Origin of the sequence: Frankia sp. CeD, assembly GCF_000732115.1 — a bacterium.
GTDB classification, from domain to species: Bacteria; Actinomycetota; Actinomycetes; order Frankiales; family Frankiaceae; genus Frankia; species Frankia casuarinae.
This window is the reverse complement of sequence record NZ_JPGU01000008.1, coordinates 18,275-75,945: the sequence shown is the minus strand read 5'-3', so window position 1 is coordinate 75,945 and position 57,671 is coordinate 18,275. Positions and strand designations below refer to the sequence as shown.

Genomic DNA, 57,671 nt, shown 5'->3' with positions numbered 1-57,671 from the left:
GCGCGTTCCTCGTCTTGGCGCGCCTGCCAGGTGGTGAGGACGTTTTTTGTAGCCGGGTCCAGGCTGACAGTACGGTAGCCGGCGTCGCTTTTGGGTTCGGTGTATTCGTCGCCGTCCAGGTCGAGGTTGTCGTCGGCGCCGGAAACGGATCCGGGGAGGTTGTCGAGGATGTAGATACTGTCGTCGTCGATGTCGATTTCGGTCCAGCCGAGGGCGACGGCTTCACCGCGACGTAGGGCGCGGTGGGCGATGAGATGCCACAGTGGGTAAAGGCGGTCGGCGACGGTGAAGTCGAGGAAGGCACCGGCCTGCTGCGGGGTCCAGACCATGACGGGGGAGGGCCGTTTACCGGTGCGTTCCCAGGCGGCGATCCGCGGTGCGGTCCAGACGAGCGGTCGGGGCTTGCGGGCCTTGGGTAGTTCGACGTGTTCGGCCGGATTGACGCCAAGTTTCTTACGTTTCACGGCGCTGTTGAGCGCGCTCATGGTGGTGGCGTGCACCCGGCGTAGCCGGGAGGCGCTGAGGGGCCGGCGGTGGTTGGGGTCGTCTTTGCGGACTTCGAGGAGGCGGACGAGCAGGGGTGAGCGTTTCCTGCCGTGCAGATCCCGGCCGATGAGCCGCATGGCGGCGTAGAGCTGTTCGATGTGGTGGTCGCGCAGGTCAGCGAGTCTGAGGTGTCCCAGGCCGGGTTTGAGATAGAGGCGGACGTGCTCCTCATACGAGCGGCGGGTGGACGCGGCGAGACTCGCCTTTCCATCGAGCCAGTCGTCGAGGTAGCGGGCGACGGTGAGCCCGGTGTCGTCGGGCCGCCCACCGCCATGGAGTTCGGCCAGGGAACCGGTCAACGCGACCTCGGCCTCCGTCTCGGTCTCGAACGGTCCGCCGGTGGTGCGCCGCCGCCGCCCATTGGGACCGGGTGGGACGTCGTGTATGTACAACCAGGAACCGTGGTCCGACCGGGGCAGTTTCGGACACCGGGCGCCGTAATCCTTGCCTGTCTGGGGATCGCGGCAGCCGCACCGTTTGAACACCGATCCCCTCACTGGACACCATCCGGGCAGCCTGTCCCGGGGGCTACCGCGGCCGAGGATGACGGGCAGCTGCGCCCAAGTTCATCGGACGCGGCTGGTGGGACGGGGCGGGGCATACGATTCATGCGCACCGACGGTCCGGGCTGGTGCCATCGCAGACGGCATCGTCGCGGCCCTCGGCAGAGACATCGTCGCAGGCGCAGGCATCCACATTGACATCGAGCGCGTCACCCTGGCATGGCCTCGGCATGGGGCTGTTGCGTTGTGAGGGGTAGGGCATACGAGGCTCTGGCCGGCCGGGCGGTCAGATGGCGCGGGCGAGCTCGGTGAGAACGGGCGACAGTATCGGGTGAGAATCGGCCTCGACGTCGAGTTCGTCGTAGCCGCGGCGGATGTTCTGGACTAGCCTGAGTTTCCTAGCTGGCGAATAACTTATCCTCTTTGGCTATGATCGACGATCTGGTGTACGCCGGTCGACCTGCACCGTTGCGTGGCCAGATCGGTGCGATTATGGCTTCAAAGGGTGTATTGTCCATATTGTGGCGTCGATCATCAAGAAGCGGCGGGGCGACCGGGTGTACCTGTGATCAGGACCGGCGGACGTCCATGGAGACCGGCGAACAGGCTGCCGATGATCTCATAATCCGTCGGTCGTGGGTTCGAGTCAGGCCTCTTCCAGCCAGTCGCCGCCGTGAAGCTCCGCTAACGAGGCCGTCAGCGCCTTCTGCGCATCGTCCTCGGTGGGAAATGGGCCCCTGACGGCCCGCCGCCGCGATCGCGGCAGATGCCGCCACCACGGGGTTGGGAACCTCGCCGGGCGCGGACGCCCGGCGCTGCCTGTGATGTTCGCGGCGGTCTCGGTGCCGGAGTAGTTGGGAACCTCGCCGGGCGCGGACGCCCGGCGCTGCCCGCGGACTCACATGTGGCCTCACCTGGTGTGAGGAGTTGGGAACCTCGCCGGGCGCAGCCACGGGCTGACGTCCACACCCAGCACGATCCGGCCGTCGGCGGCCCGCGGCAGCGGCAGCCCGGCCAGCGCGCGGCGCAGCCGGCTGATCTCGACCCGGCCGTGGTTGATCGCGCCGTACAACGCGCCGTGCCCTCGGCGGTGCTCCGCTGCCGGCGACAGGCCGACCAGGTCACGGACCGGGCCGTCCGCGCACAGCACGGCGTCGGTGAGCTCGAACAGGGCATCCGCCCGCCGGGTCAGACAGCCATAGAACTCCTGGCGGAACCGACACAGCACCCCAAGGTGCTCGACGATGGGGACATCGTGGGCCAAGCTGTCCTCCACGGCCTTCTGTCTGATCACGGTGTCTTTGGTGAGAAACCAGGATCAACAGGAGGCCGCTTCACGTCACGGCGACACGCCGGCCCACCCCAAACCACCAGCGACTATCACACAGAGTGACACCCGAAGGTTAAACGACAAGCTGAGAAGGTGTTTGAGAATGCCCGCTGGTGACGGTGTGTGATCTTCCGGGGTGCGCGATGGGGGTGCACTCGTCGGATCATGGCCGGGTGGGGGTGGCTGGGGGCTGACGGTGGACGGATGGCGCATGCTCACCGTCATCGGTATCCGTCGGATCTGTCGGACTCGCAGTGGGCTCTGGTCGGGCCGTTGCTCCCGCCGCCGGCGGCGGTGTGCCGGCCGGAGAAGCATGATCGGCGTGATCTGGTGGACGCGATCCTGTATGTGGTGCGCTCGGGGTGTGCGTGGCGGGCGTTGCCGTCGGACTATCCGCCGTGGCAGACCGTGTACTACTACTTCGCCCTCTGGCACGATCTGGGTGTCACCGAACGTGTTCACGACGTGCTGCGGGAGCAGGCCCGCCGGGCGGAAGGACGCGATGTCGAACCGTCGGCGGGGATCATCGATTCCCAGTCGGTGAAGGGCGCCGACACCGTGCCCGCCTCCTCCCGCGGCTACGACGCCGGCAAGAAGGTCAACGGTCGTAAGCGGTTCATCGCTGTGGACACGATGGGACTGCTGCTGGCCGTGCTCGTGGTCCCGGCCAGCACCCATGACACCGCCAGTGGCCGGCAGCTCCTCCTCGACAGTTTCTTCGCCGGCCGGCGGCTACGGCTCGTATTCGCCGACGCCGGGTTCGCGGGNGTCTTCATGGACTGGGCCGCCCGGATCCTGACCCTCNCCCTGCAGGTGGTGCGCAAACCCGCCGGGCAGAAGGGCTTCTCCGTCCTGCCACGTCGCTGGGTCGTCGAACGAACGTGGTCGTGGATCACCGGCTACCGCCGGCACGCCCGCGACTACGAACGCCGCCCCGACCACGCCGAATCCCTCATCCGCTGGGCCATGATCGCCACCATGGTCCGCCGCATCGACCGGCGCACCCCCGCCCAGCGGCCCGGACCCCGACCGCTACAGAGAATCATCTAAACGACGATCTCAAACACCTTCTGACGGCGCTGCTCGCCGACGACCGCGAACGCCACGGGAACTGGCGCAAGGTCCCGGCCCGTGACCAGGCACTTCTTGCCTTGGCCCACCTGCGCAACGGAGACNCCTACNCCCGCCTCGTCGAGGGATTCCAGGTCGGGGTGGCCACTGTGTGCCGCTACGTCCACGAGGCCGTCGCGCTGCTCGCCGGCCGTGGCCGGACCCTGCTCGCCGCCGTCTGGGCCTTCGCCTGGTGCCGGAGCAACTTCCTCATCCTCGACGGCACCGTCATCCGCATCAACCGGATCCGCGCCCACAACAGGCTCTACTACTCCGGCAAACACAAACACCACGGCGTCAACCTCCAGGGCCTGATGGACCCCTACGGCCGGATGATCTGGATCTCCGACGGACTGCCCGGATCCACCCACGACATCACCGCCGCGAGGTCCCACAACATCCTCCACCTGATCAACCAGGCGGAGACGATCTACCTTTACGCCGACAAGGGCTACGTCGGCGGCGAGAGCGAACAACTCCTCACCCCCCGCAAGAAACCCCAGAACGCCGAACTACCCGACGCCGACAAGGAGAAGAACCGCAGCCTCTCGGCCACCCGCGCTGTCGGCGAACGAGGATTCGCCGTCCTCAAGAACTGGCATGTCCTCGACCGGTACCGCGGCTGCCCCCGCCGCGTCGGCACAATTTCCCAAGCCATCCTCGTCCTGACGCACGAAGGAATTTAGGAGAACCGAGGATGGAAAACGCTCATGGCACAGCGGCTCCTTTGGAAGAAGGCGGCGGGGATTGCCTTCGGCCCGGCGTCGGCCCGACGAAAGGCAGTTCTGAGCCAACTCCGACGGGCTGGCTTTTTCCCTGACAGGTGTGGCGAAGCCGCTGACATGCCACTTTTCTCTGGCCGTATGGGTCGGCACGGATTCTGACGGAAGACTGGTTTATCAGCTGACGTGTGGGGGTGTCAGCGACGAGGGGAAGATGTTCATCCGGGCGCCGTTCCGGCCATGTGGCTCAGAAGGAGAAGCCGCTGGCGATCGTGGCGTCTCCCACGCCGCGATGCCGACGGCGGTCCGCACCCCCGGGCAGTGACCCTGAGTCCGGAGGCGAAAACGCGGCAGCCGTCGACCAGGGTGACCGCGCTCCGCGCGGGAGGCACTCCGGGCAGGAGCGCCGTCCGACGAACACGGTGCGTGCCGTCGTAGGGGCGCTGGTGAGCTCGGCCGAGGTCCAGGACCGTCCGGCAGGGGCGGGGTCAGGCCTCGCGACGGTAGGTGCTGGAGGCCGCCAGCGCGATGCCGCCCCGGGCGTTGAAGTTCACGGTGACGGTGAGCTGCACCGGAGCGAGCGCGGCCACCAGATCGTCACGTATCAGGGTGGCCAGGTGTTCGTGGAAGATCCCTTCCTCCCGGAAGGTCTCCAGGTAGAGCTTGAGGCTCTTGGTCTCCAGACCACGCCCGCCCGGCCGGTAGTCGATGCGGATCGTCGCCCNGTCCGGCTGGCCGGTGATCGGGCACCGGCAGGTGAACTCCCGGCAGTCGATCCTGATCTCCTGCGAGGTGTCGTCGATCGGGAACGTCTCCAGGGACCGGTCGGCCTTCGCCTCCGGGTTGCCCAGCTTCGTCAGGGCCACTGCCGCATCACCGACGCTCCCTCTCCCGTNCCCGCACNCCGGCACCGCTGACGAGCATAACCCGCCGATCCTCAGCCCTGGTGCGCCCGGGTCGGGAGCGCCTCGGGCGACGACATGTCCTGCGGCGACCGGCCGAGGACGACCAGCTCCTCGGTGCTCAGCCGCACCCGGTCCACCGACCAGCCGCGCCGGTCGGCCAGCCGCTCCAGCTCCTCCTGCATCGGCGGCGCGAAGACGGCCGGCCGCCCGTTCATCGCCCGGGTGGGGAAGGAGACGGCGACGTGCCGGGCGTCGACGGTCTCGACCAGCCGCAGGCCGCTGCCCCGCCGACGGTCCTCCAGGCAGTGGTAGGTCTTCAGCAGCAGTGCCAGATCGGCCCGCGGTGGGGGACCCTGGGCCACCACGTCGTGGTGGACCACCCAGCCCTGCGGATGCACCATGGCGAGGAAGGCGTTGCCGATCTCGACGAAGTCGGCGTTGAGGTCGTAGCCCGTGTACGTGGCGTCACAGGTCTCCAGCAGCCAGGGGACGGTGAGGACGTTCAACGCACAGGCGATGTCGACAACGGTGTCCGGGGCGGGCAGGATCGACAGCAGCGCGGGGTAGAAGTCGTCCAGGTCGGCAAGGCGCTCGGCGGTGGAGACGTGCCGGGCCAGCACGGCCCGGCAGCCGGCCTTCAGGGCCTGCGGATCGCCGGTCGGCAACCGTGCCACCTCGCGGCGCAGCACCGCTGTCCGCCCGCTCAGCAGGTGCAGGGCGGCGACCCGGTGCAGCCGCACCCGGGCCCGGTGCTCGACCGGGCCGGTTCCCCCGGCGCTCGCCTCCTGCTCCACGACATGGGCGATGGTCTCGGGGTGCACGCCCCGGTACTTGGCCGAACGGGCGATCCGGGCGGCGGCCGCCGCCACGGCCTCCTGGTCGGCGCCCGGCGGGGTCACGCCGGTGTCCGGTCCGGCTCGTCACCTCGGTAGATGCACCCCGACGTGCAGGTCTCGCGGACGGTGACCGCGCTCAGCGGGAGCTCGCCGGCCAGCCGGTCCCAGATCCACCGGGCGAGGTTCTCGCTGGTCGGGTTGTCCAGGCCCGGCACCTCGTTGAGGTAGCGGTGGTCCAGCTGGTCGTGCAGCGGAGCGAACGCCGCCCGGAGGTCGGCGAAGTCCATCACCCATCCAGCCCGGGGGTCGACCGGGCCGACCACCTGGATCGCGATCCGGAAGGAATGCCCGTGCAGCCGGGCGCACTTGTGACCCTCCGGCACCTCCGGCAGGCGGTGCGCGGCCTCGAAGGTGAACTCGCGGAAGATCTCCATCAGCGGATCCCCAGGATCTTGTGGGTCTGAATGCTGAGCCTCCAGCGTGGGTGGGCCAGGCAGTAGTCGAGCGCCGCCCGGGTGTTGGCCTCCCGGTGCGGCCCGTCCATCGGCTGCAGCAGGTGATGGCCGAACTCCAGGCCGGCGAACAGCTCCGGTCCGGCGCCGGGCTGCGGGAAGACCAGTTTCAGCTCGTCACCGGTGGTCAGCCGCAGCGGCGCCCCCGCCTTGGGGGACACGCACACCCAGTCCAGCCCGGCCGGCGCCGGGCAGGTGCCGTTGGTCTCGACGGCCACTTCGAAACCTCGTGTGTGCAGGGCGGACACGGCCGGGGTGTCGAGCTGCAACAACGGCTCACCGCCGGTGCAGACCACGTAGGGCAGTGCCCCGGGGGCATCGGACGGCCACCGCGCGGCCACGGCGTCGGCCAGGTCGTCCGGGGTGTCGAACACGCCGCCGTCGGGGCCGTCGGTACCCACGAAGTCGGTGTCGCAGAACTGGCACACCGCCCGGTGACGGTCGCGTTCCCGCCCGGTCCACAGGTTGCACAGGGCGAACCGGCAGAACACCGCCGGGCGGCCGGACCGCACGCCCTCCCCCTGCAGCGTGTAGAAGATCTCCTTGATCCGATAAACCATGTCAGCCCCCCGCCGGGTCAGGGACTCCCACCTCGGTGAAACCACGCTCCCGCAGCGAGCAGGAGTCGCACCGCCCACAGGGCCGGCCGTCCGGCCCCGGGTCGTAGCAGCTGTGCGTCAGCCCGTAGTCAACCCCGAGCGAGAGACCAAGGCGAATCGTGTCCGCCTTGCTCAGGTGCATCAGCGGGGCATGGACCGACAGGGTGCGCTCACCCGACACGGTGGCCTTCGTCGCCAGGTTGGCCATCGCCTGGTAGGCGGCCAGGTACTCGGGACGGCAGTCCGGGTAGCCGCTGTAGTCGACCGAACTCGCGCCGATGAACACGTCCCAGGCACCCGCGGTCTCGGCCAGGGCCAGCCCGAAGGACAGGAAGATCGTGTTCCGGGCCGGGACATAGGTGACCGGGATCTCCTCCGCCGTTCCGGCCGCCGGGACGGCGATGGTCGGGTCGGTCAGCGCCGACCCGCCGAAGACCCCCAGGTCGATGTCGACCACCACATGCCGGACCACCCCGAGCGCGGAGGCCACCCGCCGGGCCGCGGCGAGTTCGACCTCGTGCCGCTGGCCGTAGCGGAAGCTCAACGCGTGGCAGGCGAATCCCTGCTGGTTGGCGATGGCGAGCACGGTTGCCGAGTCCAGCCCCCCGCTCAACAGCACCACCGCGGCGGGTCGGGGGTCCGTCCCTCCGACCGCGCCCCGGGTCGGGTTCACCGTCACGTGTCGTCGTCCCCAATCTCGGCCGGGCCGGCTGCCAGCGCGCGCCCGCCCGCCCGCAGCTGCTCGATAAGTCGAGTGTAGAAGCGCAGGTTGTGCAGCGTGGCCAGCCGGTCGGCCTGCCCGTCCCTGACCCGGAAGAGATGGTGCAGGTACGACCGGCCGTACCGGGTGCAGGTGGGGCAGTCGCAGGTGGGACAGATCGGCTCGTCGATGCGATGGTTGCGTTCGTCCAGGATGTGGACGTTCTGGTAGAACGACCCGTCGGCGGCCAGCGGGGCGTTGTTGAAGGCGTACAGGCGACCATGCCGTGCGTCCCGGGTGGGAATGGTGCAGTCGAACACCCACCGGCGATCGATCTGGCACAGCGCCACGAGATGCTCGGGTTTGCCCACCCCGAGCGCGAAGAGCGGGGCCTCGGGCGGCGTGGACGCCGAGAGCAGGGCGAACATCTCCCGTTCGAGCACGCCGTTGCCGTCCAGGGGCCAGCCGCCGAAGCCGAACCCCTGCGCGCCCGCCTCCACCAGGGCTTCCACGCAGCGCTTGCGCTGGTCGGGATCCGCACCGCCCTGCACCACACCGACCAGCAGCGGCGGGTTCTCCAGCCGGCGCTGCCGACACTGGAGATCGAAGGCGGTACGGGNGTCGCGGAACCAGCGGATCGTGCGGTCGACCGAGGCCACCACCTCGGCCGGCGAGTCCTCCGGACCCGTGCAGTCGTCGAGCGCGATGACGACGCCCGAGCCCAGCCCGAACTGCCACTCGATCACCCGCTGCGGGGTGAGCTCGACCTTCGTGCCGTCGGCAGGATTGCGGAAGACCACCCCGCCGGGGCGGATCGCGCTGTGCTGCCCCTGCCGCCGCAGCAGGGACAGCACCTGGAACCCGCCCGAGTCGGTGACCACCACGCCGTCCCAGGCCATGAAGCGACGCAACCCGCCGACCCGCTTCACCGGCCTGACACCGGGCCGCTGGGCAAGATGGAAGGCGTTGCACATCACCGCCTCGATCCCGACCTCGCGCAGGTCACGGGGATCCGTGCTGCGCACCGCCGCCCGGGTGCCATCCGGCAGGAACGTCGGTAGCTCGACCGTCCCGTGCGGCGTCGCCAGCACGGGAGCCGGCACAACAGGCATGACGGGCGGACTCATCCTCGGCATCTCAGAACCAGTCTAGTCGGCCGGTCCACCCGCGGGCGGGCAGGTACCGGACCGGACCCGGCCCTCGGCCTCCCCGACCAGTGCGTACACCTGGTTGCGCGGCAGGCCGGTGACCTCACGGACCACCTCGCGGGCCAGCCGGGCACCCGCTCCGTGCCGCAGCATCGCCTCGGCGACGCGGTCGGCCAGCTCCGTCTCCCCGGCGGCGGCCCGCGTCCCCGCCCCCTCCACGACCACCGTGAACTGCCCGCGGACCGGCTGCTCCCCGGCCAGCACGGCACGGACCTCGTCGAGCGTCCCCCGGATGAACTGCTCGTCCGGCTTGGTCAGGTTGCGTGCCAGCGCCGCCCGCCGCTCACCCAGCACGGCGGTCAGGTCGGCCAGGCACTCGGTCATCCGGTGTGGCGCCTCGAACAGCACCAGGGAGGCGTCGAGACCGCGCACCTGCTCCAGGGCCGCCCGGCGGGCGGCCGGTCGGCGGGGCAGGAACCCGAGGAAGTGGAACCGGTGTACCGGCAGGCCGGATCCGACGAGCGCGGTGACCGGCGCGCTGGCCCCCGGCAGCGGGCGGACCGGGATCCCTGCCTCGATGGCCGCGGCGACCAGGCGGTAGCCGGGGTCGTTGACCAGCGGGGTGCCCGCGTCCGACATCACGGCGACGTCCGCGCCCTCCTGCAGCAGCGACAGCAGTTGGGGACCCCGCTCCTGCTCGTTGTGGTCGTGGTAGCTGAGCAACCGGGGCGACGTCCCGAGCGGCTGCAACAGGCGCCGCGCGTTGCGGGTGTCCTCCGCCGCGACCACCGGGACCTGCCGCAGCACGTCGACGGCTCGGGCGGTGATGTCGCCGGGGTCCCCGATGGGCACCGGGACCAGATAGAGCGTGCCCGGCACGGTGGCACTCCTCTCCGGCCCGACTCCGCTTTTCTCCGGCCCGACTCCGCTTTCCGGCCCGACTCCGCCGCCGACGCGGCGGCGCCGCGTTCCTGCGTCGGCCATCCTAGGAGCGCCCTGCGGATCCTGCCCTGCCGGGGTTGCCCGGGACGGGGCGTGCACCTCGAGCACCACACCGCCGCGCGACGCGGGTCACCCGCGACGCCCGCACGACCAGGCCGGGCCGGGCGTCAGGACCGCGGCGGTCGTCTCCCATGACCGCCGGTGTGACCGCCCCCACAGGCCGCTCCCGCCCGTAGCGCCGCCCGCCCCGGAGGGGCCGGATGACAGAAAGACGACAGCACGACGGGGGACGGCAGCCTCACAGGTAAGGGACGTGACGNTCCGTGAGATGGCTTCCCGAGCCCGGGCCGGCGACCGGCCCCACACCGCACTCACGCTCCGTCACGACATGATCGGCCCCGTCCGCCGCGCGGGTCACACCGGGATCGCCGCCGCCCGGCGCCGACCCCGCCGCCCCACAACCCCNCCCCNTCCCACCCCTGACCGCGAAGACCCGACCTGACCAGCGCAAACAATGGCACGGGCAACCCGCGGCCCGACCGGCGGCGCCGACACGGGGAGTTCCCCGTCGTTTCCTGAAGCGGATCGGCGCCTCAGTACCTCCGCGTACGACCCGTGCCTGATCCCGGACAATCATGCCCTCCACAGGACCCCGGCAACGCAGAACTGGTTGCTACGCCAGTCACAGTTCCNCCTCAACGTCNCCCGCCGTCGTCGCGGATGAAGCCGGTGAGCCACAGTTGACCAATCTCGCCATGTTGTCCTACAGTGACGCAATCGTTGCCGGGAGACAACCCTGCTCTCCACCGACAGTTCCCGACGGCGTTCCCGCACTTGTCGAGATCGCTCGTTCGCGGCCGAATCCGCCCAGGTAAAAGCAATGGGTTTGGGGGAATTTTGGAACAGGTCTATCCGCATACCGGGGTGTGCTACACCTACGGGAACCACGAGCGCGTGTACCTGATCTACACCTATGCCTGCAACGCGACCTGCGCACATTGCCTGGTCCAATCGAGTCCACATCGCCGGGAGAGGTTCGACCTGGCCACCGCGATAGAAATCCTGCGGACGGCAGCCAGGTTCGGTCGCAGGTTCCTCGACCTGGGCGGCGGCGAGATCATGCTTCATCCGGAGGACACCTGTGCGCTCGCCCGCGCCGCCACGGATCTCGGGTACTACGTCTCCCTCAACACGAACGGCTTCTGGGCCCGCACCCCCGAACGCGCCCGTACGCTCGTGAGCCGTCTCCAGCAGGCCGGGGTCCAGGCGATCTTCCCGAGTGCGAGCGCCTTTCACCTGCCGTTCGTGCCGGTCGAGCGGCTGCGCCACCTCCGCCGGGCCTGCGCCGACCTCGGCATGGTGCACGAGCTGAGCTGGGTGGCCTCCCACCTGCCCGACGTGGACGCCCAGCTGCTGGACGACCTGGACCTGGGCGGTGAGACGGTCTACCCCAACAGCCTGACCACCGAGGGCAACGACCCGGAAGTCATGGCGGCTCTCACCAGGCACTACAGCCGGTTCACGCCGGACCGGCTCCCCGACTGTGGAAGTCTGCAACTGGGCGTCAACCCGCGCGGGCATGTGATAGCCACCTGCGAGATGACCAATCTCAACGAGAAGTTCCGCGGCACCGCACTGTTCATCGGAGATTTCACCCGGACGCCGTTCGAGCAGCTCCTGGAAGCCGAACGGGACACGGCCGTGCTGCAGTTCCTCTATCATAACCCGCCGGCCGCGCTGCACGATCTGCTGCTCGCCGATCCGCAGGAAGGCGGGGGATACCGGCACCGGTATGCGGATCGCACCTATCACAGCGTCACGGACTACCTCGCCGACCTGCTGCGCGACGAGAACGTGCCGGCCGCGGAGCGCGCCATCGCCCGCGCGTCCGATACCCGCGCGTCCCATGCCAGCGCGTCCCATGCCAGCACAGCGGTTCCCGGCAGGTTCCACCCGGTGATCTCCCGCGCGTCCCCACGTCTAGACCCCGCCGGGAACCGCCGGCCCGCCGGTAATCCGCGATCCGATTCAACGCCTGGTCGAGAGGAATTCATCGATGGCGGAGAAAACGCTAACCTCCAGCTCTTTTCGTCTCCGTGTGGACCTCCTGGCTCCCCACATCATGTCGGCCATGGAGGCTTTCGACGCCGCCACCGACAAGGTCAGCCTGCCGGCCTCGCTCCTGGAACTGGTCCGCACCCGGGCCTCCCAGATCAACGGGTGCGCCTTCTGCGTCGGCGCCCACAGCCCGGCCGCCCTCGAGGCCGGCGCGACCCAGAAGCAGCTGCTGGCCCTGCCCGTCTGGCGCGAGTCGCCGCACTTCTCGGCACAGGAACGTGCGGCGCTGACCCTCACCGAGGCCATCACCCAGATGGACCGCCGGCCGGTCACGGACGAGATGTGGGGCGAGGTCTCGGTGGTCCTCACCGAGGTGGAGCTGGCCGAACTGGTCTGGGTGATCGCGGCGATCAACGTCTGGAACCGCGTCGCCGGTACCGCGCGTCCCTGGCCAGTGGCCTGACATGCGGATCGGACTCGTCGGGGCCGGCCGAATCGGCGCCGTGCACGCCCGCACGCTGGCCGACGACCCCCGGGTGGACGAACTGGTCATCACCGACGTCGACCAGGAGCAGGCCGCCCGCGGGGCGAGCGCGGCCGGGGCCCGGGTCGCGGCGGATCTCGAGGCGCTGATCGCCCTCCGCCCGGACGCGGTGGCGATCGCCTCTCCCACCGACACCCACGCCGACATCGTCCTGCGGTGTTGCGCCCTGGGCATTCCGACCTTCTGCGAGAAGCCGGTCTTCCGGGAGCTAAGCGTCGGTGAACGCGTGGCCACCGAGGTCAGGCTTTCGGGGATCCCGGTGCAGGTGGGCTTCCAGCGCCGGTTCGACACCGGGTTCGGCAACGGGCGGGAGGCCCTGAGATCCGGTGCCCTGGGTCAGCTGCGGCGCGTGCACATGGTCACCGCGGATCCTCAGCCGCCGCCGTTCGACTACGTGGCGGTGTCCGGCGGCATCCATCGTGACTGCCAGATCCACGACTTCGACGCCCTGCGCTGGGTGAGCGGACGCGAGGTGGTCGAGGCGTTCGCCGCAGGTGCCCGGCGCGGCGCCGAGTACTTCGGTGACGTCGGCGACGTGGACGAGACCGTGGTGCTGCTGACCCTCGACGACTGTTCCCTGGCCACCCTGCAGGCGTCCCGTTACAACGGGCACGGCTACGACGTGCGGATGGATCTGGCCGGAACCTCCGCCAGCATCTCGGTGGGCCTCGACGCCCGGGTGCCGCTGCGTTCGGTCGAACCCGACGGGCCGGTACCCGCCGCGCAGCCCTGGTCGTCCTTCATGGACCGGTTCGCCACGGCGTACCGGGCCGAGATGGAGGCGTTCGTGACCATGGTGAGCACCGGCGGTCCCAGTCCCTGCACGCTCGACGACGCCCTCGCCGCGCTGCGCATCGCGGAGGCGGTGACCCAGTCCCGTCTCCGCCGCCGCCCGGTGGCCCTGGAGCACGCGACGCTCACCGCACCGGGAGCCCGATGAGCGTCATCGGGGGGCTCGCCCTGGACGAGGAGGCGGTGTTCGCCGACTTCGCCGCCCGGGTACCACTGGCCGGAGCGGACGTGGTCGAGATCGGTGGGTCTCTTCCCCCCCACCACGCACGGGCCTGCGACGTGGCTTCCTGGGTCGCCGTCGACCCCCGTCGCCCGGCCCGGGGGGACGCCCGGGACCGGTACCGTGTCCTGCCCGTGCCGGCCGAGCAGATGCCGGTACCCGACGGCGGCGCGGACGCCGTGTTCTCCAGCAACGCCTTCCAGTTCGTGGACGTNCCCGCCGTGCTCGCCGAGGTCCACCGGGTCCTGCGTCCCGGGGGCCTGCTGTACGCGCACTTCGGCCCGATCTGGAGTGCGGTGGACGGGCACCAGCTCGAGTACGTGCGCTACCGGGAGCAGGACCTGCTCTTCTGGCGCGACACCCTGTTACCGCCCTGGGCCCATCTCGCCTACTCCCGGGACGAGCTGCGGGCGTTGCTGGCCAGTGCACTGCCTGCCGACCTCATCGATCTCCTGGTCTGGCACGTGTTCGACAGCGACACCGTCAACCGGATGTTCTTCGAGGACTACGTGCAGGCCGCGCTCGGGTCCGGTCTGGACTGGGTGCAGGTGAGTGCCACGCACGAGCTGGACTACCGCCTGGATCTTCCCGCCTTCGACCCGAGCCTCCTGCGCACGGTCGACCCCGGGCAGCTCGCCGCCCGGTGGTCCGCCCGCCGCGGCGCCCCCACCCGCCCGGGTCCGCGGGACGTCCTCATGGTGCTGCGTCGCCCGGAGGACCGGTGACCATGGTCGGTGGACCTGTTCCGAGTACCGGGAGACCGCCCGGGGGCCGTGTCTGCCGGGCCGATGCCTGCCGGGTCGATCCGGCCGCGGGCCGGGAAATCCCCGGCCGGTCACCTGCGCACGATGTAGATGAGCTCGTTGGCGATCTCGGCCTGGTCGAAGGTCCAGCCCCGCTCGGCCGCCTGCGCCTCGAAGGCGGCCGAGTACGTCTGGAACATGCCCTTCGAACGCTGCCCCAGCGATCTGGTCGGAAAGCTCACCACCACGAACGGCGACCTCAGCGCGTCGACGAGTTCCCAGCCGGCGCCGGCGCGCTGGCGCTCCAGCAGGGGCAACGTCTTCAGCACCAGCGTCACGTCGGCGTGCTGCGCGGGCACGGCACCCGACACGAGGTCGACCACCTCGACCCGGTGCTCGACCTCCAGCAGGTCCAGCGCCCGGTCCAGGAACTCCATCTGCTGGGAGTCGATGTCCGAGGCCAGGTAGGTGGTCTGCGCGGGCAGGCCCATCGATCCGAAGGCCAGCGGGTTCAGACCGCAGGCCAGATCCTGCACCACGGCCGGCGTGGGAACGGCGCCGAACACCGCGGCGTAGAACTCCCGCAGGTACGGAAGCCGCTCACGGGTGGAGGCGTGCACCCGCATCGCCCGGGACACGGCCGCCGCGACGGCGTCCGGATCCCCGCCCCCGACCGCCGCACCGATGTCGCGCAGCAGCCCCGGGTAGCCGGGGGCCCGCTCCGGCAGGTAGGCGCCGTAGATCTCGTGCAGCGACCGCTTGGTGCGCTTCACCGCCTCCGGCTCGTCCCCCCGGGAGGCGACCAGGGCACGCTCGGCGAGACGACGCACCGTCTCGGGGGCCACCGCCCCGTACCTGCGGCTGCGGGCCACGGTCTCCCGCNCCCGGTCCACTGCCTGCTCCTGCGAGCCCACAGGGGCCGAACCGCCACCGTCACGGACCGCCACTGTTCTCCCTACGCCGGCTCCCGGTCGCCACCGGTCAGCATAGCCGCGGCCCACATGATCCCCCGCCGGGACCCGACCGGTACGGACTGGTGAGAAGTGTTGCGCGAGAGGAGCAGAAGTCATGGGCGATCCGTCGGCTNCGTGTGATGTCGTCGTCGTCGGTAACGGTTCGGTCGGCATGTCACTGGGACTGGTGCTCGCCCGTCGGAGCCTCAGGGTCGCGGTGGTCGGCGAGTCCGCACGGCCGTGGGCCGCGTCGGCGGCTGCCGGCGCCATGAACGGGTGCTTCGGGGAGGTCACCCCGCAGCTCCTGCGCAGTGAGGTCGGCCGGCTCAAGCTGGAGATGGACTTCCGCGCCACAGCCCTGTGGACGGACTGGGAACAGGCCCTGCNGGAGGAGTCCGACGAGACCGCGATCCGGACCGCGCACGGCACCACCGTCATCCTGAACACGATCGGTGTCCACGACATCGACACCGGCGGGTACGAGGCGATCCGGACCGCGCTGGAGGAGNACAANGAGCCCTACGAGGAGGTGGATCCGGCCTCGCTCGACTGGCTCGATCCGGTCCCCACCTCCCGTCCCCTGCGGGCGATGCACATCCCCGGCGAGCACGCCGTCGACAGCCCGGCCCTGCTGACCGCTCTGGAGACGGCGATCCGGCGCCGCGGCGGCACGCTGATCGACGACCTCGTCACCGAGGTGGTCGTCTCCGCCGGCCGGGCCACCGGAGTCAGGTTCGCCTCCGGGCGGAGCGTGGCGGCCGGACAGGTGGTGCTCGCCGCCGGGGCACACACCACCGGGCTGCTGGACTGCCTGCCGCCGGACGTCCGCGCCCTGATCCCGCCGGTGGTCGCCGGACGGGGGGTCGCCCTGATGGTCCGCACCGTCACCGGGGCGATCCCCACCGGGGTGATCCGCACGCCCAACCGGGCCTTCGCCTGCGGTCTGCACGTGGTCCCGCGCGGCGACGGCCTGATCTACCTGGGGGCCACCAACGAGGTCGAACGGCACCCCGGCACCTCCGCCGCCATCGGCGAGCTCAACCTGCTCCTCGGTGGCACCCGGCAGTTGCGCGCCGACCTGAACGCCGGCTGGGTCGAGCGCACCCTGATCGGCAACCGGCCCATCCCGCTCGACGGTTTCCCGCTGCTCGGTTCGACCGGTCTGGCCGGGCTGTGGCTCATGACGGGGACCTACCGGGACGGGCTGCACCAGTCACCGCTACTGGCCACCCACATGGCGGACCTGATCCTCGACGGCCCGGGCGCCGTGGGGATGGACCTGTCCGTCTTCACCCCGATCCGGCCACCGATCCAGGCGATGACCCGGGACGAGTGCCTGGCGACCGCCGTCCTGCACACCATGGGGACNGCCTACGAGCACGACTGGAAGATCATGGAGGACTGGCCTCCGATGATCGAGGAGCATTTCCGCTCCGCCTTCACCACCATGCTGGACCGCATCGACTCGGCGTTCGTGCCGCCCCCGGAGATGCTCTTCTTCGCCGACGAGGACATCCACGAACTGTTGCTGTCGTACTACGCGGCCCATGAGAACGCCGCGACGCCCGCCGAGGATCGGTAACCATGACCTGGACGCCCGCCGAGGGGGCCCCTCGGATACTTCTGATCAAACCGCCGATCCGGGCCTGCATGATCGAGATCGGTCGACACATGCCGATCGGCCTGGCCTACCTGGCGTCCCGCCTGCGTGCGGCGGGCATGCAGGTCGACATCTTCGACGCGCTGGCCAACACCGAGGACAACCACGTGGTCGACCCGGCCGACTACACGGCGGCCGACCGTGCCAAGGTCGCCGCACATCCGCGCTGGGGGCACCTGGTCCACTGGGGCGCGCGCTGGGACCGGCTGGAGCAGCAGCTACGCCGCGGCTACGACCTGGTCGGCGTGTCCTGCATGTTCACCCCGTACTACGAGCCGGCCTACGAACTCGGTCGGCTCGCCAGGCGGATCCTGCCGCACGCCCGGGTCGTGCTCGGCGGTCAGCACCCCACGGTCGCCTTCCAGCACGCCATGACCGAGCCCGCCTTCGACGCGCTGGTGCTGGGCGAGGCCGAGTCGAACGTGGTCGAGATCGTGCAGGCCCTGCTGGACGGAGCGCCCCTGACCGGGCTGGCCGGCGTGGCCTACCGCTGCGGCACCGGCCTGTGCGGGTGTCCGCCGGGCGGCCCTGGCGTCCACGTGCAGCCGCGTACCGAGTTCCTCACCGATCTGGACGGCCTGCCCCTGCCGGCGGTCAACCTGCTCGAGATGAGCAGCTACGACTCCACCGCGACGCTGATCACCAGTCGCGGCTGCCCCTTCTCGTGCTCCTTCTGCACGGTGCACGCCACCGTGGGCAGGAAGTTCCGGGCCCGCAGCCCGCACAACGTCGCCGACGAGATCGAGCACTACGTGACCGACCACGGCATCCGCCGGTTCTTCGTCGAGGACGACAACTTCACCTTCGACGTGCCCAGGGTGCGCGAGATCTGCCGCGAGATCACCCGCCGTGGGCTGGACGTCGAACTGCACCTGCCCAACGGGATGACCGTGGTCGACCTGGACGGCTCCCTGGTGGACGACATGGTGTCGGCCGGGTTCCGCAGCCTGTTCCTGGGCCTGGAGACCACCGACCCCGTCCGCCTGCGCCGCATCCGCAAGGGTTTCACCTCGCTGCAGAAGGTCAACGACGGTGCGGCCCTGTTCCGGGAACAGGGGGTGGACGTCGGCGCCTCGCTGATCGTCGGCCTGCTCGGCCAGGAGTGCAGCGAGCTCGCCCGCGACTCGGTCAACCTCATGCTCGCCGGGGTGCGTTTCTGGACCAACCCCTTCTACCCGATCCCCGGCTCCCCCGACTTCGAGCGCTGCCTGCGCACCGGACTGATCACCCCCACCACCGAACTGGCGCTGTACGACCAGTTCAACTTCGCCATCGGTTCGGACCGGCTCAGCCCGGCCGAGCTGTACTGGGCCTGTGTGGTCACCCAGGCGATGGCCCAGTGGACCGGCTATCTCCTGGAGGGGGCGCACGCGCGCCGCCGGGGAGCCGCGGCGACCACCGAGCAGGCCCTGGAACGGCTGGTCCAGCACAGCGGTGACCTGTTCGGCCCGCACGGCGAGCTCGAGGTCCCGGCGGTGCCGGTGGCGGTCGACCGGCAGACCGTGCGCGTGCATCCCGACGGGTGCTTCCACAGCATGCAGCGCCTGGACCCGGCCCGGCTACCGGCGGACTCCTGCACCTTCACCGGGGACGTCATCGCCGCGGCCGTCACCCTCCACACGGGTGTCGCGCACGGTGGGCGTCAGAACGCCGGGACCGGTTCCCCCTGTGCTTTCACCATCAGCACGACCTTGGCCGATCCGGTCGGCGCCGCGGTGGCGGCCACCGTGCTCACCGAACTGGAAACGGCGCTGACAACGAACATGGAGGTTCTCGGGTGACTGCGCTGACCAACCAGGAGACGATCCAGCGGGCCCGGCGGTGCACCGCCGCGGAGGACTACGACATCGGCACCCGGTTTCCCTCGGTCTTCGTCTCGGCCCAAGGTTCCTGGATGGAGGACGTCGAAGGTCGGCGGATCCTCGACGTCACGGCCGCCAGCGGTGCCCTCCTGCTGGGCAACCGCCATCCGCGGGTGGTGGAGTCGATCACCCGTTGCATCGCCGAGCACGGCACCGTCTTCGCGAGCACCCTCTCGCTGCCCCGCATCGAGCTGGCCGAGCGACTGTGCGAGCGCTACCCGGCCGGGGAGAAGGCCGTGTTCAGCAAGACCGGGTCGGAGGCGACCACGGCGGCCATCCGCCTGGCGCGGGCCGCGTCCGGACGCGACGTCATCCTCACCTCCGGCTATCACGGCTGGCACGACTGGCACCTGTCCTACCTGCGCATCGGCTATGACGCGGGCAACCGGATCGGCTGCTTCGGCTACAGCAGGCACGCCCTGGCCCGGATGCTGGACGCGTTCGGCGACGACGTGGCCGCGGTGATCGTCACACCGGAGCCGGCCTGGTTCGACGAGGAGTACTACCGCGGCCTGTCGCGGCTGTGTGCCAGCAAGGGCGTCCTGTTCATCATCGACGAGGTGATCACCGCCTTCCGGTGGGGGGTGCGGGGGCTGAACGGGACCGGGAACGTCCCGGCGGATCTCATCACCATGAGCAAGGGCCTGGGCAACGGGCACTCGATCTCGTCGGTGGTGGGCCGGCGGGACGTGATCGACGCCTACGACNCCGCNGGGGTCGCGGGCACGTACNCCCGTGAGGTACCGCCGATGGCCGCCGCCCTGGCGGTGCTGGACGAGATCGACGGCACGCAGGCCCATGCCAACGCCGAACGGCTGGGCGGGGTCCTGCGCGACGGGATGCGCGACGTCCTCGCCGCGGTCGGTATCCCGGCCGTGGTCGCCGGCCCGCCGATGATGTTCGACGTCGTGATGCCCTCCGAGCAGATCTCGTGGGACGTCTACCGGGCCGCCTTCGACCACGGCGCCTACTTCGAGGACAGCGGGACCCACATGGTCACCACCGCCTTCACCGACGCCGACGTGGATCATGCCCTGGCCGCCTTCGAGAAGGGCGCCCGCGAGGTCGCCGAACGGCACACCTTCGAGGCGGACGCGCTGTCGCCGGAACGCCTGGCCCAGTTCCGCGCCGAGGCGTTCGGCGGTGAGCTCGACGACGAGGTGGTCCGGCAGCGCATCGAACAGACCGTGCAGGCGGTGGTGGAGCGGGACCCGGCCCTGGCCCGCCGGCTGGATCCGNCCTGTGGTTGAGGCTCCGTCCCGACCCGTCGCGGCACCGGGACCCGGCCCGGACCGGGCCTGGGCACACGTCGTGACCCGCTCCTACGGCACCCGGGTGTACCGGCTCGACGGGCACTACCTGAAGTCGGCGCCGCGACGCGGGCGCGAGGACCATCGCTTTCAGGCCGAGGCCGAGGCCGAGCGGCTCTCGTGGCTGGCCCGGCAGGGGATTCCGGTTCCCGAGGTGGTCGACGTCGGCGCCGACGAGACGCACATGTGGCTGGTCACCCGGGAGGTGCCCGGGGTCCCCGCGGCGGGACCCTGGCCGGCGGACCGGCTCGACCGGGNGATCGACGCGGNGGCCGAACTCGTCCTCGCCTTGCACGGCCTGCCCGCCGCCCGGTGTCCCTTCGACCGCACCCTGCGGATCACCCTCCCGGCCGCCCGGCACGCCGTGCGGACGGGCACCGTCGACCTGGNCGACCTGGAACCACGCCACCGCGGCTGGAGTGCGCAGGACCTGCAGCGGGAACTCGACGCCACCCCGGCACCGGAGCAGGAGCAGCTCGTGGTCTGTCACGGCGATCTCTGCCTGGACAACGTGCTGCTCGACCCGGACACCCTGGCCCCGACCGCGCTGCTCGACGTCGGCCGCTGCGGTGTCGCCGACGTGTGGCTGGACCTGGCCGTGGCGGTGCGCAACATCGGCGAGGAATGCACCCGCTGGGGCTACGGTCCGGGCCACGCGGCCCGGTTGCTGGCCCGCTGCGGCCGACAGCCCGATCCCGTGCGCGAGCACTACTACCGGCTCCTGGACGAGTTCATCTGATGGGGTCGACGGTGCTGCTGGTGTCCCCGCACCCGGACGACCTCGCCTGGTCCGTCGGTGCGACCGTCGCCACGCTGGCCGGCGCGGGACACGACCTGCACGCGGTGACCGTCTTCGGGCGCAGCCGCTATGCGCCGGGGTCGGCGGCGCACGGGGACGCCGCCTCGGTCACCGCGCTGCGTACGGCCGAGGACGCGGCGTGGGCCGACCGGCATGCCGGCGCCGCCCTGGTGTCGTTGCGGCTACCGGACGCCAGCCTGCGCGGGTACACGGACGACACGGAGATGGGTGCTGCCGCCGACCCCGGGCTGGTCCGCCGGGTGGCCGACGGGCTGGCCGCGCTGGCGGCCGCCGTGCGGCCGCGGTTCCTGCTGGCCCCGATGGCCGTCGGCGGCCATGTCGATCNCGAGGTGGTCCGCCGGGCGGTGGACGCGGTGGCCCCCTGCCTCGTCCCGGAACCCTCGGTGGTCTGGTACGCCGACCTGCCCTACGCCGCGGCGACCGGCCCGGCGCCGACGCGGGCCGGGACCCTCGTGGCGGCCGGTCCGTACCGGCGGGCCATCGAGCGCGGGGNGCTGTACTACCCCTCCCAGCTGCCCGGCGAGCACCTGCCCGTCCTGCACCGGTACCTCGCGGCGGAAGGCGGTGAGCGGCTGCGCACCGACGAACCATGGGCGACCGAGGCCCTGGCCAACCTGCTCGGTCGAGCGGACCTGTCGGACACGAGATTCGGAGCCCAGCGATGATTCCACTGACCCCGGTGGTCAGGACCATGCCCCGGTACGTGACGGTGTTCGTGAACTGGTCGTGCAACCTGACCTGTCGTGAGTGCTGGATGTACGGGGACTCGGCCGCCGAGAGCGGCTGGCTGGCGGACGTCCGCCGCGACCAGATGAGCCTCGAGATGTGGACCGCGCTGGTCGACGAGCTCGCCGCGGACACCGGCACCCCGGAGACGACCTACCTGACCATGATGGGCGGCGAGCCGCTCATGCACGATCACGCGGTCGAGCTGATGCGGATCGCCAAGGAACGGCTGCCGTCCTGCAACCTGGACATGAGCACGAACGGCACGCTGCTCGACCGGCATGCGGCCGGCATCGTGGCCAGCGGCATCGACGACGTCTACCTGTCCGTCGACGGCCCCTCTCCCGAGGTCAACGACCCCATCCGCGGGCGCAACGCCTTCGGGCGGGCCATGAGGGGCCTGGCCGCCCTGCAGGAGGAGACGCGGCGCGCCGGCCGGGGGCCGAAGGTCGCGATCAACTTCGTGGTTACCGGCATGAACTACACCCACCTGCCCGAGATGGTCCGGCTCACCGAACGGCTGGGCCTGTCCGAGATCACGGTGGGCCTGTCGAGCTTCTTCACCCGCACGGAGGGCGAGGGTTCCCGGGCCGCCTTCGAGGCCGTGACAGGCCGGCCCTTCCTGTCCTGGGCCGGGTACTGCAACGAACACCAGCACNCCGACCTCGATCCGCAGCGGCTGCGCGACCTGCTCGACGAGGCGATGAACACCTCCGACTCGGTGTCGGTCCTGGTCCCCCCCGTCCGCTACAGCAACGAGGACAAGAGCAGGTTCTTCACCCCCCGGTGGCACCAGACCGTCCGGGAGCGGACCTGTGTGAAGCTCTGGGCCCAGACCACGGTGCTTCCCAACGGCCAGGTCGTGAGCTGCACCACGTTCGCCGACACGGTCATGGGGTCGCTGCGGGACGGATCCCTGCGGGAGGTGTTCCACGGCGAGACCTACACCCGGATGCGGGAGACCCTCCGGCAGGGGCTGCAGCCGATCTGCTACCGCTGCTGCGAGTTGAACATGGACATCGACGTGGACCCGACCCTGTACGACGCGGTGGCCCGGTGAGCGATCTGACGAGGTGGAACACATGCCAACGCCCGACCGTATAGAAAACGCCACCTACCACGACCAGGATCGTGCTCGGAGAATCTACGGCGAGGCCTTCCGAGCCACCTTCGAGTACGTCTACGGGTGCCACATCCCCGGTGCGGTGGCGGAGTTCGGCTGCTTCCAGGGATTCAGCTCGCTGCTCCTGGCCGATCTCCTCGTGGAGTTCAACGCCATGCACGAATTCTACGACGTCCTGCATCCCCGGAATCTGTACCTGTACGACTCCTTCGCGGGCTTCCCCAAGAGCGTCGATCCGGTGGACGTCGCCTCCTACGAGGTCGCCGACACCGGTTACTGGCGCGAATCGGAGGACGCGGCCCCACCCGGCACCGAGGAGATGCTGCGCCGGGAGTTCACCGCCCGTTTCGGCGACCGGGACTGGACCGTCGTGCGCGGGATGTACGAGGAGACGTTGCTGTCCACACCCATCACCCGCCCGGTGGCCATCGCCAACCTGGACTGCGACCTCTACGCGTCCACGTCCCAGGTGCTCGACCACCTGTTGACCCACCGGTTGATGCCCGACGGTGCGGTGCTGCTGATGGACGACTACAACTGCAACCGCGCGAATCCCCGGTTCGGAATGCGACGGGCCATGCGCGAGTGTTTCGCCCGCACCGACGGGTTCTACGACTACAGCGAGTTCCTGCGCTATGGATGGCACGGTCGCGCGTTCTTCGTCCACCGGCTGGGCGACAGCCCGAATCCGGACGCATGATCATGACCGATGACGACATGCTGGCCCTGGTGGTCCGGGGGCACCGTGACCACGGCCTGGAGCGGCGTCCCCGGCCCGAGCCCGGTCCGGGCGAGGCCCTGGTCGCGACCGACTTCGCCGCCATGTGCGGTACCGACCTGCGGTTGCTGGACGGGACCCTGCACGACGCCGAGTACCCGGTGATTCCCGGGCACGAGTGGTCCGGCACGGTGCTGGCGGCCCCCGACCGCCCCGAGCTGGTGGGCCGGGCGGTGGTGGGCGACAACTTCCGGCTCTGCGGCCGGTGCCCCGCCTGCCTCGCGGGACGGCCGAACCTGTGCACCGACATCGACGAGGTGGGCTTCACCCGCCCGGGTGCCTTCGCCCAGCTGTTCACCATCCCCGCCGCCAACCTGGTCGCGCTGCCGCCACAGGTCCCGGGCCCCCAGGCCTGCCTGCTGGAGCCGCTCGGCGTGGCCCTGCACGCCGTGGAACGGGCCGGGGCGGTGTCCGGCCGGTCGGTCGGCGTGATCGGCGCCGGAACGATCGGCCTGCTCGTCGCCCAGCTGGCCCGCGGCGCCGGGGCGTCCCGGGTACGGGTGGCCGATCCCCTGCAGTCCCGCCGGCGGATCGCCGCCGACCTCGGCGTCGACGCCGACCCGGGTATCGAGGGCTGGCACCCGGACCTGCCGGAGGTTGTCTTCGACGCCACCGGAGCGGCCGGCGTGTTCCCCCGTGGCCTGACGGCGACCGCGGTCGGCGGCGTCTACGTGCTCGTGGGCTACTCGGGAGCCGAGGCGGTCACCGTCGAACCGAGCACGGTGATGCTGCGCGAACTGACCGTGCAGGGTGTGCTGTCCGGTCAGGGGCAGCTGCGCACCGCCCTGGCCAAGGTCGTTGCCGGCGAGGTCCGCCTGGGTCCCCTGACCGGCGACCCGGTCCCGCTGACCTCGTACCGCAGTGTGCTCGAGCGCGACGGACCGGCACCGTTGCGCCTCTTCTTCCACGTCGGCGGCGACCGGACGGCCGGCGCCACCAGCCAGGAGCAGGGGGTAACGGCATGAGTGAACTGGCCCTTCTCGGTGGTACGCCGGTCCGGCGGGACCGTCCCTGGCCGAAGTGGCCCCAGTACGACGCGGCCAGCGAACAGGCTCTGCTCGACGCGCTGCGATCCCGCCGGTGGGCGGTGAGCTGGGCCAGCGACGGCACCCACGCCTGTGAGCGGCGGTTCGCCGAGGCCTTCGCCGCCTACAGCGACGTTCCCTACGGGGTGAGTGTCGACCACGGGTCCAGCGCCCTCGTGGTGGCGCTGGAGGCGTTGGACATCGGTCCCGGCGACGAGGTCGTGGTGCCCACGCTGACCTGGGTCGCCCCGGTGACGGCCGTGCTGCGGGTGGGGGCGCTGCCCGTGCTCGCCGACAGCGACCCCGAGACCGGCTGCCTGACCGCGCAGAGCATTCGGGACGCCATGGGCCCCCGGACGAAGGCGGTGATCGTCGTCCACCTGGCCGCGACGGTCGCCGACCTGCCCGCCATCACCGCCCTGACCGAGGACGCCGGCATCCACCTGATCGAGGACTGTGCGCAGGCGCACGGTGCGCGCTGGGGGGACCGGGCCGTCGGCTCCTTCGGGGCGATCGGAGCGTTCAGCTTCCAGAACGGAAAGGTCCTGGCCGGCGGCGAGNGCGGCGCCGTCATCACCGCCGACGAGCGGCTGTACCGGCGCGCCCAGCAGCTGCGGGCCGACTCGCGCCGCTATCACCCCGGCCCCCCGGTGGCCGGCACCCTCGAACTGGTCGAGGACGGCGAGGTGATGGGGGCGAACTACTGCATGTCGGAGCTGACGGCCGCCCTCCTGCTCGACCAGCTTCCCCGGTTGCAGGACCAGCACCGGCACCGGGCGAAGACCGCCGCCGACCTCGAGCAGGGGCTGGCCCGGCTCGGGGGGTTCGGCCCCATCCCCGTGCCCGAGCAGGTACAACTGCGTTCGATCTACGAGTACGGGGTCCGTTTCCCCGCGGGAACCTTCGGCGCGGTGCCGCTGGACCGGGTGGCCCAGGCCCTGACGGCCGAGCTGGGCATGACCTGGTATCCACCGGACGCTCCCCTGCACCGCAGCGTGATGCTGCGCCCGCACACCAAGCGCCGCTTCGCGGCCGCCTGGACCGAGGCCGCCCGCGACCGGGCGTTCTCCCGTGACTTCGGCGGCGCGCGCCGCTACTGCGAGACCACCCTCCTGTTCCATCACTCGGCGCTGCTCGGGGACTCGACCGACGCGGACGACATCGTGGCCGCTCTGGCCAAGGTGCGCGACCGCCACCCGGACCTCTGAGTGACCACCCGGACGACCGGGCCCCGGCAGGCAGCGGCCGGACCCGACGGTGGGAGTCCGCCGCACGTTCTGCGGCTGACGCCCTACTACTTCCTCGCCGACCGGGAGCTCACCCATCGGGAGCTGCAGTACGAGCCGATCGGCGGCATGCAGGTCCAGATCATGCAGACCACCGAGCAGATGTCGGCGCTCGGCGTGCGCCAGTCCGTGCTGCTGCCCCGCCGGCCGGGGATGCCCCGCTCGCTGATGCTCGACCCGCGCACCCGGCTGGAACTGCTCACCCTGCCGGTGGCGCCGATTCCCACCCGTTCCAAGGGCTACATCGGGTTACTCGTCTCCTGGGGACTCGCCGTCGTCGTCGCCTGCGTCGGCAAGCGACTGCGCGGGACTCGTCGCCAGTACTCCCTGATCCACGTCCACTGCAGCGAGCTGCCCTGGACCTTCCTGTTCGCCGTGCTGGCCAGGCTGCTCCTGGGGCGGCCGCTGGTGCTCACCGTGCACTGCAGCGCCATCGCGACCTTCCATCCGGAGACGCCCCTCGGCTGGGTGCTGATCGGCCCGGCCCGGTTCTTCGAACNGCACGCCGTCCGGCGGGCCGACGCGGTGGTGGTGCTCACCGACCGGGTCCGGCGGGCCTACCTGGAGCGCGGCCTGACCGGGCCGGACCGGGTGCACGTGGTCACCGACGGCGTTCACCTGGCCGACTTCCAGCGCCCGGGGGCCGAAGCGCCGTCCGANCCGCCCTCGGAACCGCCGGTCGTGCTGTACTGCGGCCGGTTCGCTCCGGAGAAGGGATGGGCCGACTTCGTCGACGCCGCGGCCCTGATCGTCGCCAAGGGCGTCCCGGCCCGCTTCGTGATGTGCGGCGACGGCAACGAGCTGGAACGCTGCCGGGCCCGCGCACGCCGGCTCGGCATCGCCGATCGCATCGAACTGCCGGGTCATCTGGATCGCTCCCGCCTCCCCGACGTCGTCCGGGAGGCGGCCGTGGTCGTCATCCCGTCCCGGCACGAGGAGATGGGTGGCACGGTCATCGAGGCCATGGCGGCCGGCAGGCCGGTCGTGGTGACCGACGTCGGCGGACTGCCGACCGTGGTCGGCCACGGCATGGCCGGCATCATCGTGCCTCCCTGCGATCCCCCGGCCCTGGCCGAGGCGGTCGCGGAGCTGCTCGACTCGCCGCAGCGGTGCGCCCGGCTCGGTGCGGCCGGGGCGCACCGGGCGCGCCAGTTCGACCAGGAGTCGGTCACGCGCCGCCTGCTCGACGTCTACCGGCTCGTCCTCGCCCACAGCCGCGGATGAGCGCGTTCATCCATCCCCCGGACGAGGACTTCCTCGGCCGGTTCGTCGCGCGCAACCCGTGGCTGGGCGCACGGCAGGCGCTGCTGGCGCGGTGGCTGGACGATCCGACGGACCGCGAGGAGATCGCTGCCCGCCTGGCTGTCCCGCTCGGACGACTGCTGTACTCGTTCAACGACACCGCCCCGCTGCAGGAGCCGGTCCGCTTCGGCTACCGGCGCACCGGCTACGCCGTCGTCGGCATGGCGGGGGNGTGCGACGACATCGTGGGCGGGCGCTTTCCCCGCTTCGGCAGCCCGGTGACGCTGCGCTGCTTCCTCGACCCCCCGGGGCTGCTGCCCCGGGGGATGCTGGAGGCCGCCGACTGGAACTTCATGGACGCCGGCCGGGACGGCTTCCTCGGCTACTGCTACGGCGTCCGGCACGGGGACACCCTCTACCTGGCCGGCCTGCAAAGTGACCTGGCCGCCCGTTACGCCTATCTCTTCCAGGCCCACGGCGGGCGGACCCACGTGCGGGNCGGCGAGGAGGNGGTGCACGGCGACACCACGGTACTGGCGGCCCGGNGGGGNTCGCACGTGCCGCTGTTACGGCGGACCTTCCAGCGCTACTGGATCGACGTCCTGCTCGCCGGGGTACTGGCCTGGTCGGTGCAGGACGGCGGGCTGGACGCCGTCGGCGTGCTGCGGTTTCCGCTGACCGAGGCGGAGGGACGGTCGGGACATCTGGTGCACCGGGTGTACCGGGATCTCCCGGACCGACTCGGCTGTTCCCCCCGCACGGTGGTGGTCGGCGCCCGGCGGCATCCGTACCAGGTCGCCCGTCTGGAGCAGGTGGCGGACTACCTCGGCGACCGGTTCGCCGCGGTCACGCTCGGCCCGACCAGTTCCCCGATCGGGACGCGACCGGTGGCGTAGCGCTCCGCGAGGAGCCGATGGGCCACCCGTAGCGCGAGCGCCTGGATGGTCAGCGTCGGATTGACCCCGCCGGGGAACGGCAACAGGCCGCCGTCGGCTACGAAGACGTTGTCCGCGTCGTGCAGGCGGCCGTCGGGCCCGGTCACGCTGGTGGCCGGGTCCTCACCCATGCGGCAGGTGCCGTGCAGGTGCCCGCTGCCGAGCGCCCACCCGGACGCCTCCCGCACGATGACGTCGCAGCCGGCGGCCCGCAGCAGCGCCTCGCCCTGCCCGAGCATGTACTCGGAGCGGGCGAGGTCGCGCGGATGGGCCTGGTAGTCCATCAGGACGTCGGGCACGCCGTGGGCGTCGGTCCCCGGCCCCAGCCGGACCCGGTTGCCCGGTTGGGGTTCGTCCGGTACCAGCGCCTCGATCCGCAGCAGGTGTTCGGTGTCCCGTAACCGGTAGGTCCGCTCGGGCCGGTTCTCGTAGAGCAGGCCACCCAGCCCGCCCGGCGCCGCCGGGTCCTGGTAGAGGTCGGTCACGCAGCAGGTGGAGATGGGTCCCAGGCCCATCAGCCGGCTGCGGGCGGGCGCCGAGGTCGGCTCGTGGNAGTACCCGACCAGATATTCACCGATCTTGAAGCAGAGCCCCCGGCCGACCATGTCGTGTGAGTTGCCCAGCCCGGCCGGATGCCGCACGGTGGTCGAACGCAGCAGCAGCGCGGCAGTCTGCACGGCGTTCGCGCACAGCACGAAGTGCCGGGCCCGCAGGACGACGCGCTCGCCGTCCGGCATCCGGACGCACCGCAACGCGGTGGCGTCGCGACGCGCGTCCCCGAGCAGGGCCTCCGCCTTCAGCCCGGTGAACAGGCGTGCGCCCGCGGCCATCGCCGGCCGCAGGAAGCGGTCCAGCGCGTCCCCCTTGGCGTGGATCGGGCAGCGCCGTGAGATGCAGGGGGCATCCGCGGCGCACACCGGGCGACCGCGGTACTCGATGCTGTTGACGCCCAGGGGGGTGGGAAACGGTGCCCAGCCCATGGACCTCGCGGCCTCCGTCAGCCGCCGCCCCTCCGCCGTGGTGGCCACCGGGGGCAGCGGATACGGCCTGGACCGGACCGGCAGGCTGGGGTCGCCGTCCGCGACACCCGCGACGCCGATCAGATCCTCGACGGCGTCGTAGTAGTCCGTCAGCTCCGCCGGCTCAAGCGGCCAGCGCAGCGGCAGGTCGGCCCGGCCCAGAACGGTCTCCGGGTCGAAGTCGAGCGGGCGGTGGCGGAACAGGACCCCCCCGAAGAACAGCGTGCCGCCACCCACGTTGCAGGTCGTCCAGGGTGAGCCCACCTTGGCCCAGGTGCCGTTCTCCTGCCGCACCCAGGCGGACTCCCCCGCGGCCAGCACGTCGTCGTAGCTGTCCTCGTCCGTGACGAACCCACCCTGCTCCACCACGGCCACCGACAGCCCGGCCCGGGCGAGCAGCCAGGCGACGACCGAACCCGCCGCCCCGCTGCCCACCACGCAGATGTCGTACTCGTCCGCCAGCTCCTGCGGGGTGGGAGCCGGTCCGTAGCCCGGTGGGACCATGCCTCGCCTCATGCCCGAGCCGCGCCGAGCGGGTCCTTCCGCTCGCTGGCGGACGGCGGGGCACCCGACATGGCGCCGACCGGCTGGGCCTCGCGGGNGTCGGGGNGCTCGGGATCGAGCATGGGCAGGTTGTAGGCGAAGATCTTGCCGGTGCGGAGCTGGATGCGGCTCCACTCGTCCGGGTAGCGCTGCGGGAAGATCGAACGCCGCTGACGGGTGGCTCCCGCCAGCAGCCGCTGCTGCTTCCTCGGGGGCGCCGCGGGCGGCGCCGCTCGGAAGTCCTGCTCGCACAGGTCGATCAGCGCCCGGGTGTCCGCCCTGATCCCGTCGGCCAGGTCACGCGCCGCGTCGCTGGCGCTGCTACCGGACTCCCTGGCCTGCCAGTAACGCAGCACCCGCAGGCCGTGACCGAGCATGCCGGTGTTGATGCCGCCGCTGGTCAGGTGGTGGGAGTTGCCGAAGGAGTCGCCGGCCACGACCGCGTTCGCGGCCACCAGGGCGTCGAGCCCGATCCGCTCCGTCACGGTGAAGAGCTTGGGGCCGTAGGAGAGCTGGTTGTACTCGATGGCCCGGCGTGGGATCTCCGTCAGCTGTGCCGTCTGGTCCAGGAAGTAGCGCCGGAGCAGGAACTGATGCCCGGCGAAGTAGGGCTTGGAGTCCTTCGGCGTCCCGGCCGGGACCAGGCCGGCCTGGATCGGGTCGAACGTCTTGTACGGCGGGACCTCCAGCATCGTCCAGCCGATCTGCGCGTCCTCCTCGTGCCCCACGCACCGCTGGTGGACCCAGTACTCGTTGCCCGCCTGGTCGAACTCCGACGCGCGACGGACACGGATCCGGTCGGCGAGGTAGATGTCGACGTTGCCGACCAGGAAGTCGGCCTCGGCCGGCACAGGGCCCCGCCCGTCGCCCCGGTCCACGCACACCGTCTCCTGACGGAATCCCAGCCGGGCCGCGTCCGGGCTGTCCAGCCCCTCGGCAATCATGATCAGCCCGGGGGTGCCGAGGTCGACCGTCTCGCTGTACGGCACCCGCACACGGCGGAAGGCACCCCGGTAGTCCAGCTCGCGCACGGCCTCGACCCGGACCCGCACCCGGCCGTCCGCCGTGCGCTCGAAGCCCCGTTCCGCGACCGGGGTCCGGCGCAGCGCCGAGGGCAGCCACCGGCGCTCGCGGTCGGAGGACTCCGACGTGGCGACCCGGTGGTAGGGCAGGACGCGCACCCGCGGCAGGGCTTCGCCCCGGTCCCGGTCGATCTGTTCCAGCCCCTCCAGGTACCGGCGGAGCATGACGAGCAGTTCCTCGGCCCCGACCTGGAACATCGACTGGCTGCCCAGCACGTCCGAGAGGTCGTGCTCCAACGCCGCGGGGTCGAGCCCCTCCGGGCCCTCCAGGGGGTCGAGGACGTTGATCTCACGATGCGCCCGGCCCTCCCGGTAGCGGTCGTCGATGGTCTCGTAGTGCCGGGCGAGACCGCCGATGTGCGCGTCCGACTCGAAGCCGGTCACCACCTCGTCGCCCCGCACGGATCCTGCCCTGGTGTGCCGGGAGAAGAAGCAGTCGGCCAGTCTGAACGGCCGGCCGTCGCCGAGGCGCGGCAGCAGATCCTCGCCGTACCGCTCCAGCATCATCGAATCGATCATCGCGAGGTGGTGGTAGATCTCCTCGCGCATCGTCCAGCGCATCACCGACACGTAGGGCGAGCCGCGCAGTTCCACTCCCACTGCACGCCTGCCCATGGCCACCGACCAGAGCATGGCCATCATGTTGGTTCCGCCCAGGCCCAGAGCCAGGAAATCCGGGTCGGACAGGCCGGTGTGGTCCTGGGTCAGACGCTGCGAGGCCCGGGCCCGGTCGAGGGTCTTCGGTACGCTCGTCGGCACCGCCGGCCTGAGGAACAGCACCGTCAGCACCAGCGCGACCAGGCTGGCCCCGCTCCCGATCCAGAAGGCCAGGTGATATCCGCCGGTCAGGGCCTCGGCGTGCGTGCTCCCCCGCGAGACGAGCGTCGTGGTGCGGTCGGCGGCCACGGTCGCCAGGACGGCCAGGCCGATCGCCGGTCCGACCTGCTGGGTGGTGTTGACAAGCCCGGAGCGCAGTCCCCGGTCGGCGGCGGTGGCATCGGCCATCACCATGGTCAGGGAGGACGGGTACCCGAGGCCGGCGCCGGCGCCCAGAAGCACCATGGCGGGCAGGACGTCGCGCCAGTAGTCACCGTCCGCCGGAGCAACGGCCAGCAGGGCGAGGCCCGCGGTGATGAGCAGGAGGCCGGGCACCAGCACGGTCTTGGGGTCGATCTTCTCCATCAGTCGCGGCGTCGCCTTGAGGGAGATCACGGCCACCATGAGGGCGGTGGGCAGGAAGGCCAGCCCGACCTCCATGGCGCTGAGCCCCAGCACCTGGCGCAGGTATAGGGTCCCGAGGAAGAACATGCCGCCCATGCCGGCGATCATCAGCGCCTGCACCATGTTGGCCCAGGCGACGTTCCGCGCCCGGAAGATCGACAACGGGACGAGCGGATTGCGGGCCGTCCGCTGCCGCACGACGAAGGCCGCCAGCAGGGCTGCGCTGATCCCCACCAGCGCCCAGGTCAGCGGTGTCGCGCCGTCGGCGAAGCGCACGATCGTGTAGACCGTGAGCATCAGTCCGCTCGTGATCAGCAGGACGCCCGGGACGTCGATGCTGCGGTCGTCGAGCACCACTCGTTCGTCGTCCACCAGCCGCGCGCCGAGCGGCAGGACCAGCAGGCCCAACGGAACGTTGATGAAGAAGGTCCAGTGCCAGCTCAGCGCCTCGGTGATCCAGGCCCCGAGCAGCAGCCCCAGGGCGGCACCGGCGGAGGAGACGAACGCGTACAGGCCGATCGCCTTGGCCTGCTCGATCGCGTTGGGGAAGGTGGAGACGACCAGACCGAGCACGACAGCCGCCGCCAGCGCACCCCCCACCCCCTGAACGAAACGGGCGGCGACCAGCGTCTCCGGGTTCTGGGCCAGGCCGCAGACGAGGGAGGCCGGCGTGAACAGCGCGATTCCGGCGAGGAACATCCGCTTGGCGCCGACCAGGTCGCCCAGCCGTCCGGCGAACAGGAGCAGTCCGCCGAACGGGATCAGATAGGCGTTCACCACCCACGAGAGCCCGGCGGCGGAGAACCCCAGGTCCTGGCCGATGGAGGGCAGGGCCACGTTCACGATGGAGGTGTCGATCACGATGGCGAGGGCGCCGGTGCAGAGCACCAGCAGGGCCCACTGCCGTTCACGCAGGCTGCGGTAGCGGCTCACGATCAGGCGCCGCGACTGGACGGTCTCGTTCAGGCTCCCGAACGAGTCGCCCTTCGGCTGGAAGATGCTCACTGAGCTGCCACCTCGGCCATCGCACCGTCCATCCCGCCCATGGCACCGCCCGGCTGGACCATGCAACCGCCCATCCCGGCCCCCATCCCGGCCGTAGCACCGTCCTGCTGGGCGTCGGCAGGATCAGGCAGCCCACCACCGCCGCGCACGACCGGGTGGGTCATCGGGATCGGGGGCAGGGCCAGGGCGTGCATCCGCCCGCTGCGCACCAGCAACCGGCGCCAGTCCGACGGGTCGAGCGGCACCAGGGTGTGCCGGTGACGGCGGGTGGCGTCGATCGTGGTCGCCCGGGCGGACGACCGGTGTCCGCCGGCCGCCTCGATCGTGGCGATCCGTTCGGAGCCGAAGTTGATCGGCAGGGCGGTGCTGAACTCCTGCGCGCTCACCGCGAACCAGTCGTCGGTGTCCTGCTTGATGCCGTCGGCCAGGCCGCGTATGGCCTGCTCGTGGGGCACTCCGGCGTCCCGGGCCTCCCAGTACAGCTTGACGCGGTGCCCGTGACCGATCATGCCCGTGATGGCGCCGCCGCTGGTGAGGAAATGGCCGTTGCCGAAGGTGTCCCCGGCGACGACCCCGTTGGCCGCGACCTGGGCGTCCACCCCGGCCCGCTCGACCAGGCTGAACAGCTTCGGACCGTACGGCATCTGGATCCTCTCCAGTTCCGACACCGGCATCTCGCAGATCTGCGAGACCTGGTCCAGGTAGAACTCCCGCATCAGGTGCTGCACGCCGGCCCGGTACTGCTTGGACTTGCGGTAGGTACCGGGCGGCACCAGGCCGGACAGGATCGGGTCGAACGTCTTGTAGTCGGGAACCTGCACCAGGATCCAGCCGACCTCGGCGTCGTCCTCATGCCCCACCGCGATCTGCCGCACCCAGTACTCGTTGCCCTCCTTGTCGAAGTCGGAGGCGATCCTGCGCCGCAGCCGGCCGTCGACCAGCACCTCCAGCAGGCCGGCGAGNTAGTCGGCCTGCGCCACGACCGGCCCGCGGCCGTCGTGGTGGTCCACCAGCACGTCCTCCTGCCTGAAGCCTAGGCGGTCGGCGTCGGTGCTGTTGAAACCCTGCGCGATCATGAACAGCTCGGGAATCCCGATGTCGATCACCTTGCTGCCCGGCACCCGCACGCGGTGGAACCTGCCGTTGTAGTCCAGCTCCCTTACCTGCTCGATGCGGATGGACTTGCGACCGCCGGAGGCGTCCCCGAATCCCTCCTCGCGGCGCAGCCACTTCAGATAGCCCGCGTCGCTCCCGGTCCCGGTGGTGACCACCCGGTGGGACAGGAACAACCGCACCCGCGGCGTGACGCCCCGGGCCAGGTCCATCCGCTCGACCCCTTCGAGGTAGCGGCGCATCAGCACCATCACCTCGGAGGCCGCGCTCTGGAACGTGGAGGGCCCCTCCAGCGCCTCGAGGGTGCTGCGCCCCACCCGGGTGGGGTCGGGCCGGCGCGGGGGCTCCGGCGGCGTCAGCACGGTCACCGTGCGGTGCGGCTTCCCGTCCTTCCAACGGTCGTCGATGAACTCGGTGTGGAAGATCCGGCCGCCGATCCGCGCGGGCTCGCCGACCAGCGCGTCCAGGAATCCGCTGACCACCTCGTCGGCCGTGACGGCGCCGGCGGGCGTGTCCGGCCGGTAGAAGCACTCGGCCAGGATGAACAGGCTCCCGTCGCCCCGGNGGGGGATNCCCGCCTCGCCGTAGCGCTCGAGCATCATCTGGTCGATCAGGCCGAGGTGGTGGTAAAGGTCCTCGCGAATGTTCCAGTGCACGCCCAGCGAGGGGTCACCCCGCAGCTCGACGCCCACCACCCGCCGGCCCAGGGCCAGCGACCAGAGCATTCCCATCATGTTGGTGGCGCCCAGGCCGAGGGCCAGGAAGTCGGGATTGAGGACTCCGGTGGTGTCATCGGCCAGGCCCGTGTCCTGGACGGTCTCGTCCAGCCGGGCCCAGGCCTGCCGCCGGGGAACAAAAGAGTTCAGGACACGACGAACGTCCACGCCCATAATTCCTCCATGACAATCTGCCAGATCGAGGTTCAAGAGCGCGGAGCGCGCCTCCACGGACGGCCGACAGCCAGAAGGTCCGTGGAGCGTTTACCGCCAACCGGTCCGCCCCAGCCAACTTGGTCCCGACGGTACCTACGCCTCGAATCGAACGTCAAGGGCGCCGTCTTCTACGCGACACCGGGACCCTACCGATCCCGCCCGCCCACCAGGCTCTTTCAGCCGACGTTCGGGCCGGTGCCACCATGNTGCCCGAGCGCATCAGTCCCGACCCGAGATGGTTGCAGGAGAAAAAATGGTGGACGTTTCGCTCCCCGCTGGCTACCGTGCCAAAGGAGAAGGACGTGCTTCGGGTGGACCGACGTGGGGGGGCAATGACACGGAGCGCCAATGACACGGGGGCCAAGAATGACGTGGGGGCCGATGTGGCCGGCGGCATCGCGATCTGGGACCGTTTCCCCCCGACCCAGAGAATGGTCATCAACTACACTCTGACCTGCAATCTTGCGTGCGATCACTGCATTGTGGAGTCGAATCCGACCCGCCGGGAGCGGCTGACCCTCGACGAGGTCCGGTCCGTACTCGAGCAGGGGCAGCGCACCGGGAAGCGACACGTCACCTTCAGCGGGGGCGAGGTCTTCCTCTACCCACAGGTCATGTGCCAGGCCATCGCCCACGGCGTCCGGCTCGGCTATGTCGTCGACGTGGAGTCCAACGCCTTCTGGGCCCGCAACCCCGCCCAGGCCGAGGCCAGACTGCGGCCCTTCGTCGAGGCCGGCATCCACGGCCTGTCCCTCAGCGCGGACGTCCACCACATGCGGTACTTCCCCGTGGAGCGACCGATCAACGCCGCCCGGGCGGCCCGGGCCAGCGGCCTGGCCACCGAGATCCAGTTCTGCACCTCGGCCGACGAACAGGCCGACGAGCAGATCAGGGCGGCCCTGATCGCGGCCGGCGAGCCGTTCGTGGTGCTCGAGCTGCTCGATCGGGGCCGCGCCCGGGAGATGCACCGGATCTGGCGGGGACGTCCGGTCACCGAGCTGCCCGACTGCGACGATCTGACCACCACCGTGCACGCCACCGGTGACGCCTATGCATGCTGCCAGCTCGACATCGGCGTCGACGACATGAAGCGGACGCCGGTGTTCCTGGGGCCCGTGCGCGGCCCGGGATCGGACCCGGCGGAGCAGGCCCGGCGGGAACGGCTCGTGCACGCCTTCCACGACCCGCAGTCCCCAGCCTACTTCCGGACCATGGTCGCCGAGGATCCGCAGTTCCAGGACCTCGCCGACGCGCGGTTCACCAACATCTGCGATTTCTGCCTGCGGGCCCTGAGCGACCCGGCCCGGGTGGCGGCCCTGGAACGGGTGCTCGCCCGGGCCGGACGGACCGCGTGCTGATCACACCGTCCCGGATCCGGGTGCCCGAGGACGTCCTGACCGGACTGCGGCAGCGGATCGCGCGGGTGCGCTGGCCGCAACCGGCCCCCGGCCCGGCCTGGTCCCAGGGCACCGACCTGGCGTTCCTCCAGGGAATGCTCGCCGACTGGGCCACCTTCGACTGGCGTGCGGCCGAGGAGAGAATCAACGGCGGGNACGACCAGTTNGTCGCCGAGGNGTCCGGGCTGCGGGNGCACTACGTCCATCATCGGGTGCCGGGGGCCGACGGTCCGCCGGTCATCCTGACCCACGGCTGGCCGAGCAGCTTCGTGGAGATGCTCCCGCTCGTCGACCGCCTGCGCGACCCCGCGGCGTACGGCATCGACGCTCCCGCGCGGGATGTCGTCGCCGTGTCCCTGCCCGGGTATCCCTTCTCCGAGCGTCCGGCCGGGGAACACACGCTGCGGGACACCGCGCGTGTCTGGCACGACCTGATGACCGGGCTCGGCTATCCCCGGTACCTGGCCGCGGGCAGCGACTTCGGTTCCGGGGTCAGCACCTTCCTGGCACTCGACCATCCCGACACGGTGGCCGGGCTGTACCTGACCGATCTCGAACTCGACCCCGTCCTGGACCCGGCCGTCGACCCGACACCGCTGTCCCCGGCCGAGCGTGCGTATCTGGACGCCGGCGAACGGTGGTCGCTGACCGAAGGCGGCTATCACGCGATCGCGTCCACCCGGCCCCAGACCCTCGCGTACGGGCTGACCGACTCGCCCGCCGGGCTGGCCGCATGGCTGCTGGAGAAGTGGCGTGCCTGGTCGGACTGCGCCGAAGGCCGGGTGCCCCGAGTGTCCCGGGAGTTCCTGCTGACCACGCTCACGCTCTACTGGGCCACCGGTTGCGTCGGGAGCACGCTGCGCGACTTCCACGACAACCGCCAGGTCCAGGAGGGCATGACGGTCGGTGACCGGGTCCTCGCCCCCACCGCGTTCGGGCGTTTCGGGAACGGCCTGGATGACCTTCGCCCGCCCCCGCCCGAGTTCGTCGGACGGCTGTGCCGCGTGGTGCGCTCCACGGTGCACGACGAGGGNGGGCACTTCCCCGCGGTGGAGGTTCCCGACCGGCTCGCCGCCGACATGCTCGCCTTCTTCGCCGAATGCNGACCCTCGGATCCCGCGCGGGGATGACCGGATGGCCCGGCCCGGCGGCCCGGCGCACCACCTTCCCGCGTCCGGACCGCGGCATCCTCCCACTACAGGCCGTGCAGTGACAGGCCGTGCAGTGACAGGACGTGCAGTGACAGGACGTGCAGCGCCTCCCGGCGGGCCTGGGCATCGGAGGGGTGGGGACGCCCGGTCGTGACGCTGTCCGGCGAACGTCCGTCGGGCAGCACCTTCCAGGGCGCCAGGTTGTGGAGACGGGAACTTCGTGTGAGCGGACGATCCCGCCGCCCCACACCCCCACCGCTCGCGCCCCGGGAGAGCCCGGGGCCGGGCTGGTCACCCGCGGCCGGGTGCCGGTGGCGGCCGTGGCCTCGTGACGGGTGCCGTATCCGCGGTCCGTTTTCATGGTCCGCCGCCGAACGGCCGACAGTAGTGTTCCGGGGATGGAACAGCGCGATCGTGACCTTCCGGACCTACCGTCGGCGCCGATCCCGCTGTCACCGTGAGCGACGGCGGTTCAGGCCGGTCGGATCCGCCGGATCCCGCGGACGGCGAGGCGGCTTCGGGGGTTCGGGGCACCCATCTGGTCAGCGCAGGCGCCGTCACGGCGCTGGTCGGGTTCGCGAGCACGGCCGTCGTGGTGCTGGCCGGGCTGCGGGCGGTCGGGGCGGACCCCGCGCAGGCAGCCTCGGGCCTGCTTGCCGTCACCGTCACCCAGGCGCTCGGGACGCTGTGGCTCAGCCGCCGGCACCGGATGCCGATCCTGCTCGCCTGGTCGACGCCGGGCGCGGCGCTACTCGCCTCGACCGGCGCGGTCGACGGTGGCTGGGCGGCGGCGGTCGGGGCCTTCGCGGTCTCGGCGGCCTGATCCTGCTGACCGCGCTGTGGCCCCGCCTCGGGACGCTCATCGCCGCGATCCCAGCGCCGATCGCGCAGGCGATGCTCGCCGGTGTCCTGCTCTCGCTGTGCCTCGTGCCCGTCCACGGGCTGGTGGACCATCCGGCGCTCGTCGCGCCGGAGGTCGTGGTGTGGCTGGTGCTGCTGCGGGTCGCGCCGCGCTGGGCGGTGCCGGCGGCGTTCGCCGCCGCGGTGGTGGCGGTCGGGATCTGGTTCGGCCGGCACGGCGGGCCCGACAGGCCGCTGCTGCCCCGGGTCGCGCTGACGGCACCGACGCTGAACTGGGCGTCGATGCTCTCGCTCGCGGTTCCGCTCTACGTCGTCACGATGGCCTCGCAGAACGTGCCGGGTGTCGCGGTGCTGTCCTCCTACGGGTATGCGGTCCCCTGGCGGGAGGCGATGACGGTGACCGGGGTCGGCACCGTTCTCGGCGCGTTCGCCGGCGGCCACGCGATCAACCTGGCCGCGATCACCGCGGCGCTCGCCGCGAGCCCCGACGCGCACCCCGACCCGCGACGACGCTGGGTCGTCGCCCACCTCGCCGCCTGGACCTTCCTCGCCCTCGCCCTGCTGTCCACGCTCCTGGTGACGGTCGCGGCCGCCGCCCCCACCGGCGTCACCACGGCCCTCGCGGGCCTCGCCCTCGTCGGCACACTCGCCTCGGCGCTGACGTCGGCCCTGGCCGACCCGGCCGAGCGGCAGGCCGCGGTCGTCACCTTCGTCGTCGCGGCCAGCGGCGTCACCCTCGCCCGCGTCGGCGCCGCCTTCTGGGCCCTCGCCGCCGGCCTCCTCGTCCGCGCCGCCCTGCGCCGCGGCCCCNCCCCCGCCGGTGCCCCCGCGCAACGCTGACCGGCACCCTCCCGGACCGCAGCCCGCGGGGCAGGGCATCTCACGTCTGCCGGGGCGCCGGTGTCGGCCACGGTCAGGCGCCGTGTCCCGGAGCTTCCGGGCCGAGCGGCGGGCGGGTCACGGGAGGCTCCAGTCGACCGGCTCGGCACCCTGGCGGCGCGGGAGGTCGTTGGCCCGGCTGAACGGCCGGGACCCGAAGAAGCCCCGGTCGGCCGACCGCGGTGACGGGTGGGCGGACTCGATGGTCGCGGCACCGTCCAGGAACGGCCGCAGGCTGCGGGCCTCGGCACCCCACAGGATCGCGACCAGCGGCCTGCCCCGCCCGGCCAGCGCCCGGATGGCCTGTTCGGTGACCGGCTCCCAGCCTTTGCCCCGGTGCGAGCCCGGGCTGGCGCGGCGCCGTCGTCAGCGCCCGGTTCAGCAGCAGCACCCCCTGGCGCGTCCAGCCGGTCAGGTCGCCGGTCGAGGGCCTCGGCACGCCGACGTCCGCGCACAGCTCCTGGAAGATGTTCAGCAGACTGCCCGGCAGCCGGCGCACCTCGGGTGCCACCGCAAAGCTGTAGCCGATGGCCATTCCCGGGGTCGGGTAGGGATCCTGTCCGACGATCAGCACCCGCACGTCGTCGAACGGCTGCTGGAAGGCCCGCAGGACATGCGGGCCGGCCGGCAGGTAGCCGCGCCCGGCGGCGATCTCCGCCCGCAGGAAGTCGCCCATGGCGCTGATCTGCCCCGCCACCGGTTCGAGGGCATGCGCCCAGCCTGGCTCGACAAGGTCCCGCAGTGGTTGCGCCGGCATGGCCGGCCATGCCTACTGCGCACCACCGACCGCCCCTGCCTACGCCCCACCGCGGCCGAACTTCCAGCCGGGAATGTCGCCGATGGCCGATGGCCGATGGCGTGGTGGCGTGGTGGCCGGTGGCGTGGTGGCCGATGAGGCGGCGGGTGTCCCGTGCTGTCCCGGGGCCCGGGGAGGCCCGCTGCGCCGTCGGCCGGGTGGCGCCGTCGGGCGTGGTGGCGCTCGGCGGTGCCGGCTGTCCCCGCGGGGGCCGGGTCGCAGAGGCCGGGTCGCAGAGGCCGGGTCCGCGGGGGCCGGGTCGCAAAGGCCGGGTCCTCGACGTGGGCGCGTTTCCCGCCGCCGGCCGTCAGGCCGGTTTCGACGCGACACCCTCGTAGGCGAAGCCGACCAGGGCAGTTCCGGCCATCGGGTATGTCCTGGCCGACTCCAGGGTCAGCCCGGACCGCCCAGCGCACCTTCGCCACCCAGCCGGGCGTCGTGTAGTCGACGACGGCATCGGCCCCGAACTCGACCGCGACGTCCGCCTTCGCGGGACTGCCCACGGCAGCAATCACGGTCGCGGCCCCGGCAGCCTTGGCCCGCTGCACCAGAAGCGAGCCGATCCTGCCCGCCGCCGCAGTGATCAGAGCGGACTCGTCGGGCCGGACCTGGATGGCCGACACCAGGCCGACGGCGATGGCGCCGGCCTGGAACACCGCCACAGCGGACCCGAGGGTGAGCCCCTCGGGCACCTCGTAGACGCTGTCGGCCTCGGCCAGGGCCAGCTCCGCGTNCCCGCCGGTCATCCCAGCCGTGCTCGCCACCACCCGCTTGCCGGTCAGCGACGAATCGACGTCCGGTCCGACGGCGGCGACCCGGCCGCCAACCTCCAGGCCCGGGATGTACGGCTTCGGAAACGGATACCGGCCGGACCGCACGATGACGTCGCCGTAGCCGACCCCGGCCACCTCGACAGCGACCAGCACCTCGCCGACCGACGGCTTGGGATCCTCGATTTCCTCGACCCGCGGGACCCCCGGCGGGCCGAACTCCCGCACCCCCGGGACGAGTGAAGCGATGGCGCCACGCTGATCCGCGACATCCAACCGTGCCAAGATCGTCTCGCACGGCTTGTAACAAATGACTGGGAGGGCCAAAATTGGTCCTGTCGACCTGTCGGGACGCTCAGAAAGCCAGGTCATCCCAGGTGATGGTGATCGGGATGGGGTTGGTGATTTCCGGTGGTCCGCCGGCCTCGTCTTTCATGAGGGTGCCGAGGTGTTTGTAGAGCATGCTGGCGCGGTCGAGGGCGTAGCGTTCGATGCTGGTGACGCCGTCGTTGTCGAGTCGGATGATCCAGTAGTGCTGGATGCCGGCGCGGGCGTATTCGCCGAGCTTGTCGGTGGTGTCCTGGGTCTCTGAGCCGGGCGAGACGATCTCGATGACGAGCAGGGCGTGTTCGGCGCGGAGCCGTTCGCCGCGGTCACGATCGAGGCAGCGGTAAAGGATGACGTCGGGCCGGCGGTTGAGCAGGGGGATGTCGCGGAGCCGCAGGTCGACGTCGTTGTTGACCGTCAGGCAGCCGTACCGGCCTGACTTCACGGCGTTCCGGGCGTGCCGCTCCAGCAGGTTGGCGAGCCGCCGTCCCGCGGTCTGGTGGTCCGGGGCGGGAGCCTCACAGAAGATGATGTAACCGTCGACGATCTCGATCGACCGGGCGATCTCCTCCGACAGCGCCTCGTACTCGGCTGCCGTCACGCGCGCGGGCTGCGGGCGCAGGTCGCGCAGCCAGCTGTCCTCTGGCAAGGCCGTCGTCACCATCGCCTCCCGGGCGGATGAGTCGTCACGCGTCCAAGACGTCGGTGGGACGCGACCATCCGATCCCAGCGTAGATCCTGGGCTCGCGTGGACGCGCATCGCAAGGCAACGCGACCGCGTCGAAGCCGCAGCCGCCGTCGGGGCGCCCCTCCGCGGCAGGGCCGTGCCCCGGACCGGCCACGGCCGCGCCGGTCTGTGACCACCGCTGGGTGGTGTGATCTCCTCGACAGGATTGCAACCAGACGGATCTCTGTACAGAGGAGTATTCGACGTTCACGGTCGCGCGTGACGTGCGTCGATGCAGCTCAGCACACCGCATAGCCGGATAGTCCTCATAATCCTCCGGTCGTGGGTTCGAGCCCCACCAATTTTTTGATCATTCCTCCGACCTGGGTGGATGCGGTTTACGATCTATCCCTTTGAGATCCAGGGCTGTGGAACGATCCTGGTCAGGACCTCGACAGGTGGTCCGAGCCCCGCCTGGACGACCAAACCCGCAGGTAGATGCCCAGATCTAGGGCCGCCGGGGCTTCTGTCGAGCAAGGTCATCCCGCGCCGCCGCGCCCGCACTCGAGACCGGGAAGTGGATCCCTCCGTCAAGGTCACCCGCCGTCCAAGGTCGGCGCGGGGATCACGGAGCGTGCCCGTGCAGGGTCGTCAGATGCCTGCGGCAGGCCATGAACCCACTCATCCTCTGATGACTCTGCGTGTACATCGGCGTCCACGAGTTCCGTCGCTGTGGCTCGACTGATCGCGCGGCCACACCACGCGGAGTGCAGGCCGTTTCGCCCCATGCGTGGCTTTCGGGGCACATCAAAGGACCACGCATGGGGCGCCGATGCTTCTCACCGTGACCAGCGGCGGTGACGTGATTCATCTGGCTCGCGCGGTGGACTCGGCGTCATCTGGCCGGGNGGAACATGGGGNTGGGCCAGGCATGGTCCAGGGCGTGTAGTGGTTGGCGGGTAAGGATCGATCGGCTATGAGTCCGTCCGCTGGTAGGTGGTGGCCCTGCCTCTGCCGCCGAGTTGAAGGATCAGCCCGCGGCCGCGCAGGTTTCGCAGGGCCTTGCGGATGTTCGGAGCGGACAGCCCGAGCTCTTCGGCGAGGTCGCTGACTGTTCGTCCCTGACGGGTCAGGGCCTGGTAGACGCGACGCTCCGTGGCGCCCAGCGGGGGCTCGGCGGTTGCCACGGGCGTGGCGGNCGCGNANTNGNNNNGGNTGACGGTGAACCGGATGCCGCTGTCCACGTAGTGGGCTGACGGCAGGCCACAGTCGGCGAGAGCCTCGGTGACGGTGGGAATCCCGCTGGCGAGGGCTTCGATAACCCGAGCTCCGGTCTGCGCAGAGCGGACGTGCTGGCAGATCGCGACCAGGCTGGCGTTGCGGGCGGAGGTCACCGCGTCGCGTCCGAGCCGGTCGACGGTGATGCCNTACAGGCCGCCGGGATTGGTCACTACCAGGCGGTCCCGCAGAAGCCGCACTTCGACGGCCAGCCCGGCGGACCAGTGATCGAGGTCGCGGTGGATCAGCGCGTTGGCGACCAGCTCACGGAAGGCGACGAGTGGGTAGATCGGACGGTCACGAACGCTGCCGTCCATCTCGGCGACGATGGCGGTGTCGAAGGTATGTCGGGCCCAGAGCAGCGCCGCGTCGAGCATCCGCGGGACCGGTCCGCTGATGGTGACCTGGTTGCGGGCCCGCGTTGCGGCGGAGCCGGTGGGCAAGGGCTGCGCGGCGGCTTGGATGACGTAGCGAGGGAACCACTGTTGGGGATGGACCCCGAGAGCGAGCAGTCCCGCGACAGTTGGCTGCCCGCCATCCATCGTGACCCCAGCCCGGCGTAGGAGCTCGGTGTCGTCGGGAAAACGGCCGAGCCCGGCCGGGTCGCGTTCGCGGACNGCGAGTAGAAAAGCATCGACGAGTTCGGTGTCCAGCTCGTCGATGGTGGCGTCCTCGACAGGTGAACGGTCGAACAGCGGTGGCTGGCGAGCGGCCAGGAACCCCTGTTCCTCCACGTCAGACAGGGCGTAGTCGCCGTCGTAGCCACGTAGGTACGCCCTGCCGGTCGCGGTGACGCGACAGGGCTTGGTCGACCGGTCGCACTCCTGGACCTGCGCAACCACGACCGCGGCCCCGTCAACCTCCCCGTCTTCGATCGTGAGACGGACCGGCGGTGTGAATGCCCGGGCCCTGGCAGCCAGGCCCTGCTTGAGTACCTGCGGGTCGCTGAGCTCGACGGGGCGGAACCCGGCCCGCTCGTCGAGTCCCAGGATGATGGTCCCGCCCCCGGGCTGATTCGCCAGCGCGCTCAGCGTAGAGGTCAACGAGGCGGGTAACCCGCCGGCGGCAGACTTGACCTCCACCTCGGTGGTGTCGCCTCCCGCCGCGCGCAGGAAGGCGATCGTCTGGCTCACGTCACGTGGCACACCCAAATGTAACCACGACGGAGTTACATTTGGCGTGTGGCGGTTACATTTGGCGGTTGTGGCTCGCGCCCCAAGATCGGAGAACATGGAAGATCGACGGCGGGACGGTCGACACTGGCTGCGAGGGGTACCGACCGGCCGCCCTCCCCTCGATCGCAGGAAGGTCGACGCGACCACGACGCCCAGCGGTCACGATCATCGGGCGGTCTGGAAACGGGCGGCCTGGAAACGGGCGGAACCGCCCGGCGTAGACGAGGAAGAGCTTGTCCGGGATCCGGGCCGGTGGGAGCCGCACGCCCCTTGCCGGATTGCGGATGATCCGGGTACGTCGGGCGGCCGGTTGACTCCACGACTCGTGACGCTATCCGATCATCACCCACCGGCCCGCGAACGCCACACGATCACCAAACAAGATCTACAAGGCCGCCGCGCAACCGACGTGAACAGCTACCCTGTGCCAGGTACGCAGCTTGCGTGGNCCGGTGGTAGGACCGTGGTTCTGGTCGTTCCTCAGTCGCAGCCTTTGAGCATCTCGTAGAGAACGGTCCAGTTCTCGGTGCCGCGGCCCGCGGTGACGGCCTGGTCGTAGTGCGCCTTGACGGCTTTGGGCAGCTGTGTGTCGATGCCGGCCTTCTCACTCGTCCACACGATGTGGTTCGCTGTGGCGCCCATCATCCGTGCCGTGCTGAGGTCGCCGGGGTGTTCGCCGGCCTCCAGGCGCCGGGCCAGGTCCCATCCGTCTCCGATCATCGTCGGGATGTCGGTGAGGGTGTTCAGCGCGCCGGGTAGGAAGTCGGCGGCCGGGACACCGGCGGCGGTGACGAGCGCGGTGGCGTGGAGCAGGCTTGACAGGGCGGTGAGGAAGACGTCGAGGTGCGCCTGGTAAAAGAGCTGGGCCAGGCCTGGGTCCTCCCCGAGGTACCGGGGCTCGCCGATCAGTCTGAGCGTCGGTTCGTGTATGTCGAATACCGCGCGGGGCCCGCTGTAGAACACATGTGCCCCTGGACCGCCGACGGCGGGAGCGGGCACCATGACGCCTCCTGTCACGAAGCTCGCTCCGTGTCTGGCCGCCCATCCCGCCGCATCCCGGGAGGCATCGGGGGTGTCCGAACTGAGGTTGACCAGGACCTTGCCGGCAAGGACAGCGGAGGGTCGCGAACTTTCGGCGACCGGGTCGAGGATGTCGTACATCGCCTGGTAGTCGGTGAGGCTGAGGATGGTCAGCTCGCTGGCGGCGACCGCGGCTGTCGCTGTGGGTGCCAGCGTGGCGCCCCTGACGATGAGGTCGTCGGCGCGCCCCTCGGTGCGGTTCCACACTGTCACCGGATGGCCGGACCGCAACAGGGACGCGGCCATTGCCCGACCCATCGGGCCAAGGCCGACGACCGTCACAGGAGACAGACCGCCCTCGCCGCTCATCGGGAGCTCCTGAGCTCTTCGAAGATGCGGGCGGTGCCCTGCTGGCCGTATCCGGCGGTAATCTGCCGGCGCACGATGTCGTGGACGGGCCGCAGCACCTCGACATTGACGCCCTGGTCCAGGCTGGCCGTCACCAGCGATTCCAGCGCGGCTTCGGTGAACTCGACCACAGAGTGCACCGACCGATGGTCAAGCAGGCAGGCGACGACCACCCCGCCGCCGATGATCGCCTCCTCGACGGTCTCGGCGACGGTGGCGCCACGATCGCCGAGAGCCCGTGCTCTGCCTGGAGTGTGGTTCCACACCACGGTTGGTCGGCCGGCGTCGAGAGTCGCGGCGGCGAGCGCGCTGCCCATCGCGCCCANGCCCAGGAAGGTCGTACAGGTCGTCATGGATTGCCCTCGCTCCGCTCGGTGGTCTGACTGGCGTGCCGTCCCGACTCTCCGCCCGAACCTTCCCCACCGGCAAGTACCTACAATTTTGTTCAATACTTACCAGGAAGTAAGTGGCCAGCTGAGGCGAGGTTGAGGGTCTGATGGCGACGAGCGCGAGGCGCGGTCCCTACGTCTGCGGCATAGACGCCGGTATGGACGTGGTGTCAGGGAAGNGGAAGTCGCTGATCCTCTGGGAGCTGAACAACCACGGAACCCGGCGGTTCGGAGAGCTGCGGCGCGGCCTTCCCGGCGTCAGCGAGAAGATGCTCATCCAGCACCTGCGCGAGATGGAGGAGGACGCCCTGGTCCATCGCGAGGTGTATCGCCAGGTCCCGCCCCGGGTCGAGTACTCCCTCACCGAGCATGGCATCTCACTCAACGAGGCCCTCCGCCCGCTAGGCGAATGGGGGAAACGACGTTGCGAGCGCCTCGCCGTCGAGGACGCGCTCGAATCCGCGTAACCGGCCGCGCCTCGATCACCACGATCCCCACGATCATGGTGACGAGGCGGACCGGAGCCGCCGGAACCACCAGGTTTGCGGAACGCACGTTCGACTCGGATACGGATGGTGCCGGCTGGGCGGTCATCGGGCACCGCCGCTGGTCGGCGCCCGGGTCCCGACGGGCGAATGATGATTTCAGGACCCATCTGGGCGGCGTCCNTGCTGACCCCGCGGACCGCTCCGGTCGTGTCGCTGTCGCCATGGGCGTAGAGGGTGTATGGACGGCCGATCGTAGCTTCCAAGATCGAATAGTAGACGACGTCGCAGAACTACCGGAAAGTCGGATCCATCAATTGATTACGCGGCGCGTCCGCGAGGATCGGGAAGTGAAACGTACTCGGAGTCGCGAGCCACCTCAAGCGACAACAATGACCTTGACTCCAAGCGCGTCATAGGTCCCGCGTGCGCGAGCATCCCTCGTCGCGAGGGCCAGGCCGTGCTCCTTGGCAGCCAAAGCCACCAGCCCANCGTAGACGGCGCCCCCAACAATACCGACGCGACTCAACGTCGCGTGAACCTTCCGCGCATGCGGTCCGCTCAACGTNAACGGTGCAGTGAAGCGCACGTCGAGCAGACGCGCGGCGTCCGGCCCGGACAGTCTCGCGTCGCCGGGCATTCTGGTGAGTANCGAATAGGTCTCCACCAGCGCATACCCACTCAGCGCAAGCTCCCGCCCGCCCCACCATTGCACCACATCCGCGTGGTGCGTGTGCGAACGTACCAGGAGCGGAACCGCGACACTCGTGTCGACCGCAATGGTCACCTGCGGCCTGCGTCAATGAGGCCGAACAGGATGTCGTCGTCGACGGGCGTATCGCCGGCTGACACGAGCACACCATCCTCCTCGACGAGGCGCGCGGTCCTGCCGGCAGGCACGATCTGGACACCGGCGCCATAGGGCGAGATGTCCACCTTCGTTCCCGGGAACAGGCCCAGCGCCTCGCGGAGGAGCTTGGGCAACACGATCCGGCCCGCCTGATCGACAACGGCTTCCATGGGAAAACGATACCATTGTGATCCCATCGCCGGAGGCCTCGCCAGCCAGGGCGCGATGTTCCTCCGGGTCTGGAACCTCGCCCCCCACAAGGCCGGGCGAGATGATCGCGACTCCGGCGTCCGCATCCCCGCGTCGGTGGATGCGGCGGATCATTGTCGTGCGGTCGGCAAGAAGCGTGACATGAGCGGCGCGGTGTCCGGCGATGCGGTGTCCGGCGGCGCGGTGTCCGGCGGCGCGGTGTCCGGCGGCGCGGTGTCCGGCGGCGCGGGTCGAGGCCGTCAGCTCGGCGAGCAGGTCGGAATCGAGGATGGTCATCGGCGCGATCACCGGGTCCTCGGGACCCTGGAGAGCAAGACGGAGCATCTCGCTGACCGCCTGGCGCCACAGGGGGACGTCGCGGAAGTCCCGCCGAAGAATAGTCAGGTTCAGCCAGACCAGCATCGCCCAGCACCCACACACCACGATCGAGGCCCGCGGTTGACGAACGGCCCCCGGGGTCCGACCAGTCTGTGTGGCCCTCATGCGGTGGCGGTCTCCACGCACCGCCGCACGAACAGGCCGCCGTTCCCCAAGGCCGCCGATCCCCAAGACGTCGTCGAGCAGTCGCCGCATACGCTCGGTCTCTCGTCGGCGGTGCAACCGCGGATGTCAGCGGATGTCATCCGAAGCCGCCGTTGCCCAGTACCTCGGCGAACCGTCTCCGGTCAGGGCGTTTGAGGCGGGTCGGNGNTGGNGCCGACGCCNGGACCCGGTCACAGGAAAGCTGTCGCGCTCGGAGAAGCCCAGCAGCCCGGCGGTATCAGTTCTCTCGTCCAAGTTGCCGGATCCGTGGCTGCGGGCCCTCCAGCTCCGGAGCTTGAAGGGCTCCAGATCCGTAGGTCAACTAGACTTCGCCAGTACGGAAAGGATAGTGGATCGCTGGAGCGCGGGCTGTCGGCCCGCGGCGCACCGGACGCCGGGGGCGGACTCGACGCCCGGACTACAGTACCTGTGGCACGGTCGCGACTTGGCGGGCGAACTCGGTTCCGGCTGCCTCGGGNGCAGTTTGTTNATGGAGGGCTTGGGTCATGCGTCTTCATGTGGGGTGCGCGATGTGGGCTCACAAGTCATGGCAAGGGCGCTTTCTGGCGCATCCGCTCCCGCCTCACGAACGCCTGCGAAACTACGCCAGCTGGTGCAACGCGGTCGAAGGGAATGCAACGTTCTATGCGACTCCGGCCAGGAGCGCCGTGGCCTCGTGGGCGCAGCAGACCGACGCCGACTTCCGATTCGTGATCAAGCTGCCAAAAACCATCACGCACGAACGCCGCCTGACGGGCGTCGACGAAGCGTTACACGCCTTCCTGGAAGCGATCGAGCCACTCGGCCCACGGGCCCATGCCCTCTGGATACAGCTACCAGGATCGTTCACCCCGGCCGACGTCCCCGTGCTTGCCCGCTTTCTGCGCCGGCTCACCAGGTCCCACCGGTACGCTGTGGAGGTCCGCCACCCCGCATTCTTCAACGACCCTCGCGCAGCGCGACTTCTCGAAGGAGTCCTTGCCGCCGCGACCGCCGAATGGATTCCATTCGACACCACCACATTCTTTCAAAGCCCGCCAGGCAGCGATGCCGAACGAGAAGCCTGGACCAGGAAACCGCGCGTGCCGCTCCGATCGCTCGCGTTGACCGACCGGCCGATCGTCCGCTACCTCGGCCGCGACGCCTCCACGCAGACGATCAAAGGCTGGCAGCGTTGGATTGACACTGCCATCGAGTGGCTGCGCGAGGGTCGATCACCCACCGTGTTTATTCACACCCCGGACAACGCCGACGCGCTACTACTCGCCCGCTGCTTCCACGATGACGTACGGGTACGGGTNCCTGAGCTCGATGCACTGCCTCAGCCGATACCGACCGAGCCCCTGACCCTCTTCTGATCCGGACGGGCGAAGGCGCAGGGGGCGAGGATGAGGGATGATGCCAGGTTAGGAGGCGCCGCCGGTCCGGAGGTGGCTGGAGGGGACGGGGCGGATATGACCCGTCTTCTGTTCGTGGAGGACGAACCGCAGCTGCTGCGGGCCATGCGAATCACCCTGCGCGCTCGGGGGTTCGAGGTACGCACAGCGCTGGACGGCCGGCACGCGCTGTCGGAGGCGGCGTCGTGCCCACCCGACCTGGTCATTCTGGATCTTGGCTTGCCCGACATGGACGGCGTTGAGGTCATCCAGGGGCTACGGGCTTGGACCGGGGTTCCCATCATCGTGTTGTCCGGTCGCGCCTCGGGCCACGACAAGGTGGCCGCGCTCGACGCCGGCGCCGACGACTACGTCACGAAGCCGTTCTCGATCGACGAGTTGCTGGCCCGGGTCCGGGCCGTGACCCGCCGCGCCACCAGCGCGGAATCGGTGACCGTTGTCGACCTCGGCCGGTACCGGATCGACCTCGGCGAAAAGCGAANCAGCTCACGAGACAGCGCCGACGCCGACGCCGACGCCGACGCGGGCAGCGGTCATGAGGATCCATCCGCGACCGGTGGAGAGGACAAGCCGGACGGTCCACGCCTCACCCCGACGGAATGGCGGCTGCTGGAAGCACTGGTACGCCACCCCGGCAAGCTCGTCAGCCATCAGCAGCTGATCAGCCAGGTCTGGGGTCCCGGCGTGGCGGACGACAGCTCCTCGCTCCGCCTCTACATCAACAAACTGCGTCGCAAACTCGAACCCGACCCGACCCGACCCCGCTACCTGACCACCGAACCGGGCCTGGGCTACCGCTACCAGCCGTAACCACCACGCCTCATTGGCACTCACGGTGGCGTCCGGACACCCCGGCGTCCGGACACCCTTCGCGGGGATCACCTGGACAGGGCGGGGCGGACCGGCCTGGTCCCCGCCCGGGCGGCTGTCCGTGGACCACCGAGAGGTGTTCTGCGTCTCATCCGGGTTGTGCACACCGAGTTTTACGCGGGTGCGGATCTCGTCCGGGTCGGATGCCGTGTGAGCGCCGTGTTGAATTTTCGGGATTGGGCGTCATTGGACCGTTAGCTTCGCTGGTCCGCTGGCGGCAAGGGCTCGATACTGGCACCTGCCATCAGGCCAGGACACCGGCCAAGGCGGCGACATTTGTTCCGATCTCATCCAGATCCGATCTCATCCAAAGTAGAAGGCAGGAGTTCCGTGCGTGACGTTGTCTTCGTACTGCTGACCCTTGCGGTGTTCGCGGTACTCGGGCTAACCCTCAAGGCGGTGGAGAAGCTGTGAGCGTGGAGAACATCGCCGGCCTGATCCTTGCCGTAGCTCTCACGATCTTCCTCGTGGCGGCTCTGCTGTCCCCGGAGCGGTTCTAGATGGGCACGAACGCCGCAGGCGTCATCTTCATCGTCTCGATGGTGCTGGCTCTTGCCCTGACTTACCGGCCATTTGGCGACTATATGGCCCGGGTGTATATGAGCGGGAAGCACCTGCGGGTGGAACGCGGTATCTACCGGCTGGTCGGGGTGGATCCGGACGCCGAGCAGCGCTGGTCGGTGTATGCACGCAGCGTGCTGGCGTTCTCGCTCGTATCGGTGCTGTTCCTGTACCTGTTCCAGCGGGTGCAGAACCACCTGTGGCTGGCGCTGGGCCTGCCGGCGGTCAAGCCGGACCTGGCGTGGAACACGGCGGTCAGTTTCACCACGAACACGAACTGGCAGGCCTATTCGGGTGAGTCGACGATGGGCCATCTGGTCCAGATGTCCGGTCTGGCGGTGCAGAACTTCGTGTCCGCCGCGGTAGGCATCGCGGTGGCGATCGCGGTGGTGCGCGGCTTCGCCCGGAAGAAGACCGACCAGCTGGGAAACTTCTGGGTGGACCTGGTCCGCACCGTCGTGCGGATCCTGCTGCCGGTCTGCGCGCTCGCGGCGATCGTGCTGATCGTCGGCGGCGCGATCCAGAACTTCCACGGGAACACCACGGTCCCCACCCTGGCCGGGGGGGAGCAGGCGGTCACCGGGGGTCCGGTCGCCAGCCAGGAGGCCATCAAGGACTTCGGCACCAACGGCGGCGGCTTCTACAACGCCAACTCCTCGCATCCCTTCGAGAACCCGACCTCCTGGACGAACTGGTTCGAGATCTACCTGCTGCTGTCGATCGGGTTCGCGTTGCCGCGGACGTTCGGCAAGATGGTCGGCAGCACCCGGCAGGGGCTGGCGATCGTCGCGGTGATGGCGGTGCTGGCGCTGGGCAGTCTGGGAGCCAACGAGGTGTTCCAGGCGATCCACCACGGCACGGTGCCGACAGCGGTCGGGGCGGCCCGCGAGGCTACGGAGACCCGGTTCGGTGTGCCGGATTCGGCGCTGTTCGCCACGGGGACGACGCTGACGTCAACCGGGTCCGTCGACTCGTTCCATGACTCGTACACCAGCCTGGGTGGCGCGACGCTGCTGTTCAACATGATGCTCGGCGAGGTCGCGCCCGGCGGCACCGGATCGGGACTCTACGGCATCCTGGTCCTTGCAGTGATCACGGTGTTCGTCGCGGGTTTGATGATCGGACGAACGCCGGAGTACCTGGGCAAGAAGATCGGTAGTCGNGAGATCAAGTTCGCCTCGCTGTATTTCCTCACGATGCCGGTCATCGTGCTGGTCGGCACCGGCCTGGCGATGGCGCTGCCGGGGGAACGGGCGGGGATGCTCAACAGCGGGCCGCACGGCCTGTCCGAGGTGCTCTACGCCTTCACCTCGGCGGCGAACAACAACGGCTCGGCGTTCGCCGGCATCACGGTGAACACCGACTGGTACAACACCGCGCTCGGCCTCGCGATGGCGTTCGGGCGGTTCCTGCCGATGGTCTTCGTGTTGGGGCTGGCCGGATCGTTGGCGAAACAGCAGCCGGTGCCGGAAACCGCGGGAACACTACCGACGCATCGCCCGCAGTTCGTCGGCATGCTAACCGGCGTTACCGTGATCATCGTCGCTCTGACCTTCTTCCCGGCGCTCGCGCTCGGGCCGCTTGCGGAGGGTTTGCACTAGATGTCCACCTCGACCATTGCGGGTACGCCGGTTCCGGCGCCCGCGCCGACCCCGCCGCCGGCTCCCCGGCGAGTGCAGGGGGGGCTGCTCGACCCGACGATGCTCCTGCGGTCGACGCCGGGCGCGCTGCGCAAGCTCGACCCGCGCACGCTGTGGCGCAACCCGGTGATGTTCATCGTGGAGATCGGCGCGGTGTTCACCACCGTCCTGGCGATTCGGGACGAGACCGCGTTCAGCTGGCTGATCACGGTCTGGCTCTGGCTGACCGTGCTGTTCGCCAACCTCGCCGAAGCGGTTGCGGAGGGCCGCGGCAGGGCCCAGGCGGACGCGCTACGCCGCACCAAGACTGACACGATCGCCCACCGGCTGCGCGACGACGGCCGGCTTGAGGAGGTGCCCGCGCCGCGGCTGTGGCAGGGCGACACCGTCGTCGTCGAGGCCGGTCAGTTCATCCCCGGGGACGGCGACGTCATCGAGGGGATTGCCAGCGTTGACGAGTCGGCCATCACCGGTGAGTCCGCGCCGGTGATCCGGGAGTCCGGCGGTGATCGCAGTTCGGTGACCGGCGGCACCCGGGTGCTGTCGGACCGGATCGTCGTGCGGATCACTCAGAAACCGGGCGAGAGCTTCATCGACCGGATGATTGCGCTGGTGGAGGGGGCGAATCGGCAGAAGACCCCGAACGAGATCGCGCTGAACATCCTGCTGGCCGCCCTGACGCTCACCTTTCTGCTCGCTGTCGCGACCCTGCAGCCGTTGGCGATCTTCTCGAAGGCGCAGCTGCCGGGCGTGCCGGACACCGGTGCGCTGAACGGCGACGGCCTGTCCGGGATCGTGATGGTGTCACTGCTGGTCTGCCTGATTCCGACGACAATCGGCGCGTTGCTGTCCGCGATCGGCATCGCCGGCATGGACCGGCTGGTCCAACGCAACGTGCTGGCCATGTCCGGCCGGGCCGTCGAGGCCGCCGGCGATGTCAATACCCTCCTGCTCGACAAGACCGGGACGATCACCATTGGCAACCGGGAGGCACGGGCCTTCGTCCCGGTCGGCGGCACATCGGAGAATGACCTGGCCAGCGCGGCCCAGCTGTCCTCGCTCGCGGACGAGACCCCCGAGGGCCGCTCCATCGTCGTGCACGCGAAGAACACCTACGGCCTGCGGGAGCGCGGTCCCGGCGAGCTCAGCCACGCCCGGTTCGTGGCGTTCACCGCCCAGACCCGGATGTCCGGGGTCGACCTCGATGCGATCGACGGGGGGGGCGAACCGGCAGGTGCGCAAGGGAGCGGCCAGCGCGGTGATCACCTGGGTGCGCGATCTTGGTGGCGCCGTGCCCGCGGAGACCGGGGAGATCGTGGACGGCATCTCCGCTTCCGGTGGCACCCCGCTGGTCGTCGCCGAGGCCACCGATGGCGGCCTGGCCCGCGTCCTGGGCGTGATCCAGCTCAAGGACGTCGTCAAGCAGGGCATGCGTGAGCGGTTCGACGAGATGCGCCGGATGGGCATCCGCACCATTATGATCACCGGTGACAATCCGCTGACCGCCCGGTCGATCGCCGAGGAGGCGGGCGTCGACGACTTCCTCGCCGAGGCCACGCCCGAAGACAAGATGGCCCTGATCAAACGAGAGCAGGCCGGCGGCAAGCTCGTCGCAATGACCGGCGACGGCACCAACGACGCCCCTGCGCTCGCCCAGGCCGATGTCGGCGTGGCGATGAACACCGGCACGTCGGCCGCCAAGGAGGCCGGCAACATGGTCGACCTCGACTCCAACCCGACGAAGCTGATCGAGATCGTCGAGATCGGGAAGCAGCTGCTCATCACCCGCGGGGCGCTNACCACCTTCTCGATCGCCAACGACATCGCCAAGTACTTCGCGATCATCCCGGCGATGTTCGCGGCGATCTACCCCGGGCTGGACGCGCTCAACCTCATGCGGCTGCACAGCCCGCAGTCGGCGATCCTCTCCGCCGTCATCTTCAACGCGCTCGTCATCGTCGCCCTGATCCCGCTGGCGCTGCGCGGCGTCCGTTACACCCCGTCCAGCGCGTCGGCGATGCTGCGTCGCAACCTCTACATCTACGGCGTCGGCGGTCTGATCATCCCGTTCGTCGGGATCAAACTCATCGACCTTGTCATCCAGTTCATCCCGGGAGCCCGGTAACCATGCCTGCGACCCGACTTCCCTCCTTCGTGCGGCAGCACCTCGCCGCCTTCCGCGCACTGCTCGTGCTGACCGTGCTGACCGGCATCGCCTATCCGCTGGTCATCACGGCCATCGCGCAGCTTCCCGGGCTGAAGGATAAGGCGAACGGCTCGTTCGTCACGAACGCCAGCGGCCAGATCGTCGGCTCAGCCGAGATCGGCCAACTGTTCACCGACGACAAGGGCAACCCGATTCCCAAATACTTCCAGTCCCGCCCCTCGGCGGCCGGCGACGGGTACGACCCGACGTCGACGTCCGCGTNCAACCTCGGCCCGGAAAACATCGTCGACAGTTTCGACGACCCGGCCACCAAGGACGAGGACGAAAGCAGCCAGAGCCTGCTCACCCAGGTCTGCGCCCGCAGCAAGGCCATCGGTGACCTGGAAGGGGTCGACGGCCGGCGTCCCTTCTGCACCGCGAACGGCGTCGGCGCGGTCCTGTCGGTGTTCCGGACCGGCGGCACCACCGGACCGGTCACCCGGGTCGTCAGCATCAACGAGGAGTGCCCGGCCGCGCCCTTCGTCGCCACGTACCAAGGCGTCAAGGTCGAGTGCGCCAGGTTCGGCGAGGACTACTCGGCCGGCGTCACTGCGCCGGTCAAGGGGCCGGGTAAGGGCACGGACAACCCGGTCCCGCCGGACGCGGTCACCGCTTCCGGCAGCGGCCTCGACCCCGACATCTCCCCGGCCTACGCCTACCTGCAGGTGAACCGGGTCGCGAAGGAACGCGGTCTCGACCCGGCCACGGTCCACGCGCTGGTCCACGACCACGAAGACGGTCGGGCGCTGGGCTTCATGGGCGAACCCACGGTCAACGTCCTCACCCTGAACCTGGCCCTCGACAGGACGACCAGGTAGCTGGACTGGCCCGGGTGACGCTGGCCCGGGGGCGGTGCGCAGGACCCGTCCCGCGCACCGCCCACTGCGGCCGGGGCACTTTCCCAGACAAACTCCCGGGTCGAAGCTATGGACGGAACGCTCAGCCCCGAGGACNCCCCGGCGGAGGCCTCACGATGGTTCGCNCCCTGCCCGCCGTACCGCTCGGTTCACTGCCGGGAGACGACGCGTGACCAGCGTACTCGTGGTGGACGACGACCCACGGCTGCTCCGCGCGCTACACATCACCCTGCGCGCCCGCGGCTACCAGGTCACCGTCGCCGCGGACGGAAGCCGCGCGCTCGCCGCCGCCGCCGAACACGAACCCGATATCATCCTGCTCGACCTCGGGCTTCCCGACCTCGACGGCGTTGACGTCATCCACGCCCTGCGCGGCTGGACCGCCGCCCCGGTCATCGTGCTCTCCGGACGCGCCGGCAGCAGCGATAAGATCGCAGCGTTGGACGCCGGTGCCGACGACTACGTCACCAAGCCCTTCCGGGTCGACGAACTGCTCGCCCGGCTGCGCGCCGTCGTCCGGCGCNCCCCGCCGCCCACCGAACCGCTCACCGTCGCCCTGGGCGACTATCTGATCGACCTCGACGCACGGCGCGTCACCCGCAAACCCGACAGCGCCCGCCCGGACGGCCCCGCCGAGGTCCGGCTCACCCCCACGGAATGGCACCTGCTCGACGTCCTGGTCCGCCACCCCGAAAAGCTACTGACCTACCGGGATCTGCTGCCCCGGGCCGGCGGGCCCGCACCCAAGGAGCAGAGCCACTACCTGCGCCAGTACATCGGCCGGCTGCGCCACAAACTTGAACTCAACCCGGCACAGCCCCGCCACCTCATCACCGAGCCAGGCATGGGCTACCGGTTCCAACCATGACCTTGTTATCCAGTCATGACCTTGTTGTCCAGTTATGACCTTGTTGTCAAACTATGACCTCGTTGTCTGTTGACCGTCCCGCGATCTCAGGCCGCACCGTCCGCCGGCTGGGTAGAATCGCCGACCGTCGCGACCGGCAGCGCTACCACCATGGTCAGGCCCCCGCCGGGGGTGTCCTCCGGTGTCAGGGTGCCGCCCATCGCCTCCGTCAGGCCTCGGGAGAGCGCGAGGCCCAGCCCGATGCCGCTGGCGTTGTCGGTGTCGCCCAGCCGCTGGAACGGCGTGAACGCCTGGTCACGGTCCTCCGCGGGCAGTCCAGGCCCGCGGTCGATGACCCGCAGCTGGATCCGGTCGTGCAACGCACTGGCGGTGATCAGCGGGGGCTGGCCCGGGGGNGAGTAGCGGGCCGCGTTGGACAGCAGGTTGGCGATCACCCGTTCCAGCAGCGCCGGGTCGGCGTAGGCCAGCGGAAGGTCGTCCGGGACCGTCACAGCCACGTCGCGAGCCGCCGGGCCCAGGTCGCGCAGCACGCCGGGAATCACGTCGTCGAGCCCGACCGGGGCGGGGAACACGCTCAGGCGTCCAGCCTGCAACCGGCTCATGTCGAGCAGGTTCTCCACCAGCCGGGCCAGGTGGTCCAACGCTTCCTCAGCGGTGGCGAGCAGTTCCGCCTGCTCCTCGGCGCTCCACTCGACCTCGTTGCCGCGCAGGTTCGCGACTGCCGCCGAGGCCGTGGCGAGCGGGCTGCGCAGGTCGTGGCTGACGGCAGTGAGCAGGGCGCGGCGGGNGCGGNCCGCTTCGGCGNGNGGNCCNGCTTCCGCTGCCACCTGGGCCAGCCGTCGCTGTTCGAGGGCGACCGCGGCCTGCGCGGCGAAGGCGGTGAGTACCCGGCGGTCCGCCGCGGGCAGCGGCCGGCCCCGCAGGACCAACGTCAGGTTCTCGCTGACCGGTACCTCCGTGTCGGCCTCGTCCGGCCGCAGGCATGGGTCGGGCCCGGCGCTGTCGACCACCCGCCAGCCGTGGCGGTCTGCCTTGCGGGCGCCGTTCTGACCGCCCTCGGCCGCGCGTTCGAGCAGGGCGACCGAGGTCAGCCCGAACGTCTCCCGCACCTGCGTGAGCAGCGCCGGCAGTGCCTGCTCGCCGCGCAGCACGCTCCCGGCCAGGGTCGAGAGCATCTCCGCCTCCGCGGTGGCGCGTACCGCCTGGCTGGTCCGCCGGGCGGCCAGGTCGACCACGCTGCTC

At 70.3% G+C, this 57,671-nt stretch carries 43 protein-coding genes and 7 pseudogenes (2 of these 50 running past the window's edge); 27 read left to right on the top strand and 23 right to left on the bottom strand.

Annotated features, from left to right (window positions below; genetic code table 11):
• Both xerC and CED_RS07630 read right to left on the bottom strand, forming a co-directional pair.
• Positions 1–938, bottom strand: the 5' portion of a protein-coding gene (xerC, locus tag CED_RS07635) for a tyrosine recombinase XerC (protein ID WP_235186949.1). The gene continues 496 nt to the left of window position 1, outside the view; the window shows 938 of its 1,434 coding nt (coding positions 1–938); it begins with the start codon at positions 936–938; its stop codon lies off the left edge, out of view.
• A 1,051-nt stretch (positions 939–1,989) separates the two neighbouring features.
• Positions 1,990–2,313 (bottom strand): annotated as a pseudogene (locus CED_RS07630) (transposase); the annotation flags it as partial.
• A gap of 270 nt (positions 2,314–2,583) precedes the next feature.
• Between CED_RS07630 and CED_RS07625 the strand changes: the two are divergent.
• Together CED_RS07625 and CED_RS07620 are read left to right on the top strand one after the other, a co-directional pair.
• Entirely contained in the window at positions 2,584–3,429 is an 846-nt protein-coding gene (locus CED_RS07625; protein ID WP_035909581.1) for an IS5 family transposase, read from the top strand.
• Positions 3,327–4,175, top strand: coding sequence for a transposase family protein (locus CED_RS07620; RefSeq protein WP_255361096.1), 849 nt, complete (start codon positions 3,327–3,329; stop codon positions 4,173–4,175). The genes CED_RS07625 and CED_RS07620 overlap by 103 nt, the downstream gene beginning before the upstream one ends.
• Before the next feature lie 524 nt (positions 4,176–4,699).
• On the opposite strand, the gene queF is transcribed toward CED_RS07620, so the two are convergent.
• The 7 genes from queF to rsmI form a co-directional block, all read right to left on the bottom strand.
• Positions 4,700–5,071, bottom strand: coding sequence for a preQ(1) synthase (gene queF / locus CED_RS07615; protein WP_051868720.1), 372 nt, complete (start codon positions 5,069–5,071; stop codon positions 4,700–4,702).
• Between the two features lie 77 nt (positions 5,072–5,148).
• Positions 5,149–6,015, bottom strand: a complete 867-nt coding sequence (locus CED_RS21430) for a 16S rRNA methyltransferase (RefSeq protein WP_011437763.1) — start codon at positions 6,013–6,015, stop codon at positions 5,149–5,151.
• Positions 6,012–6,386 carry a 6-carboxytetrahydropterin synthase QueD gene (gene queD / locus CED_RS07605; RefSeq protein WP_011437762.1) on the bottom strand — a complete coding sequence of 125 codons (375 nt, stop codon included), beginning with the start codon at positions 6,384–6,386 and terminating at the stop codon, positions 6,012–6,014. The genes CED_RS21430 and queD overlap by 4 nt, the downstream gene beginning before the upstream one ends.
• Positions 6,386–7,024: a 7-carboxy-7-deazaguanine synthase gene (gene queE, locus CED_RS07600; RefSeq protein WP_011437761.1), complete on the bottom strand. Its 639-nt coding sequence runs from the start codon at positions 7,022–7,024 to the stop codon at positions 6,386–6,388. Before queE ends, queD begins: the two co-directional genes overlap by 1 nt.
• A gap of 1 nt (position 7,025) precedes the next feature.
• Positions 7,026–7,736, bottom strand: a complete 711-nt coding sequence (gene queC / locus CED_RS07595; RefSeq protein WP_011437760.1) for a 7-cyano-7-deazaguanine synthase QueC — start codon at positions 7,734–7,736, stop codon at positions 7,026–7,028.
• Positions 7,737–7,738: 2 nt separating this feature from the next.
• Positions 7,739–8,875, bottom strand: coding sequence for a tRNA guanosine(34) transglycosylase Tgt (locus CED_RS07590; protein ID WP_063613414.1), 1,137 nt, complete (start codon positions 8,873–8,875; stop codon positions 7,739–7,741).
• A 36-nt stretch (positions 8,876–8,911) separates the two neighbouring features.
• A complete protein-coding gene (rsmI, locus tag CED_RS07585) occupies positions 8,912–9,790 on the bottom strand; it encodes a 16S rRNA (cytidine(1402)-2'-O)-methyltransferase (protein ID WP_023842148.1) in 879 nt (292 codons plus the stop codon).
• A gap of 831 nt (positions 9,791–10,621) precedes the next feature.
• Here rsmI and CED_RS26090 point away from each other — a divergent pair.
• The 4 genes and pseudogenes from CED_RS26090 to CED_RS24640 form a co-directional block, all read left to right on the top strand.
• Positions 10,622–11,104: pseudogene (locus CED_RS26090) on the top strand (radical SAM protein); the annotation flags it as partial.
• Between the two features lie 805 nt (positions 11,105–11,909).
• Positions 11,910–12,374 carry a carboxymuconolactone decarboxylase family protein gene (locus CED_RS07580; protein WP_011437757.1) on the top strand — a complete coding sequence of 155 codons (465 nt, stop codon included), beginning with the start codon at positions 11,910–11,912 and terminating at the stop codon, positions 12,372–12,374.
• A 1-nt stretch (position 12,375) separates the two neighbouring features.
• Positions 12,376–13,395 (top strand): Gfo/Idh/MocA family oxidoreductase, encoded by a 1,020-nt coding sequence (locus CED_RS07575; RefSeq protein ID WP_011437755.1) that lies wholly within the window; start codon positions 12,376–12,378, stop codon positions 13,393–13,395.
• Positions 13,392–14,192: a class I SAM-dependent methyltransferase gene (locus CED_RS24640; protein ID WP_011437754.1), complete on the top strand. Its 801-nt coding sequence runs from the start codon at positions 13,392–13,394 to the stop codon at positions 14,190–14,192. The genes CED_RS07575 and CED_RS24640 overlap by 4 nt, the downstream gene beginning before the upstream one ends.
• Positions 14,193–14,302: 110 nt before the next feature.
• Here the strand turns inward: CED_RS24640 and CED_RS07565 are convergent, their stop codons facing one another.
• Positions 14,303–15,103, bottom strand: coding sequence for an Rmt family 16S rRNA (guanine(1405)-N(7))-methyltransferase (locus tag CED_RS07565; protein ID WP_235186948.1), 801 nt, complete (start codon positions 15,101–15,103; stop codon positions 14,303–14,305).
• 175 nt (positions 15,104–15,278) lie between these two features.
• Between CED_RS07565 and CED_RS07560 the strand changes: the two genes are divergently transcribed.
• The 10 genes from CED_RS07560 to CED_RS21420 all read left to right on the top strand — a co-directional run bounded on the left by CED_RS07560 (position 15,279) and on the right by CED_RS21420 (position 26,977).
• Positions 15,279–16,745 (top strand): FAD-binding oxidoreductase, encoded by a 1,467-nt coding sequence (locus CED_RS07560; RefSeq protein WP_035909484.1) that lies wholly within the window; start codon positions 15,279–15,281, stop codon positions 16,743–16,745.
• Between the two features lie 2 nt (positions 16,746–16,747).
• Positions 16,748–18,604, top strand: coding sequence for a radical SAM protein (locus tag CED_RS07555; RefSeq protein ID WP_011437751.1), 1,857 nt, complete (start codon positions 16,748–16,750; stop codon positions 18,602–18,604).
• Positions 18,601–19,935 carry an aminotransferase class III-fold pyridoxal phosphate-dependent enzyme gene (locus tag CED_RS07550; RefSeq protein WP_035909482.1) on the top strand — a complete coding sequence of 445 codons (1,335 nt, stop codon included), beginning with the start codon at positions 18,601–18,603 and terminating at the stop codon, positions 19,933–19,935. The genes CED_RS07555 and CED_RS07550 overlap by 4 nt, the downstream gene beginning before the upstream one ends.
• A 61-nt stretch (positions 19,936–19,996) precedes the next feature.
• Complete coding sequence (locus CED_RS07545) at positions 19,997–20,734, top strand: APH(3') family aminoglycoside O-phosphotransferase (protein ID WP_160172372.1); 738 nt, start codon at positions 19,997–19,999, stop codon at positions 20,732–20,734.
• Positions 20,734–21,480 (top strand): PIG-L family deacetylase, encoded by a 747-nt coding sequence (locus tag CED_RS07540; RefSeq protein WP_051868712.1) that lies wholly within the window; start codon positions 20,734–20,736, stop codon positions 21,478–21,480. The genes CED_RS07545 and CED_RS07540 overlap by 1 nt, the downstream gene beginning before the upstream one ends.
• Positions 21,477–22,601, top strand: a complete 1,125-nt coding sequence (locus CED_RS07535) for a radical SAM protein (RefSeq protein ID WP_160172371.1) — start codon at positions 21,477–21,479, stop codon at positions 22,599–22,601. The genes CED_RS07540 and CED_RS07535 overlap by 4 nt, the downstream gene beginning before the upstream one ends.
• A 22-nt stretch (positions 22,602–22,623) precedes the next feature.
• Positions 22,624–23,364: a TylF/MycF/NovP-related O-methyltransferase gene (locus CED_RS07530; protein ID WP_011437746.1), complete on the top strand. Its 741-nt coding sequence runs from the start codon at positions 22,624–22,626 to the stop codon at positions 23,362–23,364.
• 2 nt (positions 23,365–23,366) lie between these two features.
• The gene (locus CED_RS21425) at positions 23,367–24,407 is read left to right on the top strand and encodes a zinc-binding dehydrogenase (RefSeq protein ID WP_023841786.1); all 1,041 of its coding nucleotides are present in this window, start codon (positions 23,367–23,369) and stop codon (positions 24,405–24,407) included.
• The gene (locus tag CED_RS07520) at positions 24,404–25,675 is read left to right on the top strand and encodes a DegT/DnrJ/EryC1/StrS family aminotransferase (RefSeq protein ID WP_035909479.1); all 1,272 of its coding nucleotides are present in this window, start codon (positions 24,404–24,406) and stop codon (positions 25,673–25,675) included. The genes CED_RS21425 and CED_RS07520 overlap by 4 nt, the downstream gene beginning before the upstream one ends.
• The gene (locus CED_RS21420; protein WP_051868711.1) at positions 25,676–26,977 is read left to right on the top strand and encodes a glycosyltransferase family 4 protein; all 1,302 of its coding nucleotides are present in this window, start codon (positions 25,676–25,678) and stop codon (positions 26,975–26,977) included.
• An 838-nt stretch (positions 26,978–27,815) separates the two neighbouring features.
• Here the strand turns inward: CED_RS21420 and CED_RS07505 are convergent.
• The 3 genes from CED_RS07505 to CED_RS07490 form a co-directional block, all read right to left on the bottom strand.
• The gene (locus tag CED_RS07505; RefSeq protein WP_084680729.1) at positions 27,816–29,465 is read right to left on the bottom strand and encodes a GMC oxidoreductase; all 1,650 of its coding nucleotides are present in this window, start codon (positions 29,463–29,465) and stop codon (positions 27,816–27,818) included.
• Positions 29,462–32,800: an MFS transporter gene (locus CED_RS25120; RefSeq protein ID WP_063613413.1), complete on the bottom strand. Its 3,339-nt coding sequence runs from the start codon at positions 32,798–32,800 to the stop codon at positions 29,462–29,464. Before CED_RS25120 ends, CED_RS07505 begins: the two co-directional genes overlap by 4 nt.
• Positions 32,797–34,803, bottom strand: a complete 2,007-nt coding sequence (locus CED_RS07490) for a hypothetical protein (protein ID WP_035909473.1) — start codon at positions 34,801–34,803, stop codon at positions 32,797–32,799. The genes CED_RS25120 and CED_RS07490 overlap by 4 nt, the downstream gene beginning before the upstream one ends.
• Positions 34,804–35,216: 413 nt before the next feature.
• Between CED_RS07490 and CED_RS07485 the strand changes: the two genes are divergently transcribed.
• Positions 35,217–36,203, top strand: a complete 987-nt coding sequence (locus CED_RS07485) for a radical SAM protein (RefSeq protein WP_160172370.1) — start codon at positions 35,217–35,219, stop codon at positions 36,201–36,203.
• On the top strand, positions 36,197–37,372 hold the full coding sequence (locus CED_RS07480) for an epoxide hydrolase family protein (RefSeq protein WP_051868710.1): 1,176 nt from the start codon (positions 36,197–36,199) through the stop codon (positions 37,370–37,372). Before CED_RS07485 ends, CED_RS07480 begins: the two co-directional genes overlap by 7 nt.
• 65 nt (positions 37,373–37,437) lie before the next feature.
• On the opposite strand, the gene CED_RS23495 is transcribed toward CED_RS07480, so the two are convergent.
• Entirely contained in the window at positions 37,438–37,641 is a 204-nt protein-coding gene (locus tag CED_RS23495; RefSeq protein ID WP_023840411.1) for a hypothetical protein, read from the bottom strand.
• A 290-nt stretch (positions 37,642–37,931) separates the two neighbouring features.
• Between CED_RS23495 and CED_RS07475 the strand changes: the two are divergent.
• Positions 37,932–39,094, top strand: a pseudogene (locus CED_RS07475) (benzoate/H(+) symporter BenE family transporter).
• 117 nt (positions 39,095–39,211) lie between these two features.
• On the opposite strand, the pseudogene CED_RS26085 reads toward CED_RS07475, so the two are convergent.
• From CED_RS26085 to CED_RS07445, 6 genes and pseudogenes are all read right to left on the bottom strand, one after another.
• Positions 39,212–39,890, bottom strand: a pseudogene (locus CED_RS26085) (uracil-DNA glycosylase).
• 509 nt (positions 39,891–40,399) lie between these two features.
• Positions 40,400–41,071, bottom strand: a pseudogene (locus CED_RS25115) (alcohol dehydrogenase catalytic domain-containing protein); the annotation flags it as partial.
• Positions 41,055–41,675: a Uma2 family endonuclease gene (locus tag CED_RS07460; protein WP_235186947.1), complete on the bottom strand. Its 621-nt coding sequence runs from the start codon at positions 41,673–41,675 to the stop codon at positions 41,055–41,057. The gene CED_RS07460 and the pseudogene CED_RS25115, both read right to left, overlap by 17 nt.
• A 992-nt stretch (positions 41,676–42,667) precedes the next feature.
• Positions 42,668–44,116 (bottom strand): annotated as a pseudogene (locus CED_RS07455) (ATP-binding protein).
• A gap of 510 nt (positions 44,117–44,626) precedes the next feature.
• Positions 44,627–45,535, bottom strand: a complete 909-nt coding sequence (locus CED_RS07450) for an NAD(P)-dependent oxidoreductase (RefSeq protein WP_035909471.1) — start codon at positions 45,533–45,535, stop codon at positions 44,627–44,629.
• Complete coding sequence (locus CED_RS07445; RefSeq protein WP_035909470.1) at positions 45,532–45,927, bottom strand: NAD(P)-binding domain-containing protein; 396 nt, start codon at positions 45,925–45,927, stop codon at positions 45,532–45,534. Before CED_RS07445 ends, CED_RS07450 begins: the two co-directional genes overlap by 4 nt.
• Before the next feature lie 143 nt (positions 45,928–46,070).
• Between CED_RS07445 and CED_RS07440 the strand changes: the two genes are divergently transcribed.
• Positions 46,071–46,430 carry a helix-turn-helix domain-containing protein gene (locus tag CED_RS07440; RefSeq protein WP_035909467.1) on the top strand — a complete coding sequence of 120 codons (360 nt, stop codon included), beginning with the start codon at positions 46,071–46,073 and terminating at the stop codon, positions 46,428–46,430.
• Positions 46,431–46,827: 397 nt separating this feature from the next.
• Here the strand turns inward: CED_RS07440 and CED_RS07435 are convergent, their stop codons facing one another.
• Both CED_RS07435 and CED_RS07430 read right to left on the bottom strand, forming a co-directional pair.
• Positions 46,828–47,235, bottom strand: coding sequence for a type II toxin-antitoxin system VapC family toxin (locus CED_RS07435; RefSeq protein WP_035909464.1), 408 nt, complete (start codon positions 47,233–47,235; stop codon positions 46,828–46,830).
• A complete protein-coding gene (locus CED_RS07430; protein WP_035733247.1) occupies positions 47,232–47,468 on the bottom strand; it encodes an AbrB/MazE/SpoVT family DNA-binding domain-containing protein in 237 nt (78 codons plus the stop codon). Before CED_RS07430 ends, CED_RS07435 begins: the two co-directional genes overlap by 4 nt.
• A gap of 1,068 nt (positions 47,469–48,536) precedes the next feature.
• Here CED_RS07430 and CED_RS07420 point away from each other — a divergent pair.
• The 7 genes and pseudogenes from CED_RS07420 to CED_RS07395 all read left to right on the top strand — a co-directional run bounded on the left by CED_RS07420 (position 48,537) and on the right by CED_RS07395 (position 56,429).
• Positions 48,537–49,388: a DUF72 domain-containing protein gene (locus tag CED_RS07420; protein ID WP_011437673.1), complete on the top strand. Its 852-nt coding sequence runs from the start codon at positions 48,537–48,539 to the stop codon at positions 49,386–49,388.
• A 96-nt stretch (positions 49,389–49,484) separates the two neighbouring features.
• The gene (locus tag CED_RS07415; RefSeq protein ID WP_035909459.1) at positions 49,485–50,237 is read left to right on the top strand and encodes a response regulator; all 753 of its coding nucleotides are present in this window, start codon (positions 49,485–49,487) and stop codon (positions 50,235–50,237) included.
• A 470-nt stretch (positions 50,238–50,707) separates the two neighbouring features.
• The gene (gene kdpF / locus CED_RS21415; RefSeq protein ID WP_023840421.1) at positions 50,708–50,797 is read left to right on the top strand and encodes a K(+)-transporting ATPase subunit F; all 90 of its coding nucleotides are present in this window, start codon (positions 50,708–50,710) and stop codon (positions 50,795–50,797) included.
• Positions 50,798–52,459, top strand: a complete 1,662-nt coding sequence (gene kdpA / locus CED_RS07410; RefSeq protein ID WP_011437671.1) for a potassium-transporting ATPase subunit KdpA — start codon at positions 50,798–50,800, stop codon at positions 52,457–52,459. It abuts the gene before it with no gap.
• 99 nt (positions 52,460–52,558) lie between these two features.
• Positions 52,559–54,623 (top strand): annotated as a pseudogene (gene kdpB, locus CED_RS07405) (potassium-transporting ATPase subunit KdpB).
• A 2-nt stretch (positions 54,624–54,625) separates the two neighbouring features.
• Positions 54,626–55,522 carry a potassium-transporting ATPase subunit C gene (locus CED_RS07400; protein ID WP_035909456.1) on the top strand — a complete coding sequence of 299 codons (897 nt, stop codon included), beginning with the start codon at positions 54,626–54,628 and terminating at the stop codon, positions 55,520–55,522.
• A 208-nt stretch (positions 55,523–55,730) separates the two neighbouring features.
• A complete protein-coding gene (locus tag CED_RS07395) occupies positions 55,731–56,429 on the top strand; it encodes a response regulator (protein WP_035909454.1) in 699 nt (232 codons plus the stop codon).
• Between the two features lie 86 nt (positions 56,430–56,515).
• On the opposite strand, the gene CED_RS07390 is transcribed toward CED_RS07395, so the two are convergent.
• Positions 56,516–57,671, bottom strand: partial view of an ATP-binding protein gene (locus CED_RS07390; RefSeq protein WP_035909448.1) — the final stretch only. Its footprint extends 1,409 nt past the window's final position; 1,156 of the gene's 2,565 nt are visible here — the last part of the coding sequence; its start codon lies off the right edge, out of view — the gene reads right to left on this strand; its stop codon occupies positions 56,516–56,518.

Coding starts and splice junctions, on each gene's coding strand:
- queE (WP_011437761.1), bottom strand. CDS start 7,024: ATGGTTTATCGGATCAAGGAGATCTTCTACACGCTGCAGGGGGAGGGC.
- CED_RS07580 (WP_011437757.1), top strand. CDS start 11,910: ATGGCGGAGAAAACGCTAACCTCCAGCTCTTTTCGTCTCCGTGTGGAC.
- CED_RS21425 (WP_023841786.1), top strand. CDS start 23,367: ATGACCGATGACGACATGCTGGCCCTGGTGGTCCGGGGGCACCGTGAC.
- CED_RS07450 (WP_035909471.1), bottom strand. CDS start 45,535: ATGAGCGGCGAGGGCGGTCTGTCTCCTGTGACGGTCGTCGGCCTTGGC.
- queD (WP_011437762.1), bottom strand. CDS start 6,386: ATGGAGATCTTCCGCGAGTTCACCTTCGAGGCCGCGCACCGCCTGCCG.
- CED_RS07530 (WP_011437746.1), top strand. CDS start 22,624: ATGCCAACGCCCGACCGTATAGAAAACGCCACCTACCACGACCAGGAT.
- CED_RS07430 (WP_035733247.1), bottom strand. CDS start 47,468: ATGGAAGCCGTTGTCGATCAGGCGGGCCGGATCGTGTTGCCCAAGCTC.
- CED_RS07555 (WP_011437751.1), top strand. CDS start 16,748: ATGACCTGGACGCCCGCCGAGGGGGCCCCTCGGATACTTCTGATCAAA.
- CED_RS07575 (WP_011437755.1), top strand. CDS start 12,376: ATGCGGATCGGACTCGTCGGGGCCGGCCGAATCGGCGCCGTGCACGCC.